Source organism: Bifidobacterium amazonense, from assembly GCF_018555435.2.
Lineage (GTDB): Bacteria > Actinomycetota > Actinomycetes > Actinomycetales > Bifidobacteriaceae > Bifidobacterium > Bifidobacterium amazonense.
Window position 1 is genome coordinate 1 of sequence record NZ_JAFEJT020000022.1, and the last position, 44476, is coordinate 44476.

Genomic DNA, 44476 nt, shown 5'->3' on the forward strand with positions numbered 1-44476 from the left:
ACGACCTACGACTTCACCACGATCATGGACCGCCACGGCAAGGACGCCATCGCGGTCGACGGTCTCGGCCAGGATCCGGGCTTCGCGCCCGAGCCGCCCAAGCCGGGCTTCGACGTGATCCCGATGTGGGTCGCCGACATGAACTTCCCCACCGTGCCGACCATCACCGAGGCGATCATCGAACGCGCCAAGCATCCCGCGTTCGGCTATTTCACACCGACCGACGAATACTACGACGCGATCATCGGCTGGCAGCGCGACCGCAACGGCATCGCCGGCCTGACCAAGGAGCACATCGGCTACGAGAACGGCGTGCTCGGCGGCGTCATCTCCACGCTAACATCGTTCGCGGCCCCCGGCGACGCGGTCCTGCTGCACAGCCCGACCTACATCGGCTTCACGCACTGCATCGAGAACAACGGCTACCGCATCGTCCACAGCCCGCTCAAGCGCGACGCGGACGGCATCTGGCGCATGGACTTCGACGACATGGATCGCCGCATCAAGGAGAACAACATCCACGTCGCCGTGTTCTGCAGTCCGCACAACCCGACCGGCCGCGTATGGGAACGTTGGGAGATCGAACGCGCGATGGAGGTGTACAAGGCGAACGATTGCGTCGTGATCTCCGACGAGATCTGGTCCGACATCATCCTCTCCGGCCACCAGCACATCCCCACCCAGTCGGTCAGCGACGACGCGCGCGACCGCACGGCCGCGTTCTACGCGCCGAGCAAGACGTTCAACCTCGCCGGCCTCGTCGGCAGCTACCACATCATCTACAGCAAGTATCTGCGCGACCGCATCGTCGCCAAGGGCTCCAAGCCGCACTACAACGACATGAACGTGCTCTCGATGCACGCGCTCATCGGCGCGTACAAGCCGGAGGGCCGCGTCTGGTGCGACGATCTGCGCGAGACGATCACTGCGAACGTCGACTATGCATACGATTACATCACGTCGCACTTCGACGGCGTCACACTCGCCAAGCCGCAGGGCACGTACATGCTGTTCCTCGACTGCGCCAGCTGGTGCGAACGCCACGGCATGACGATCGGCGAGCTGGAGAAGCGCGGCTGGGACGTGGGCGTCGCCTGGCAGGACGGCACGATGTTCCAGTGGCCGGACACGATCCGCATGAACCTCGCGCTGCCGCTCAGCCGCGTGCAGGAGGCCATGCGCCGCCTGAGCGAATACGTGTTCGTCGACTGACCGGCCGGTCGACGCACAGACTGACGCACAGGCCAACGTACTGACGAACATGCCGACTAACGTGACTGATATGTCCGATACATCGCAACGCACCACCGATGCCACTCCCGGCAGCACCAAGCCGACCCCGTCGTTCGAGCGCACCCCGCGCGACCTGCTCATCGGCGCCGCGCTCGTGCTCGTCGGCGGCATCATGTGGGGCACGAACGCGACCGTGTCCAAGATGCTCATGGGCACGTACCACGCCGATCCGCTGTGGATCGCGTGCGTGCGCGAGCTGCTGGCCGGCGCGATGTTCATCGCCGCCGCGGCCGCCTCGCCCGTCCAGCGTCCGCTGCTCGTCGGCGCGCTGCGCGAACGCCGCTCGTATCCGCGGCTCGTCGCCAGTGCGCTGGTGTGCGTGCTGCTCGTACAGGTCGCCTATCTGTGCTCGATCGACGCGACGAACGCGGGTACGGCGACCGTGCTGCAGTCGCTCAACCTGCTGTTCGTGTTGGCGTACGTGTGCCTGCGCGGCCGGCGACTGCCGAACCTGCGCGAAGGGGCCGGCGTGGCGCTCGCGTTCGCCGGCGTGGTGCTGCTGGCGACCGGCGGCGACCTGTCGACGATCAAACTGCCGCCGATCGGCCTGTTCTGGGGACTGGTGAACGCGTTCGCGACCGCCGCGATGGCGATCATGCCGATCAAACTGATCGCGAGGTGGGGCAACATGACGGTGAACGGCATCATGTTCGTAATCTCCGGCATCGTGCTGCTGCCGATCGTGCGGCCGTGGGCCACCGCTCCGCAGCTTGACTGGTTCGGGATGCTGCTCATGGCGTACACGGTGGTGATCGGCACGTTCGGCGCGTTCGGCCTGTACCTGGCCGGCATGATGCGCGTGGGGTCGATGCGCGCGACGATGCTCGGCACGAGCGAGCCGGTCGCCGCGACCGTCACGTCCGTGGCGTGGACCGGCGAGGTCTTCTCCCCCGCCGATTTCGCCGGGTTCGCGATGATCCTCGCGATGGTCTTCCTCGTGAGGTGAGCGGGGAAAGGAGTTCTCGCCACAAACCAACGCGTAATCCCCTTCTGGTGTTGGTCCTTGGCGGGTAACAAAGGATTCTCGCCGCAGACTAACGTTCCGTGCCCTTTCTGCGTTGGTTTGTGGCGGGTGACAGGGAGTTCTCGCCATCCGCCAACGCTCAATCCCTTTTCTGCGTTAGATTCTGGTGGGTAATAAAGTGTTCTCGCCACAAGCCAACGCTTGGTATTCTCTCAGCGTTGGAACTTGGTGGTCAGCAGAAGGGTTCTCGCCACGGAATAACGCCCGGTATCCCTCCGGCGTTGGCTTATGGAGAGGATGCCCGAGACGTAGTTGGAGCCGATTGCGACGTTGCTGGCATTGAAACGTAATGTACTGTTCATCGTGCGTTCAGATGTCGGCGGTTGCGGCGATGGACCGGTATTCCACAATGGTGGTATGAGTGGAACAATCAAGGGTTCGCGGGACAACGTAGTGAGGTTGCTGCGTCGCGTCGCCGCGGCCGCGACGGTCGCCGCCGCCTCGCTCGGCCTGCTCGCCGCCTGCTCCTCGCCCTTCGGCAACGGCAGTGATCAGACCGCTTCCGGATCCGACAAGGTCCAGACCTTCGAACCAGCGGAGGGCAAGGCGGAGGCGACCCTGAACATCGCGTCCGGCTCGGAGAACAAGGAGGTCGCCGACGCGATCCAGAAGGCCGTCGACGATTCCGGCGTGGCCGTGACGATGAACTACATGGGCTCGCTTGACATCATGGGCGCGCTCAAGAACGGCGGCGACACGTACGACGCCGTCTGGCCGGCCTCGTCGATGTGGATCTCGATGGGCGACACCAAGCACATCGTCAAGGACGCGGCCAGCACGTCCACCACGCCGATCGTGTTCGGCATCGCCAAATCCAAGGCCGAACAGCTCGGCTGGGCCGATTCCTCCGGCAAAACGCAGTCGGTCAAGACCGCCGACATCCTCGCCGCCGTCTCCTCCGGCAAGCTCAAGTTCTCGATGACCTCGGCCACGCAGTCGAACTCCGGCGCGTCCGCATACCTCGCGTTCATGACCGCGCTCACCGGCCGCGACGAGCCGCTCACCGCCGCCGATCTCAACGACACGACGCTTACGAACCAGGTCGCCGCGCTGCTCAAGGGCGTGGACCGTTCGTCCGGCTCGTCCGACTGGTTGAAGGACATGGTCGTCGCCAGCCCCGACCGGTTCGATTCGATGGTCAACTACGAGTCGCTCGTCATCCAGGCCGACAAGCAGCTCACCAAGGCCGGCCATGACCCGCTCGTCGCGATCTACCCGGCCGACGGCATCGCCGTCTCCGACTCGCCGCTCGGATATGTCGACCGCGGCCAGAATCTCGAGGACGCGTTCGCCAAGTTTCAGAAAGCGTTGTCATCCAAGGACTCCAAGCTGCTGTTCGAACGCGCCGGCCGGCGCACCGGGCTCGGCGGCGCGCTCGCCTACGGTTCCGACAGCCAGGTCCAGCAATCGTTCCGCGCCGAATGGGGCATCAACACCAGCGCCGATACGCTGAAAACCATCGCATTGCCCTCCGCAAGCGTCATCGACCAGGCGCTCACCGTCTACCAGACGAAACTGCGCAAGCCCAGCTACACGATCTGGGTCGTCGACTACTCCGGCTCGATGAACGGCGAAGGCAAGGACGGCGTCGTCAGCGGCCTCACGTCGGCGCTCGACCCGACCAAATCCGCGCAATACCATATCGAACCGTCCGGCGAGGACGTCAACGTGCTCATCCCGTTCTCGTCCACCGCGGAAACACCCGTCACCGCGCACGGCACCGACACCGGCGAACTGCTGCGGCAGGCCGAGGAGCGCGCCGCGACCGGCGGCACGAACATCTACGACGGCCTGAACTCGGCGTTCAGCATCCTGCCGAGCAATCTCGACGACTACACGACGGCGGTCGTGCTCATGACCGACGGCCAGTCCTCGACCTCGAGCCGCCAGTCGTTCACCGACCGCTACCATGCCTCCGGCCACGACCTGCCGATCTTCTCGATCATGTTCGGCGACGCCGACCCGGCGCAGCTCAACGAACTCGCCAAGCTCAGCAACGCGAAGGTATTCGACGGCCGCAGCGGCGACCTCGCGGCCGTGTTCCGCCAAGTCAAGGGATTCAACTGATGATCGGCGTGATCGCGGGGTTCGTGATCGGCTTGGGACTCGCCGGGCTTGCGTTCTGGCTGGCCGGCGGCGGCCTGATCGGGCTGGGACTCGGCACGGTGTGCGCCGTGCTCGGCTATGTCGCCGGCTCGACGCTGCTGCAGCCGGAACGTCGGCTCGGCAAGGTCGTCGTGTCCGCGCTGCCGAACGGGCAGAAGGCCGCGGCCGCGATCGACGATGCGAACACGATGCTCAACCGCGTCGGCATGCTCGCACGGCAGGTGCGCGACCCGCAGGTGCGTGCCGAAGCCGACGACTTCATCGCCGCGACCCGCGATCTGACGCGATACGTGAGCACCGACACGAGCGCGTACGCGACGCTGCGGCACTACACGAACGTGTACGGCGACCAGACCGCGAAACTGCTCAAGTCGTACGTCGACGTCGAACAGTCCGGCGCGCACGACCAGCTGCCCGTCGCGCAACGCGAGACCGTCGAGGCGCTGCAGGTGCTCGAACGCGCGGCCGCGGGCGAACTGTCGCGCGCGGTGTCGGCCAAGACGCTTGGCATCGCGGCCGATTCCGAGGCGATCCAGCGGCTCGCGCGCATGGATGGGTATGCGGCGGAGGACGAGGATCGGCCGGCCGTGACACCGGGCGCGTCGGCTGAGGGGGAGAGAAAGCCATGAAACCAACCAAAGCGAAGATCATCGGACTGATCGCGCTGCTCGCGGTCGTCGCCATCATCGGCGGCACGCTGGTGTGGCGGCAGTCCCAGCCGAAACCGGTCGAACTCGAGCAGGTGACCGGCTATCTCGGCGGCGAGAAGATCGGCCTGTTCGACGACGAGCGGTTCGCGTCGCTCGCCAAGGACGCCGGACTCGACGTCAACTACCGCAAGGCCGGGTCGCTGGCGATGATGGACGCCGACCGCAAGGGCATGGACTACCTGTTCCCGTCGTCGCGCGCCGCCGTCGAATACGGCAAGGCGAAGGGCGTGGACACGTCGAACTCCGACATCGTGTTCAACTCGCCGATCGTGATCTACACGCACAAGTCCGTCGCCGACGCGCTCACCGGCAGCGGGCTCGTCAGCAAGGACGACGCCGGCGCGTACCACATGGACATGGCCAAGGCCGTCGACGCGATGACGGGCAACAAGACATGGGCCGCCGTCGGCTACGCGAACGGCTACGGACAGTTCCGCATCGACTCGACCGATCCGGTCAAGTCGAACTCCGGCAACGAATACGCGGCGCTCGTTGCGACCGTGCTTAACGACGGACAGCCGGCGACGGTCGATTCGGTCAACCGCGACTCGGACAAGATCCGCGCGATCTTCGCGAAATCCGGCTGGATGGAAACCAGTTCGGAGGACAGCTTCAACCAGTTCCTCACGCTCGGCGTCGGCTCCAAGCCGATGATGGTCGGCTACGAATCGCAGCTGCTCGACATGGCCGTCAACCAGCCGGACGCGTTCAAACAGGTCAAGGACGATGTGGTGATGATGTACCCCACGCCGACCGTGTGGAGCACGCACACGTTCATCGCGCTCGACGACAAGGGGGAGAAGCTGCTCAAACTGCTCAAGACCGCCGACGTGCAGAAGCTCGCGTGGGAACGCCACGGCTTCCGTGCGGCCAACTTCGCCGGCACCGACTCGATCAAACGGTTCAACGTCCCCGGCACGCTCGAACAGGTGACCGCCGTGACCGAACTGCCCAACAACATGGCCATGCAGGCCATCATCACACTGCTCGACTCGACCCGGGGATGACGCCCGGGAACGACCAACGGGCCTCACGACATGCAATGCCCGAAGAAAGGAAGAACATCATGACCAAGCAACTCACGCTCGCCGACCTGGCGGGCGGCAGCAACGCCGTCACCAGCCCGGCGGCCGCCGCGGCCTCCACGCTCGCCGATCCGAGCGCCGGCCCGCTCGTCCCGACCGCCGACCAGGCCAAGGCCGAGGCCGCGCTCACGCCGGACCAGCAGATCGCCAAGCTGCCCGTCGCCGACCAGCAGCAGATCGCCCAGCTCGCCGGCAACATCGACTTCACGCGCGACGGCATCGAATCGTCGTACGGCAAGGACGTGCAGCGCGCCACCTCCACGTTCGCCGACGAGATCCTCTCCGAAACGCGCTCCAAGGACACCGGCGAGGCCGGCGACCTGCTCGCGACCATGCTCACCACCATCGACGAAGCCGAACTCGGCGGCTTCCGCAAGATCCCGATCATCGGCCAGGTCGCCGTCTCCATCGATAAGCTGCGCCGCCGCTACCAGAAGGTCGACGCGCAGATCGACGAGATCATCACCAAACTCGAGAAGGCGCAGGCCAAGCTCGTCGCCGACATCGCCATGTACAACACCATGTACGAGCAGAACGCGCAGCAGTACCGTTCGCTCAAGCTCACCGTGCTCGCCGGCAAGAAGGCGCTCGCCGACTTCAACGCGAACCAGCTGCCGGCGCTCGAGGCCGAGGCCGCCAAGAGCGGCGACGCGATGCAGGCGCAGGTGTTGAAGGACTTCAAGTCGAAGCTCGACCGGTTCGCCAAGCGGCTCGACGACCTCGACCGCGTCAGCGTCGTCACGTTGCAGACCGCGCCGCAGATCAAGATCATCCAGAACGCCGACCAGACCATCGTCGACAAGATCGACACGACCATCTCCACCACGATCCCCGTGTGGAAGTCGCAGATGGTAATCGCGCTCGGCCTGTCCAACCAGCGGGCGGCGCTCGACCTGCAGAACAAGGCCGACGACGTGACCAACAAGCTGCTCTCGCGCAACGCCGAGGCGCTGCACAAGGGCGCGGTGGACGCGGAGAAGGCGAACCAGCGGTCCGTGATCGAGATCGACACGCTCGAGAAGATCAACTCCGAGCTCATCGCGACGCTGCGCGAAACCGTGCAGATCCAGAAGGAAGGCAAGGCGAACCGCGAGGCCGCGCAGGTCAAGATGCGCCAGATCGAGTCCGACCTCAAGGCCGCGCTCATCGACAACGCGCAGCGGCTGTAGGGCGGCGGGTGCGGCCCCGGACCGGACGGACGGTCCGTGCGGCAACTCGCGCCAAACCGCGCCGAACATAGGGGGACTGACGTAGACTGGGGGCGTTGGAGCATGGACGCCCCCTTCGCGTGGGGCGAATGCGAAAAGAGTGAAGCAAGGGAACCATGAAGACTAACGCAACCGACGCCCCCGACGGCCAAGGCGGCGCGCGCGGCGGGCGTGCCGCACGCGGCGGCCGCGCATGGACGCGTGACGCGCGGTGCATGACCGGCCTCGTCGCCATGATCTGTTCGCTGGCGCTCGCGTTCGGCAGCTGCCTGCTGACGATGATGCCGCTCACCGCGCTCGCCGACGAGTCCGAGACCGGGTCGATCACGGCCGTCTACAAGAACGGCGATACGCCGGTCGCCGGCGTGACCGCGAATCTGTATCACGTCGCCGACTGGGGCGCGAACGCGTTCACGCCGACCGACGATTTCAAGGACTCCGGCGTGAGCTGGGACATCTTCAACGCGACGGCCGACGAATACCGCAAGCTCGCGGAGACGCTGTCCGCGTACATCGCCGCGAACGGCATCAAGCCGCAGGAGAGCGGCACGACGGGCGCCGACGGAACGGTGTCGTTCACCGGACTGGCGAAGGGCCTGTATCTGGTCGTGTTCGCGGGCTACGACGACGACACGCTCACCTGCACCGCGGCCGCATCGCTGATCGCGCTGCCGGCGACCGTCAACACCGACGACGGCGGCACGACGCAGACCATGGATGTCACGATATACGCGAAGACCGAATGCTCGACCCGGCCGGTCACCCCGCCGAGCGAGACGGTCAAGCGCAAGGTCGTCAAGGTCTGGAAGAACGATTCCGACAAGGTGCGGCCGAAGAAGATCGTCGTGCAGCTGCTGCAGGACGGCAAGGTCTACGCCGAGGTCGAACTCAACGAGTCGAACGGCTGGAAGCACGAGTGGACCGACCTGCCGGCCGGCCACGACTGGCAGGTCGTCGAGAAGACCGTGCCGGACGACTACACGGTGCTGGTCGACCGCGAGAACGACGTGCTGACGATCACGAACACGTATACGCCGCCGTCGACGCCGCCGAACACGCCTCCGACGACCCCGCCGTCGGACAATACGCCTCCTTCGGATAACACCCCGCCATCGGATAACACCCCGCCGTCCGACAACACTCCTCCGTCGAACAACACGCCTCCGACGAGCACGACGACCACCAAGAAGCCGCCGATCGGCAACACCGGCTCGAGCGTCATCCTGCCGGCCGCCGTCGCCGCGGTGCTCGTGTCGGTCGCGCTGATCATCCTGATGCGCCGGCGCAGCCGCCGCGCGTAATGTCGCGCAACGCGCCCTAGTGCTGGCGGAGCCTCGGCCCCCTCACTGAGGGGGCTGTCGAGCGCAGCTCGACTGGGGGAGCTCCGCGGCCGAAGGCCGCCACCCATCCATCATCGACAGCCGCGAAGCCCGCGAAACCCGGGCTTCGCGGCTGTCGTCGTCTTCGTGGGAATCGGCCCTGACGGTCGCGGATCACCAGTCCTTTTGACACTCTCGAACCGGTTCGATACAATGGACTGGCCGTTTGGGGGAGACCAAGGAACGGCACTGAGACCAGTCAATAGAAGGAGGTCCCATGAAGAACAAGGTCCAACTCATCACCTACGCCGATCGCCTTGGCGACGGCACCATCAAGTCGCTCACCGACATCCTGCGCACCCGCTTCCAGGGAGTGTACGAAGGCGTGCACATCCTGCCGTTCTTCACCCCGTTCGACGGTGCCGACGCCGGCTTCGACCCGATCGACCACACGCAGGTCGACCCGCGCCTCGGCGACTGGAACGACGTCGCCGAACTCGCCAAGACCCACGACATCATGGTCGACACGATCGTCAACCACATGAGCTGGGAATCCAAGCAGTTCCAGGACGTCATGAAGAACGGCGAGAACAGCCCGTACTACAGCATGTTCCTCACCATGAGCTCCGTCTTCCCCGACGGCGCCACCGAGGAACAGCTCGCCGGCATCTACCGCCCGCGCCCGGGCCTGCCGTTCACGCACTACACATGGGGCGGCAAGACCCGCCTCGTGTGGACCACGTTCACCCCGCAGCAGGTCGACATCGACACCGACTCCGAGGAAGGCTGGGACTACCTGCTGTCCATCCTCAACCACCTGTCCGAGTCGCACGTCAAGTCCATCCGTCTCGACGCGGTCGGCTACGGCGCCAAGGACAACCATTCCAGCTGCTTCATGACCCCGAAGTCCTTCCAGCTCATCGAACGCATCAAGCAGGAGGCGGAATCGCGCGGGCTGGAGACGCTCATCGAAGTCCACTCGTACTACAAGAAGCAGGTCGAGATCGCGCACAAGGTCGACCGCGTGTACGACTTCGCCCTGCCGCCGCTGCTCCTGCATTCGATCTTCACCGGCCGCACCGACGCGCTCGCCCACTGGGTCGATGTGCGACCGAACAACGCCGTCACCGTGCTCGACACGCACGACGGCATCGGCGTGATCGACATCGGCTCCGACCAGCTCGACCGTTCGCTCAAGGGACTCGTGCCCGACGAGGACGTCGACAATCTCGTCAACACGATCCACGCGAACACGCACGGCGAATCGCAGGCCGCGACCGGCGCGGCCGCATCCAACCTCGACCTGTACCAGGTCAACAGCACGTACTACTCCGCGCTCGGCTGCAACGACCAGCACTACATCGCCACGCGCGCCGTCCAGTTCTTCCTGCCCGGCGTGCCGCAGGTCTACTACGTCGGCGCGCTCGCCGGCGCGAACGACATGGATCTGCTGCACCGCACCAAGGTGGGCCGCGACATCAACCGCCACTACTATGCGACCGCCGAGGTCGACGAGCAGCTCGAGCGTCCGGTCGTGCAGGCGCTCAACGCGCTGTGCCGCTTCCGCAACGAACTGCCCGCGTTCGACGGCGAGTTCTCGTACGCGGCCGACGGCGACCGTTCGCTGACGATGACGTGGACGCTGGCCGGCGCCGACGGCACGGTCGAGTCGAGCGCCGAGCTGGTGTTCGAGCCGAACCGCGGCGGACTGGGCGCCGACGTCGATGCGTCGATCGTCACGCTGCGCTGGACGGACTCCGCCGGCGACCACGAAACCGACGACCTGATCGCGACCCCGCCTGTCGCGGCCTGATCGCGGCGGCCCACGGTCCACGGTCCGCCGTCGCGAACCGGTGCGGTCGTGGCCTGAGCGGTCTGAACGGACTCCGGCCGCGACCGTCGATGATGACCTGGCCGCACGGCGGTCGTTGCGCCCGTATTGTCCCGAACGGGCGCGGGGCCGCCGCACGGCCGTTTCCTCGACCATGGCCGGAATGACCTGACGAGAGCGCTTCGGCGCTGGTCATCCCGGCCGTTTCCTTATCCGCGTACGCGTGCGATGACAGCTAGGATTGACGTATGTCTGATGAATCTCCCCGCAAAACCGGCCAGTCGGGCGGCCAGTCGACCATGGCCAAGGTGTTCGACCAGGACAACGTGTTCTTCCGCTTCATGGGTGTGGTGTTCGACCTGATCCAGCTCAACCTGCTCACGTTGCTGTGCTGCCTGCCCGTCGTGACCGCGGGTGCGTCGCTCACCGCCATGCACACCGTGCTGTGGCGCATGATCCGCCATGAGGAGACGTACATCTCCCGCCAGTTCTTCGCCTCGTTCAAGCGGAATTTCAAGCAGGCGACCGCCGTGTGGGCGGTGTATCTGCTTGCGATCGTCGTGCTGACGGTCGACGTGCTCGTCACGCTGCAGATGCCGGCCGGCCAGCGTCGGCTGATGTTCGCGTTCCTGGCGCTCGTCGGCGTGATCCTCGTCGCGCTCGCGCAATGGTACTTCCCGATGCTGTCCCGTTACGACAATACGGTCGGCGGGCATGTGAAGAACGCCGCGTCGCTGGCGATCGGCTGTTTCCCGCGCACGCTGTGCGAGATCGTGATCCTCGTCGCGTTCGTGCTCGCCTACATGCAGTGGTTCGTGTATGTGATCCCGTTCCTCATCATCCTCGGCATCTCACTGCCCGAATACTGCTGCGCCTGGCTCTACAACCCCGTCTTCCAGCGTCTCGACGGCGAGGTCGACGCCAAATACCGCCCGATCCGCCGCGACTAATCGCGACTAATACTGTGTCGGCTTGTGGTGAACTGCAAGATACGATTCACCACAAGCCGATTTCGTCAGACGATGAAGACGGTGGCGGAGCCGGCTGGGACGGTGAGCAGGCCGTCGGCCCAAGTGGCGGGGGAGCGGCCCACCGTGTGCAGAACCGCGCCGGGAGCGGCCTCCAGCGGGGAGGTCGCATCCGTGCCGGAGGGGTTGATGGCGACGATGATGCGCTCGCCGGCCGCATTGGCGTCGGCTGTCGCCGTGCGCTCGTAGACGAGCGGATAGGCATGGTCCTCGGCATACAGGAAACGGATGCCGCCGTCGGCCTGCAGCGCGGGATGCGCGTGACGCAGCGCGATCAGCGATCGCACGGTTTCCAGCAGCGACGACGGGTCTCCGGTCTGCGCGGCCACGTTCGGGCGGGTGCCGTCGGAGGTCCCGGCCGCGGCGATGCGCTCGCCGGTGTCCGCGAGAGCGGCATGGCCGGTGCCGTCGTCGAGCGGCAGGTACAGGTCGGTGCGGCGGGCGGCGGAGAAGCCGGCGTTGGTCGAATCGTCCCACTGCATCGGCGTGCGGGCCCCGGTGCGCTCGTATCCGCCCTCCTTCGACTTGAGGCCGTGCACGTATGCCATGCCGATCTCGTCGCCGTAGTAGACGAACGGGCATCCCGGCATGGTCATCAGGAACGCGAACGCGAGCTTCATCTCGTCCGGCGTGAGCGTATCGCGCATGCGAACCATGTCATGATTGCCGGACGGGATGCAGATGTATCCCTCCCCGGCCGTGTCGTCCACCATTGAGCGGTATGTGTCGACGAACGCGCGCACATCCGCGGTGCCGGCGGCCGCTGCAACCGCGGAAAACCAAGGGTTGTCGCGGAACAGGTCGAGATAGTGCGAGGGGCCGAAGTGCAGCAGGAAGTCCATGTCGAATCCGGCGTGCAGCGCCTCCTTCGGGTTGCCCCACTCGGAGACGAGTACCGCGTCGGGGTGCGTCTGGTCGAGATGCTCACGTATGCGCCGCCACAGCAGCGACGTCCACTGGTGGTCGGGAGTGTCCTCCTTGACCAGGGAGGCGGCCATGTCCACGCGGAAGCCGTCGCAGCCGAGGCCGAGCCAGAAGTCCATGATGTCCTCGAGCAGCAGGCGGCCGCCCTCGGCTTCGGGCGAGTCGGCGGCGAACTGCCAGTCTTCGGTCACGGTGCCGAAACCGTAGTTGAGGCACACCTGCGTGGAGAAGCAGTTGACGGCGGCCGCGTCGGGGCGTTCCGCGATGCCGCCGATGAAGCCCCGCACCGATTCGTACGGCGAATTGAGGCTGGGCGTCTGGCCGATCGGGCGCCAGATGTACCGGTCGGTCCACGCGTTGCGTTCGTCCTTGCAGGATTCGGCGAACCACGGGTTGTCGATGGCCGTGTGGCCGGGCACGAGGTCGAGCAGCACGCGGATGCCGCGGCGGTGCGCCTCGTCGAACAGATGGCGCAGGTCCTCGTTGCCGCCGTAGCGCGCGGCCGTCTTGTAGTAGTCGCGCACGTCGTAGCCGGCGTCGTAGAACGACGAGTCGAAGCACGGGTTGATCCAGATCGCGTTGCAGCCGAGCCCGGCGATGTGGTCGAGCCGGCTGACGATGCCGGCGAAGTCGCCGATGCCGTCCGCGTTCGAGTCCTGGAACGACTGCGGGTAGACCTCGTAGAACACGGCGTCGTTGAGCCATTCGTGACGCATGGGTGATCTCCTTTAATCAGTTTTGGTCAGTTGATGTCCGATCGGTAACTATGGTCGCTATGGGCAATGGTATCGGGGTCGGGTAGACGTGCGGTGGCGCGACGGAATGCGTGTTCCGTCGCGCCACCGCGTCTTGTCGGTTCGCCGTCTACCGCAGTCCGACGGCGAGCGAGACGTTGGACAGCGTCGCCGATCCGTCGGTGACGTAGAAGCCGATCGCGTCGCCGTGATGCTCGCAGACGCGCGTGTTGAGTGCGACGTCGTTGACGTACAGCGTGGCGACGGTGTCGTCGACGATGAGCCGCAGATGGTACGTGTCGCCGGCGTTGAGCGCGATCGGACGCTCCAGTCCGATGTTCATGAACGAGAACCAGATGTAGTTCGGATTCTTTTCGGAGATGAAGCGGTTCTCGGCCACCGGGAAGTGGAACTGGTAGGACTCCTTGGTGACGGCGTTTTCGTAGAAGCGGATGCCGAAGTTGCGCGTGCCGGCCGCGAACGTCACGTCCGCTTCGAGCGAGAACAGGCGTCCGTCGTCGCTGGGCGAGGCATTGGACGGGTTGGCGGACGGGTCGCTGGACGGGTCATTGGACGGTTTGACGGTGGCGATGATCCGCTCCTCGCGGCCGTCCACGGTCAGCGTGCAGTCGTCGATCGGCTGCCGTTCGGCGAAGGCGTCCCACAGCGTGTCCGGCGTCTTGACGCCGAGCGATCCGTCCTCGTGCTGGATGATCTCGTGCGGCACGAACGTGCCGGCCCATTCGAAGTTCTTGCGGTCGTCGTTGTCTTCACGCGTGCCGACCCAGCCGAACAGGATGCGGTGGCCGTTCAGCTCGAACGTGCGTCCTGCGTAGTAGTCGCTGCCGTCGAACGCGTCGTCGGCGGGCGCGGTCCACGGGCCTTCGAGGCTGCGGGACATGCGGTAGACCATCTTCTTCTTGTCGCTGTATTCGGTGACGATGTGGTACCACCAGCCGCCCATACGGAACAGATCGGGCATTTCGTGCATGGTGTAGATGTTCGGGGCCCAGAAGTCGCCTTGGAATTCCCAATGTTCGAGGTCGGCGGAGGTGAACCAGACGGTGCAGCCGGTCTGTTCCTCCTTGGGACCGGTCTTGCGCGTGCCGAGCACGAGCACGTACCGGTCGTGCTCGGCGTCGCGGATGATCCACGGATCGCGCCACTCGTCCGGATCGTACCCGGGCTGCGGCGGCAGTTCGACCTTGTCACCGGTTTTCTCCCAGTGGTACAGGTCGTCGCTGACCGCGTGCAGGAGCACCTGCGCGGCCTTGCCCTGTGCGGAGTAGTCGCGGTTGTAGCCGGTGTAGAAGATGTGGTAGCGGCCTTCGCCTTCGAACACGGAGCCGGCGAAGATGAACTGGTCCTGCGCGTCGTAATCACCGCGGGGGATGGCCACGCCGTGGTCCTCGTAGGTCACGAAGTCCTTGGTGGTGGCCAGGTCCCAGCCGAACGGTTCGCCGAACGGCCCGGGATTGCGGTTGTCGCGCTGGTGGAACAGGAAGTAGGTGTCGTCCTTGCCGAACGGCATGCAGTCGCCGAACCAGGTGCCGGGGAACTGATAGTACAGCTTGTTCATGGGGTCAATCTCTCCTTTGCGATTGTGCTGTGCCGGCTTGGCTGGAGCGTTCCGGACTGTGCCGATGCGTTGGGCCGACTGTCGCGCGGCTCGTCAATCGTTTGACGTCCGCCTGTGCTCATTTTAGTTGCCGGATGGTACGTAAGCGATGGCGGGTGCGTCGCGATGACGTGGCGTAGGTGCGATGCCGATGCCTCCGGTGAATGCGGCGAGTTCGACGGGGTGTGTTGCGCTTTCGGCGTGTCACGACGGCGGTGGTCGACCGCGGAGGGGGATGACGACGGATGCACGCGGTGGTGCGACGGTGGATTTTTCGTTGCAAGGACGTGATTGTGAGCGTTCACTGGGTTTTCGTTGGAATGATGCGGTTTTGGTGGTAGCACATGTTTGTCGAACACGTATCGAACGGCGTGTCGAACCGGTTCGACACGCGGGGGCGTCAATGGTTTGACGAACCGGTTCGATGGCGTTATATTAGACGCAGTTCTTCTCGAACCGGTTCGATTCGGGAGGACGGGAAAAGGGTTCAACGGAAACACGGCAGGTCTCCGGGGGATCGTTTGCCCGAAAAACACCTTCGCGAGCAAGGCTGCCGCGAATAGTGGAAGGAAAGGAAAGATAATGGCACGTTTCTCCTGGATGAAGCTCGGCGCTGCGGCGACCGCCACCGTCATGTCCCTGGGCATGCTGAGCGCCTGCGGCGGCAGCTCCAGCTCCGGCACCAAGATCACGCTGTTCAATTCCAAGGTCGAAATTGAGACGCAGCTTGAGGAAATGGCCCAGAAGTATTCCGACGAAAAGGGCGTTGACCTCGAGGTCATCTACAGCGGCGACGTCGTCGCCTCCCACCTGGCCTCCAAGTACGCCTCCAAGGACCCCTACACCATCTCCATGGTCGACGCCAAGGACGTCTACTCGCTGGCCGAGGAGCACGCCGTCGATCTGAGCGACGAGAGCTGGGTCGGCGACACCGACTACGCGGTGAGCGTCAACGGCAAGGTCTACGGCTTCCCGCTGTGCGTCGAGGCCCGCGGCCTGATCTACAACGCCGATGCGATCAAGAAGATCACGGGCAAGGACTTCAATCCCGAGGACTACAAGACCCTCGACGACTTCAAGGCCCTCATCAAGGAGCTGAAGGCCGGCGGCATGGAATCCCCGGTCGGCATCATGAAGGAGGACTGGTCCCTCGCGGCCCACTTCCTGAGCGAGGTCGTCGAGCAGCAGCCCGATCCGGACGCCTTCGTGGCCTCCATGCAGGACGGCTCCGCCGATGTCGCCAACAACGACAAGTTCAACCAGCTCATGGACACCTTCGATGTGCTCAAGGAGAACAACTACGCGAAGGATTCCGCCATCTCCGCCGAGCGCGAGGTGACCGAGCAGAAGCTGGCCGAGGGCGAGATCGCCTTCATGTTCGGCGGCAACTGGGACTGGTCCGTCATCAACGCCTATGACTACTCCGAGAACATGGGCATCATGGCGGTCCCGGAGGACACCACCGACGGCACCAACGAGAAGATCGTCGGCGGCGGCGCGAAGATGCTGTTCATCGACAACTCCGAGCAGACCTCCGACGAGCAGCGTCAGGCCGCCAAGGACTTCCTGAACTGGCTCGCCGAGGATGACGAGGGCAAGTCCTTCATCACCAACGACGCCGCTCTGGTCTCCCCGTTCAAGAACAACACCCTCGAGGTCAAGGACCCGCTCGGCAAGTCCGTCAAGAAGTACGCCGACGCCGGTGCGATGCTCCCGAACTACGATCACAACCCGGACGACTACATCACCGTGATGGGCGCCGCGATGCAGAAGTACCTCGCCGGCGAGCAGGATCGCGCCTCCTTCGCCAAGACCTACCAGGATTACTGGAAGTCCGCCAAGCTGTCGGGCATCTGATCGCCTGACCTATAACCACCGTCAACGAGGTGCGGGAGGCGCCGAAGCCTCCCGCACCTCACGGACACGAATGGAATGCTATGAAACAGAGCAAGCTTTCATACAAGGCGGGGCAGTTCCTCATGTTCGCCGGTCCGGCGGCCATCCTGTTCTGCGCCGTCGTGATCCTTCCCTTCATCTACGGCCTGTACCTGACCTTCACCAGCTGGGACGGCGTCTCCAAGAGCAAGCCGTTCGTCGGCCTTGACAACTACAAGACCGCGCTCACCGACGGCGCCTACTGGGCGTCGCTGGGCCGCACCTTCGTCTACTCGGTCATCGCCGTCGTGCTCGTCAACGTCGTCGCCTTCCTGCTCGCCTACGCGGTGACCAGCGGCATCAAGGGCCAGAACCTCTTCCGCGCCGGCTTCTTCATCCCGAACCTGATCGGCGGCATCGTCCTCGGCTACGTGTGGAAGTTCGTCTTCAACCGCGCGTTCGTCGCCATCGGCGAGGCCATGTCCGGCAAGGAACCCCCGTCGCTGCTGTCCACCCCGGGAGGCGCGCTGTTCTGCCTCATCCTCGTGTCGGTCTGGCAGTACGCGGGCTACATGATGCTCATCTACGTGGCGGGCTTCATGAGCGTCGACCAGAGCCTCAAGGAAGCCGCGATGATCGACGGCTGCAACTCCACCAAGGCCATGTGGCACGTCATCATCCCGCTCATGCGTTCCTCCTTCGTGCAGTGCATCTTCCTGAGCACCACCCGCTGCTTCATGGTGTACGATCTGAACCTCTCGCTCACCAACGGCGAGCCGTACAGCCAGTCGGTGCTCGCCGCAATGCACGTCTACAACCAGGCATTCGTCTACAAGAACTACGGCGCCGGCCAGGCCGAAGCGCTCGTGCTGTTCATCATCTGCGCCATCATCGGCATGCTGCAGGTGTACGTCGGTAAGAAGGGTGAGGTGGCAGCATAATGGGAGCTGGACAGAAAAGCACTCAGAGCAAGGTCGTCCATGCCATCGTCATGGTCGTGATGATCCTCGCGCTGCTGGTCTTCATCGCACCGTTCATCCTGGTCATCATCAACGTCTTCAAGACCAAGGGCGACATCAACTCCGATCCGCTCGCCCTGATCGGCAAGCACGGGTTCACCATCGAGAACTTCCCGCGCGCGATGGACAAGATGAACTTCTGGACGGTGTTCGGCAACTCCGCGATCATCACCATCTCCGCCACGGTCCTTACCGTGCTGGTCTCCGCGATGGCGGCGTACGTCATCGTCCGCAACCCGCACTGGAAGGTCGGCGCGCTGTTCTTCGCGGCCATGGTCGCCTCCATGGTCATCCCGTTCCAGGTCCTCATGGTCCCGCTGGTCTCCCTGTACGGCGGCATCCTGGATGTCCTCAACAGCCGCATCACGCTGATCCTGATGCACGTCGGCTTCTCCGTCTCGCTGGCATCGTTCATGTTCCACGGCGCGATCAAGACCAACGTGCCGGTCGAACTTGAGGAAGCCGCAGGCATCGACGGCTGCACCACATGGCGCACCTTCTGGACCATCGTGTTCCCGCTGCTCAAGCCGACGATCGCCACCATCACGATCATCGACGCGATGGCCTTCTGGAACGACTACCTCCTGCCGTCGCTCGTGCTCGGCCGTCGCCAGCTGTACACCATCCCGATCGCCACCCGCGTGTTCTACGGCACGTACTCCACGGATATCGGCCTGGTCATGGCGGCCCTGCTGCTCGCGATGCTCCCGATCCTCATCCTGTACCTGTTCCTTCAGCGCTACATCGTCGCCGGCGTCACCTCCGGCGCGGTCAAGGGCTGATTCCAGGCGCAGGCCATGCACACGCAATGCCCGTCGGCGCCCGTCCCCCGGTGTCGGCGGGCATTGCCATACCTTCTGCCGGATTCCACCGTCTTCCGGCGGCGGTCACGGTCCGTCAGGGAAGCCAAAACCGATAGACGAAAGGATGACAGATGAGCTGGGACGCAACCGCACTCGAATCGCTCGCGCACACGCAGCGCTACGAAAGCCGCGCGATCACCGCGGAGAACCGCACCGGAGCCAAGGGCAACGGCGGCAGGGCGGCCAGTCCGCTCGGCGTCTCGCGCAAGGGCTCGCCATGCCTGCAGAACGTGGCCAGCGGAGAGACCGTCACGCTCGCCGACATCGAAGGCCACGGTGCGATCACGCACATCTGGTTCACCGTCGACGAGAAGACCAGCGAATCCGACTGCTTCGTGCTGCGCGACCTCGTGCTGCGCATGTACTGGGACGACGAGGAGACGCCCAGCGTGGAAGTGCCGCTCGGCGACTTCTTCTGCTGCGGATTCGCCCGCGCCTGCCTCGTCAACTCGGCTCCGGTGGCCGTGGTGCCGAACCGCGGATTCAACTGTTACTGGAAGATGCCGTTCCGTTCGCGGGCGCGCATCACCCTCGAAAACCAGCATGCGAACCCGATCCCGGCGCTCTTCTACCAGATCGACTACCGGCTCGACGACGATCCGCCGGCGGATGATCTCGCCCATTTCCACGCGCAGTGGCGCCGCCAGCCCATCACCGACCTCGGCCACGACTACGTGGTGCTCGACGGGGTGAAGGGCCGTGGCCACTACGTCGGCACCTATCTGGCGCTCTCCACGCTGGAACGGTACTGGTGGGGCGAAGGCGAGATGAAGTTCTACATCGACGGCGACGAGGAGTTCCCGACGATCTGCGGTACCGGCACGGAGGACTACTTCGGCGGCTCGTGGAGCTTCGCCAAGCAGATCGACGGCCGCACGGTCGAGCAGACGTACTGCACGCCGTACCTCGGATACCCGTACTATTCGCGGCACGACGAGCTGATCCACAACGACTACCACAACGACGACGTGCCGCCGCAGCGCGGCTTCTACCGCTGGCATATCCCCGATCCGATCACGTTCCGGCACGATCTCAAGGTCACGCTGCAGCAGATCGGCGTCGGATACCGCGGACTGTTCGAACGCCGCGACGACGTGACGACCGTCGCCTACTGGTACCAGGTCGAGCCGCATGCCCCGTTCCCGGCGTTGCCCGCAGCCCCGGATCGATGGCCGCGGTAACACCTGAGGATGTCGTCGGTGAGGCTGACCGAGGGGGAGCGAGGTCGTTCCTCTGACTACCCCTCAGTCTCGCTTCGCGAGCCAGCTCCCCTAGCAAGGGGAGCCAAAAAAGAGGAATCTCAGCCGACGAGCGGCAGCATGACGCGCTCGTGCAGCTCGTGGCGGACGACGGTCTCCCAGCCGTCGCCCTCCGGGCACTGGATCGCGACGACCAGACCCTGCTCCGGCAGCACGGTCGTGATCTGGCCGTACGCGCCGTCGGCACGGTACGCTCGCGGATACGGCGACATCCACCACTGATAGCCGTAGCCGCACGACCAGCCGTCGTCGTCCGTGCGGGCAGGGGTGTCGATCTGCCTGACCGTCGCCTGCGCGATCCACTCGGGATCGACGATCCGCCGGCCGGTCGGCGCCCACACGCCGTCGTTGAGGAAGACCTGGCCGAGCTTCATCATCTCGGTCAGCCGCATCTCGATGCTGCTGCCGCCGAGCGGATGGCCCTGCGGGTCGTTCTCCCACACCGGCCAGCCCTGGCCGAGCGGCTCGAACACATGCCGCCACAGGTATTCGCCCATGCGCATGCCCACGGCCTGCTCGAGCATGCGGCCCGCCAGATACGAGTCGGCGGACGAATAACAGAATCCCGAACCGGGGTCGACCTGCACCGGCTTGCGCAGCATGTACTGCAGATAGTCGGGGCAGCCCTCGCCCTCGCGGCGGCCGTGGATCATCAGGAACGCGCCGTTGAACCCGCTCGACATCGTCAGCAGGTCCCGCAGCGTGATCTCGCCCAGCCGCGGATCCGCGTCGGCGGGCAGTTCGCCGGCGAACGAATCCGCCAGACGATCGTCCAGAGAAAGGAGGCCCTCGCCGATCGCAATGCCGACGGCGGTGGACATGTAGCTCTTCGTGTGCGAATAGATGCAGCGCGGGCGATCCGCGACGAAATGATGCTCCGCGATGACGCGGGACTCGTCGCCGACCGCGATCGCCTCGATCGGCAGTGCGCGATCCTGCGCGTATCGCACGAAATCATCGACAAGGACGGTAATGGACTGATCAGTCATGACAATCTCCTTACGGCCGTTCGCCGTCGACCGGCGAACGTGACGAGCGCGACGGATGATCCGCAGCAGGCGCGCCATTGCGTGACCCAGCACGGAACCGTCACATAAAACGATTGACGTCAACCGTACTCTATCACGGCGGCCGGCGCGGCGCGCAGCGGACGCCACGGACGCCGCCGCACACGGCCGGACACGCGGCGCGCGCCCCGCGATCATCCGGCCAAACCGGGCTAAACTTAACACCGTTAATGCGGGAAGCGGTACGCCCGACGACGAATCCGACGCGGTTCCGGCTGTTTCACGAGCGGCGATTGGAGCATGATTCGATCCGACACAAAAGGAGTGAACGATGGTAGGAATGCGCGACGTGGCCAAACAGGCCGGCGTTTCGCTGAGCACGGTATCGCTGGTGGTCAACAAGAACGGATATGTCTCCGACGACATGCGCATCCGCGTCGAAGACGCCATGAAAACGCTCAACTACATTCCCAACGAACTCGCACGCAACCTGTACCGCGGCCGCACCAACCTCGTCGGCGTGATCGTGCCGACCGTGCGTCACCCGTTCTTCTCCTCCATGATCGCGGCCATCCAGGGCGCGCTCGCCAAACGCGGCCTGCGCACCATGCTGTGCTCCACCGTCGACGCCGACCAGAGCGAAACCGACTGCGTCGACATGCTGCGCCGGCACATGATGGACGGCCTCATCATGGCCGCGCACACCGCGCACGAGCCGATCTACTGGACCTCCATCGGCCGGCCGATCGTCGCGTTCGACCGCTACCTCGGCGCCGGCATCCCGTCCGTCGGCTCCGACCACGACAGCGGCGGCCAGCTCGTGGCCGAACACCTCATCGCCACCGGCGCGAAGCACGTCGTGTCCATCGGCGGCCCGCGATCGCAGTTCATCGACTACGGCGGCGGCATGGGCACCACGTTCCCGACCGTGCGCCTGCACGCCGCGCTCGAGGGCCTGCTCAACGAGGCCGGCGTCCGCTACGACTACGTCGAGGCCGGCGAGGTCGCGAACCTTGAGCACCAACGCGATGTCGCGCTGCACGTCATCGACGAATATCCCGACGCGGACGCGTTCGTCGGCTCCGACTACATCACCGCATACGTTGTCCAGTCGGCGCTGCGGCAGGGCCGTCGCATCCCCGACGATCTGCAGATCGTCGCGTACGATGGCACCGGCATGGCCGACTCCGCCGGCGTGCGGCTCACCTGCGTGCGGCAGGACTTCGACGCGCTCGCCGAGCAGATCGTCACGCGGCTCATCCAGGCGTGCGAGACGGCCGACGGCAAGCTCGACGCCGATCACGTCGGCAGAATCGACGAGGACACCGCGTCGCCGCACGATGTGGCCGAGGCGATGGATCTGGTGCCGGTCTCCTTCCACCAGGGGGAGAGCACGCGAGGGCAGGTCTCTCGGGCCGGATCATTCCGGACGTCCGGAGAGCCCGGGGCGTCCGGCATGGCGTGACGCCTTTCCCAATTCCGGACTTCGCAGTATTCTGGAACGGTGAAACGAACCGCCCGGAACGCGCTGATGCCAGTGCGTCCCGGGCGGTTTCTGTTGCCAAGGAAAGAAAGAACCGAAAGAAGAGCCAGCCATGACAGACGACAACCAGCAGGAGAACCTGCCCAAGCCGCCGCCGCTGCCCGGGCAGATCTACATCCGCCCCGGCATCGACGACCGCCCCGACCTCGACAAGGCCCTCACCCCCGAAGACAAGAAGGCCATCGCGCGCCTCGCCGTGCACATCGAACGCGAACAGCCCGCCGATTCGGCCGAACGCGCCGAAACGCAGGCCGTGCGCCTGAGCGCCGCCGGCTCGCCGGCCGTGGCCACCGCCGTGCCGCCCACGCCCATCGCCGACGCCTCCAGCGCGTTCCTCGACATGCGCGACCCGATGGTCGCCGCCGACGGCACCCGCCCCGACAAGTCGCAGGTCGGCCGTCTCACCGCCAGCTTCGCGCTCGCCGCACTGCTGCGCACCGCGCCGTGGGCCATGCTCAACATGGTCGCCCTGCCCGCGATCCTCGACCGCATCTTCGGCAACGCGCTCCACGCCGGCCGCGCCCTGCCGCTGAGCGTCGAGGCGGCCCGCGTCTCGGGCGCGGCCCCCGCGCCGTGGCTGGCGCTGGTCGTCATCATCGGTGCGATCGTTGGACTGGTTGCCAACGTGATCGTCGGCGTGCTGTCGGACCACACGCGCACGCCGCACGGCCGCCGCACGCCGTGGATCATCGCCGGCGGACTGCTCAGCGCGCTGTTCACGCTGCCGCTCGGCGCGCTCGGCAACGTCGGCTCGATCCTGTTCTTCTGGCTCCTGCTGCAGATCGCCTACGCGATGCTCTCTGCCCCGCTCGCCGCCGCGTTCGGCGAACGGTTCCCCGACAAGTTCCGCGAACACGCGATGCGCTGGCGCGGCATCGGACTGATGCTCGGCCAGCTGCTCGGCGTGGCGATGGGCGTCGGCGGCATCGCGCTCGGCGGCGCCCTGCCGTTCGGCCTGACCGCCGCGGTGTTCGTGCTCGCCGCCGCCGTGCCGGTGCTCGTGTGGCCGAAGGAGCCGTCCAGCGAGCAGATCGCCAACGTCAAGTACAGCCTGGAGCCCGCGTTCGACCAGATGCAGCTGCCGTCCGGCGACGACGGCGCCACGTTCCGCCGCGCGTACGTCGCGCGCATCTTCATGATGGCCGGCGTGGGCGTGATGACCGTGTTCCAGTGGTTCATCGTGCGGCACTACGTGCTCGCCGAATGGTATATGGACGCGCGTTCCGCCGCGGGCTCGTCGCCGCGGATCTGGGCGACCTGCATCGCGATGCTGATGATCGCGGTCGGCACGGCCGTCGGCGCGGCGGCCGCGGCCGGCTATGCTGGCCGGTTCGGCGAATGGTGCGAGGCGAAGAACGTGTCCAGCCGCGTCGTCGTGATCACGTCGTGCGTCGTGTACGCGGCGGCGATCGTGATTCCGATCGTGCTCGCGCTGTTCCTGTCGACGCCGGTGATCAACGCCGGACTGTGCGTGTACGGCATCGTGTCCGGCTTCGCGTTCGGTCTATACGACGTCTTCAACCAGGACGTCGTCGCCGCGACGATCCCGGACCCGCGCGACAACGCGCGCTACCTGAACGCGTTCAACGTGGCGAGCGTCATCGGCACGGTCGTCGCCGCCTGCCTCGGCGTCGTCGCGGTGCTCTCGCTCGGCTACATCGCGCTGCTCGTCGCCGCGATCGTCGTCGTGCTGATCGGCGCGTTCCTCACGCCGAAGGACTGACGGCCGCATACCACAGCGAACGCCCGCCGGGATCAGACCCGGCGGGCGTTTTTTCGTCACGTGCGACGCACCTCGATGGTCATATAGTGAACACCCGCTGGATGCGGTGAGACGCAGGCTCCTATGGTGTGACATCAGTCGAGCACCAAGCTCGGCGGAAACGTTCGATACCGAAAGGAGGTTCGCCACGATGACTGGATACACTGCAACTGTTGAGTTCAACGCTCTGCTGTCCGCTCGAATTATTATTCCGTCTTCGTTGGCGGACTGATTCGGCATTGCAGCTTGAACCCCGCCAACGAAGGCAGGGTCGAGCGAGAGTCGCGATCTTCGCAAGCCCTGCCTGAACGGCGGGGCTTTTTTTTGTTGCGCCCCACAAGGTCACCGGAACAACCGCAAGCAACGAACGCCACCGCAGAAAACGCATCAATCGCACGCACCGCACGCGCAACACGTACGGCACGCGTACAGACACAACAGCTGGTTCGTGCAGATCGCACCGATCGCACGGCCGGCGAAACAGGAGAGAGCAATGTCAGCAGTCGAAAGCGCAGCCGGCAAGGCACAGGCGCTGGTACGCGACTCGGTCAAAACCGTGATCGCGGCATCCATGGTCGGCACGGCCATCGAATTCTACGACTTCTACGCCTACGGCACCGCCGCGGCGAACTACTTCCCGCACATCTTCTTCGACAAGACCGACCCGACCGTCGCGCTGCTCGCCAGCCTGCTGACGTTCGCCATCGCGTTCATCGCCCGCCCGCTCGGCTCGCTCGTCTTCGGCCACTTCGGCGACCGCATGGGCCGCAAGACCACGCTGGTCGTCTCGCTGATGACCATGGGCGTCGGCACGTTCCTGATCGGCTGCCTGCCGACCTACGACCAGTGGGGCGTCGCGGCGGTCGCGCTGCTGTGCCTGCTGCGATTCGTGCAGGGCATCGGCCTCGGCGGCGAATGGTCCGGCGCCGCGCTGGTCGCCACCGAAAACGCGCCCGAGGACAAGCGCGCGCTGTATGGCTCCTTCCCGGAGCTGGGCGCGCCGATCGGCTTCTTCCTGTCCAACGGCACCTACTTCCTGCTCGAAACGTTCAACGACTCCGACGCGATGCTCGCATGGGGCTGGCGCGTGCCGTTCCTGCTGTCCGCGGTGCTCGTGATCATCGGCCTTGTCGTGCGAGTCCACATGGAGGAGACCCCGATCTTCCGCATGGCACAGGAGAAAAAGCAGGTCGTCAAGGCCCCGGTCGTCGAGGTGTTCCGCAAGAGCTGGGTGCAGGTGCTGCAGGCCACGTTCCTCGTCGCCGTCACGTACACGCTGTTCTACACGCTCGCCACCTGGTCGCTCGCATGGGGCACCAAGGCGCAGGGCGAGGGCGGCGGCGGCCTCGGCTTCACCAACCAGGAATACCTGCTCATGCTCATGATCGCGATCTGCGTGTTCGCCGCGTTCATCATCATCTCCTGCGTGAACGCCGACAAGTTCGGCCGCAAGCGCGTGATCATCACCTCGTCCGTGCTGCTCGTCGTGTTCTCCGCGCTCTTCCCGTTCCTGCTCAACCCGCAGGTCGTCGGCCAGCGCAACTTCCTCGCCAACATGGTGTTCCTGTGCGTCGGCTTCGCGCTCATGGGCACCGCGTTCGGCCCGATCGGCGCGTTCCTGCCCGAGCTGTTCGACGCGAACGTGCGCTACTCCGGCTCCGGCATCGGCTACAACCTCGCCGCGATCGTCGGCGCCGCGTTCGTGCCGACCATCGCCACGTGGCTGTCGTCCCACTGGGGCGTGCACTCCGTGGGCATCTACCTCGGCGTGATGGCCGTGTGCTGCCTCGTCGCGGTGCTGTCCTGCCATGAAACCAAGAACGTCGACTTCACGAAGTGAAGTCTCCGTTCTCGGTTTCCCTACGCGATCGCCTGTCTTGCGATCGCTCGCTTCGCCTACGGAAGCCCGCTGCTGAGCCGTTAAAGTGACAGTCCTGCGGACTGTCACTAGGCGAAGTGAGCCGCTTGCGGCGAAGGACGAACGAAGTTCGTCATCCGCTTGACGGCTCAGCCAGAGACGTCGACTTCACGAAGTGAAGCCGTCTGATTCACGCGAAAATTACCATTCAAACCAAGCATTCAGTATTTGGACGTGAGCAATCACGCCAACCCCTGCGGGACTAGAAATGTGACGCAGGAGACAACGGCTTGCCGCGCGGACACAATCCTCAACGCAACAAGTTCCACCATCTCACCGATTGTCGGGCGTCTTACCAGCGCCCAACGAAACAACATAAAGGAGTGCCTATCATGGCAGCAACTATCTGGTACGAAAAGGACGCCGATCTCTCCGTGTTCGATGGCAAGAAGGTCGCCATCCTCGGCTACGGCTCTCAGGGCCATGCCCATGCGCTGAACCTGCGTGATTCGGGTGTCGACGTGGTCGTCGGCCTGCGTCCGACCTCCAAGTCGGTCGAGTTCGCCAAGGAGCAGGGCCTCGAAGTCAAGTCCGTTCCGGAAGCGGTCGCCGAGGCCGACGTCGTGATGATCCTGCTGCCTGATCAGTACCAGGCCAAGGTCTACAAGGAGGACGTCGAGCCGAACCTGAAGCCGGGCGCCGCTCTGGCCTTCGCTCACGGTTTCAACATCCACTATGGCTATATCAAGCCGTCCGAGGATCATCCGGTGTTCATGGTCGCGCCGAAGGGCCCGGGCCACATCGTGCGTCGTGAGTACGCCGCTGGCCGTGGCGTCCCGGTCGTCGTGGCCGTCGAGCAGGATCCGGATGGCAAGACCTGGCCGCTGTGCCTCGCCTACGCCAAGGCTCTGGGCGCGCTGCGCGCCGGCGCCATCAAGACGACCTTCACCGAGGAGACCGAGACCGATCTGTTCGGCGAGCAGGACGTGCTGATGGGCGGCATCAACCACCTGTGCGACATGGGCTTCGACGTGCTGACCGAGGCCGGCTACCAGCCGGAGATCGCCTACTTCGAGGTGTTCCACGAGCTGAAGATGCTGGTCGACCTCGCCAACGAGGGTGGTCTGAACAAGGCCCGTTGGTCCTGCTCCGACACCGCCCAGTACGGCGACTACACCTCCACGGTCATCACCGAGGAGACCAAGAAGCGCATGGAGTACCAGCTCAAGCGCATCCAGGACGGCTCCTTCGCCAAGGAGTTCATGGATGATCAGGCCGCCGGCGCCCCGAAGTTCAAGAAGCTGCAGGAGGAGTACTCGCACCCGCACCTCGAGACCGTCGGCCCGAAGCTGCGCGCCATGTTCTCCTGGAACAACGGCCCGGCCAAGGATCAGGACGAGGCCGAGTCCTTCAACGGCAAGATCGCTCGTACCCAGGTTCAGTGATTGCGCCACGCCACGCCGTTACGCGGGAAGTCCGGTGGACTTCCTGCAGGCGTGGCCTGAGTGAGACGATAGTCGAACGAAGGCGGCATTGAGCCTCGCCGCAGGTGAGTCCATCATTGCAAAACGCTGATTCGTAACAGCCGCCGCTCCCGCCCATCCGGGAGCGGCGGCTGTTTGCGTATGACGTCACTATGTACGCGTGATTACGATGTGGACGCGTACATAGTGATGATTCGGTACGTCGAAACGTCACTATGTACGCGTGGACTTGCCGATCACGCGTACATAGTGACGTTTCGACGGCCGACGATCGACCGGACTGATGGTTCGGCGATCGGATGACCGGATGTCCACGATTGAGGAGTGACGTGGCTCACGTTGTGGACGATGACCGGATGGCGACGGGGTTATCGGTAGGATGGGGAACAGTTTCGAGGACAAAATCCTCACGCTTGAGACCACTCGGGAAACCAATCCCGAACCCCAAACGCGCAGAATGTTGCACACAAAGACATCATGCGCAACCACACAACACCGTGTGCCGGCAAACGCTGACGGCACGCAAGTACAAGGAGTGCTTACATGGCTGCACAGATCTGGTATGAAAACGACGGCGATCTCTCCGTGTTCGATGGCAAGAAGGTCGCGATCATCGGTTACGGCTCGCAGGGTCACGCGCACGCGCTGAACCTGCGTGATTCGGGTGTCGACGTGGTCGTCGGCCTGCGTCCGACCTCCAAGTCGGTCGAGTTCGCCAAGGAGCAGGGCCTCGAAGTCAAGTCCGTTCCGGAAGCCGCCGCCGAGGCCGACGTCATCATGATTCTCGCGCCGGATCAGTACCAGCGCACCATCTGGGCCAACGACATCGAGCCCAACATCAAGCCGGGCGCGGCCGTCGCGTTCGCTCACGGTTTCAACATCCACTATGGCTACATCAAGCCGTCCGAGGATCATCCGGTATTCATGGTCGCTCCGAAGGGCCCGGGCCACATCGTGCGTCGTGAGTACGCCGCCGGCCGTGGCGTCCCGGTCGTCGTGGCCGTCGAGCAGGATCCGCGCGGCGACGGCTGGGCGCTGACCCTGGCCTACGCGAAGGCCCTCGGCGCCCTGCGCGCCGGCGCCATCAAGACCACCTTCAAGGAGGAGACCGAGACCGATCTCTTCGGCGAGCAGAACGTCCTCATGGGCGGCGTGAACAAGCTCGTCGAGATGGGCTTCGAGGTCCTCACCGACGCCGGCTACCAGCCGGAGATCGCCTACTTCGAGGTCTGCCACGAGCTGAAGATGCTCGTCGACCTGATGAACGAGGGCGGCCTGAACAAGGCCCGTTGGTCCTGCTCCGACACCGCCCAGTACGGCGACTACACCAACACCGTCATCAACGAGGACTGCCGCAAGCGCATGGAATACCACCTGCAGCGCATCCAGGACGGCTCCTTCGCCAAGGAGTTCATCGACGACCAGGATGCCGGCGCCCCGCACTTCAAGGAGCTGCAGGAGAAGTACTCCAACGAGCGCATCGAGACCGTCGGCCCGAAGCTGCGCGCCATGTTCTCCTGGAACAAGGACGGCGTCAAGGACGCCGACGAGGCCAACTCCTTCACCGGCAAGATCGCCCGCGCCCAGGTGCAGTGAGTGACCAGCCGCGAGCCCTCCGCGAGCCTTCGGTGAGTCTTCGGCGAGCCTGACGTATATTGAACGGAAGGCGGTCGGCCACGGCGGAATCAAGCCGCGCGTGACCAGCCGATAGATGTGCGGACGGCGTTCGCGCCGTACCGCTTGCCATGCACGACATGGCCAAGTCGCCGGCCCTTCGGGGTCGGCGACTTTTTCGTTATGGCGATCCCTTGCATTGGTCGTGCATGGCATCACCGGACTGCCCGTTGCCTCGCACGCGGCACGATGCCGGAGCCCGGGCAGACACCCGCTGTAGCCTGCGCGGCCGGCCGGTCAGCGCAGTGCGAGGCGGAACGGGGGAGCGGGGAGGTCGCGGCTGTTGAACAAGGGAGCGGGACCCCAGCTGCGCCACGCGTATCGCACGGCGACGGGATCGTTGACTGCGCCCGATCGTAGCATGACGGTGCCGCCGTGGACCATTGCGTCGACGTCATGCCAGACGCCGTCGACGCCGGCCAGTTCGAAGCCGGATTCCGTCGCGTTGCGATATACGGGATCGTTGCCGGCTGATCCGCGGGTTCCCGGCGTGGTGCCATCGAATCGCAGCCCGTTCGCATGATCGAACCGCAGGGTGACGACTGCCACCGTGCCGTCTGCCGTCGCGCCATTGACGGTTGTATTGCCGACGGTCGTGTCGTCGGCCGGCATGCTGTCGGTCGTTGCACTGCCGGCCTTCGCGCCGCCGACCGTGCGCCCGGCATTCGGGAATACGCGGTTCGTGAACTCGACATCTGCAAGCTCCGGCCCGTCCGTCGCGATATCGTCGAGGCCGTACACGTTGCGCAACGCGCAGTCGGCGAGACGTTCGCCGGGCGTGCGTTTGTCGGTCGGGTGGATGTTGTCGAACTCGCCGCAGTCGATCGTCGTGATCGTAAAAACATTCGCGATCGTGCGCATCGCATCCCACTGCGCCTCGCGGATCACCGGCCAATGCAGGGGGTCGGCGTGCGCCGCGGCCGTGTTCTTGTCGATCCACTGCGGCAGCTGCACGATCAGAAACGGCAGCGGGGCGATTTCGCGCGAACGTATGTCGCCCGGCTGCGTTCCGGTCGTCCGTATTCCCGTAGGACCGGTGTTGCAATGACTGGTGTCGTGACGGCCAGCGTTGCAGTGGCCGGCGTTCCACAGGCCTCGCCATTCGTCGATCATCAGGCCGAGCAGCTCGCGATACGAATCGCAGTGCACCTCGTCTTCCTCGCCTTGATACCAGAGGAAGCCGGCAAGTCCGTACGGCGCGACGCGCTCGATCATCGTGCCGTACGGTCCGGTCGGCCGGTACTGCGAGGTCGGCGTGACCGGCGGCGGCCACGGACATTCGCCGTAGCGTGCGTTGAGCGTGTCCCAGGTGATGTCTGGTTCGGCCGTGCGCGCCGCGCCGATCTGCGCGTTCCACGTGTCGAATCGCGTTTGCCAGGCGTGCGTTTCGGCTGCGAACTGTTCATCCGTTTTGCCGGCGATCGCCGACTGAAAACGTTCGAGATAGCCGCGTCCGGCCGCGCACGTTTCCAGTGTGCGGCGGCTCATCCATGCGGTGATCGACGTGCCGCCGATATAGCAGTCGATGATGCCGACCGGCACGCCGGGGCCCAGTTCGGCGCGCAGCCGCCGGGCGAAGTAGTACGCGACCGCCGACATGGTTCCGCTGGTCGCGGGAGTGCATGCGCACCAGCCGGATTGCGCTTCGAGGGCCGGATCGATGACGCCGGTTTTCGGGGTGTTGTAGAAGCGCAGCAGCGGGTCGCCGCTGGCCGCGACGGCCTCGTCGGCATGGTTGCTATTGCGCAGTTCGAGTTCCATGTTACTTTGACCGCCCGCCAGCCAGACTTCGCCGATATGCACGTCCGCGAACGTGATGGTTCTGGGTGCTGTTCCATGGAGTGTTTCACGTGAAACCATGGTCAGGGAGACTTGCAGCGTGTACGGTCCGCCGGCAGACATCGCCGGCAGTTCGACCAGCCAACGATCCTCCGACGATATCGCTGCGGCATCGTCCGTGCCGCAATCCGCGCAACCGACGGTCACGTCCTCGCCGCGTACGATATCGCCGTTTGCGGCCAACAGTTCCACGCGTACGGTCGCGCCGGTCGGCGCGGTGCCGAACACCGGGATCTGCCGGTCGCGCTGCAGGACCATATGATCACTGAATACCGCGGCGACGTGCAGCTCGCCGTATGTCGTCCGGTCGGCGGTCGTCGCGTGGCTCGCGGATGTGCGGATATCCGAACCCGGTGCCGGTCCGGTGGTAATGGTCGTGTTTGCGGTTGAGCCGGGTGCCGGCCCGGTGATGATGCGTTCGTTCATGATGGATGTCCTTGGTCGTTGACGTGGGTTGCTCAGCCCTCCCAGATGCCTTCGCCAAGCGACTCGATGAAGGCGGTGAGTTCGCGGGCCATCTCCTCGTGCTCGGCGACGCGCGGATGACCCGGAGTGGCGGAACCGTTGCGGGAGTAAAGGAAATGGTAGGCCACGGGGGCGTTGCCGTTCGGATGGTCGGTTGCCGAATCCGTTGCGTCGGACGAGTCCACGCCCAGCTGGCACAGCGCCGCCAGATCCTGCGCCTCGGCGGCCAGATCGGCATTGAACGTGTACACGGCCTCGTCGATCGCCCGGTCCCACGCCGGATCGTGCCGCAGCACGGTAGTCGTGCAGATGATCGTCGCATGCGGGTACCGCTCGTGCAGCGCCTTCAGGAACCCTACGTACCGTGCGCGCCAGTGCATCGCCTGCTCGCCGCGGTAGTCCTCCGCCATGAAGTCGACCGGATGCGCGTCGTTCTGTCCGACCGCGACGATCACGACCTGCGGCGTGTACCGCGAGAAATCCCACGGCTTCGTCGCGCCGAGCGCCGGATTGTATTCGATGCGGTCCCAGATGCTCTCCTGCCCGACGTAATCCGGTCCGTAGAACCAGCCGATGCCGTCGATCAGCGACGCGCCGCCCTGCGACACGTCGTGCAGCGCCGCGCCGAGATTGCGCGCGGTGATCGCCGCATACGACTGCCACGCATTGCTGTACGAGCTCAGGTCGACCTCCGGATCGGGCCGGCCGACGTACAGTGCGGCCTCGTTGCGCTCGCCGCACGAGACGGAGTCGCCGAATACTTCGATGCGGCGGTTTGGTTCAGAGTCGAGCGGCGGCAGGACGCGCGCGCCGGGATCGAGACGGAAGTCGTGCAGTTCGACGTAATGCTCGCCGTCCTGACGTTTGAACACCACCGCCTCGTGCTCGATGTCGGGCAGGTTCTCGGCCAGCGTGACCGTGACCGGACCGTATGCGTCGCCGTCGGCGTAGTCGGCGTTGGCGTCCGGGTCGCTGCAGCCGGACGGGATGCGCACCTTGGCCTGCACTCCGTCGATGATGACGCCGAGGTGCGTATCGCCGTAATTCCAACGGTTGACGAGCGTCGCGGCGAGCGACGTGCCGGTGAAGCGGAACGCGACCTGCGTGTACGGGTAGACCCAGATCGGTCGGGTTGGGTCGGCGTCGTCGATGCGGCCCATCGTGCGCAGGGCCGGATCGGCGGGGGAGATGATGACTCGTGCGTCGTTGCTGTCTGTCATGGCTGTCCTTTGTGTCATGTCGGTGTCGCGTCGGTTCAGCGACTGGTTCGGGCCGGTGTGATCGATGTGCGCGACGCGCCGCCGCACAACACCTTAACCGGTTCATAAAAAACATGATACACTCATCGTGGACGTAATCAACTACCAGTCGGTCGCTAATGGAATCGGCCGACGGACCGTCATCAGAAAGGAATCACCGATGACCCTTCCCACCGTTCCCGACGACTTCATGTTCGGCACCGCCACCGCCTCCTACCAGATCGAAGGCGCGGCCGACGAGGACGGCCGCTGCCTGTCCATCTGGGACACGTTCTCCCACGCCGGCCACACCGTCAACGGCGACACCGGCGACGTGGCCACCGACTCGTACCACCGCTACAAGGAGGACATCGCCCTGCTCAAGGACCTCGGCGTCGACTCCTACCGCTTCTCCGTCGCCATGCCGCGCATCGTCCCCACCGAAGGCGGCCCGACCAACGAAAAGGGTCTCGACTTCTACGAGCGCGTCGTCGACGAGCTGCTCGCCAACGGCATCAAGCCGTGCGCGACCCTGTACCACTGGGATCTGCCGCAGTATCTCGGCGACCAGGGCGGCTGGTTGAACCGCGACACCGCCTATCGCGTGGCCGACTATTCCCGCCGCGTGGCTGAGCGTCTCGGCGACCGCGTCGACACGTGGATCACGCTCAACGAGCCATGGTGTTCCTCCTACCTGAGCTACGGTGGCACCGAGCATGCGCCGGGTCTCGGCGGCGGTCCGGCCGCGTTTGAAGCGGTTCACCACCTCAACCTCGCCCACGGCCTCATGGTGCAGACGCTGCGCGACACCGTGACGAACGCCGCGGCCAAGGTCGCGGTCACGCTCAACCTGCAGGTCAACCGCGGCGACGCCGACGCCGTTCACCGCACCGACCTGATCGGCAACCGCGTCTTCCTCGACCCGATGCTGCGCGGCTACTATCCGGCCGAACTGTTCGCCGTCACGCGCGGCATCTGCGACTGGTCGTTCGTCAAGGACGGCGATCTTGAGCTGATCCACCAGCCGATCGACCTGCTCGGTCTGAACTACTACTCGACCGGACGCGTCGCGATGAGCGGCCGGCCGCAGTTCCCGCAGTCCACCGCGGCGAGCACGTTCCCCGGCTGCAGCGACATCGACTGGCTGCCGACCGACGGCCCGCACACCGAAATGGGCTGGAACATCGACCCGGACGGCCTGTACGACATGCTCGTGCGCGTGCACAACGACTATCCGGAATACCCGCTGTTTATCACCGAAAACGGCATGGCCTGTCCGGACGTGCTGGTCGAGGAAACCGTTCCGACTGCTGGTGAAGCGGTTAAGGCTGTGCATGACCACGATCGTATCGACTACCTCACCAAGCACTTCGACGCCGCCCGCCGTGCGATGGAGGCCGGCGTGCCACTCGCCGGCTATTTCGTGTGGTCGCTGCTCGACAACTTCGAGTGGGCGTTCGGCTACACCAAGCGCTTCGGCATCACCTACGTCGACTACGAGACGCAGGAGCGCACCCCGAAGGACAGCTTCAAGTGGTACCGGCGTCTCATCGCCTCGCGCGAGCTGCCGGTGCTGTGAATCTGGCATCGGGGGTAAGCGCGTGGCGGTTTTCTCTCACTGCGATCGTCTCAGTGAGAGAAAACCGCCACTCGTCGTATCCACGACGGCGATGAAAACCGGATTTACCTCCGCCGCAGATATTCGCGCAGGAACGGCGCTGCGAAATCGACCTCGCCGCGTTCCGTACCGCCTCGATGCGCGAAAGCAGTCCGACACGCCGAGTAGCGCAACTTAACCGGTTGAGTTATAGTAAGGAGCAACTCAACCGGTTAAGTCAGCGGTTGGACGGGATAATGGCCCGACCGACGTGGGATGATCGGATGGGGCAGGATGCCCCGGCGTGGAAGCCGGGTATGGAAGAAAAGACAAGCAACCGAAAGGATTGACGATGACGTCGAAAGTGAGGAAGACCCTGCGTCGAATGATCGCCGCGGCGGCCGCAGTCGCCTCCCTGATGTCCGTCGCGGCATGCGGCGGGGCCTCGTCAAGCACGGCCGCCGACGGGACGGTGGTGAGCATCTTCAACGGCACCACCGGCACGTTCAACGAGAACTTCAACCCGTTCTCGCCCACCGCGCTCGGTCCCACGCTGGGCGTGATCTACGAGACGCTCTTCTGGTACAACCTCGCCTCCGACGAGGATCCCAAGCCGATGCTCGCCACCGGATACCGGTGGAACGAGGACGGCTCTGAACTGACCATTACTACCCGCGAAGGCGTCAAGTGGCAGGACGGCGAACCGTTCTCCGCTGCCGACGTGGCGTTCACGTTCAACCTCATCCACGACACCCCGGCCCTCAACACCAACGGCACCGCCGCCACCGCCGAGGTCCTCGATTCCAATCATGTCAAGATCATCTTCAGCAAGGGCAAGAACCCCGCGAAGTTCAAGGGCGCATACATGCAGGAGGGCGGCATCCTCGGCGGCCAGGGCATCGTGCCGGAGCACATCTGGAAGAACATCAAGGACCCGATGAACTATACGAACGCGAACCCGATCGGCACCGGTGCGTTCAAGCTGAACCGCTTCACCCCGCAGTCCTACAGCTTCGAGGCCTTCAAGGACTACTGGGGCGGTGCCCCGAAGATCGACGGCGTCCGGTACATCGCCCTCAACGACGCGTCCGCCGCCACCAGCACGCTGATGGCCGGTCAGGTCGACTGGATGAGCGCCTACATCCCCAGCTACCAGATGCTGCTCAAGAACTATCCGCGCATCGCCGCCGTGAACACGCCGCGACTGACCACCGTCGTCATGACATGCTCCAACGCGGACGCCGGTTGCAAAGGACCGCAGACCGACACCGCCGTGCGTCAGGCCATCTACTACGGCATGAACCGCACCCAGCTCAACAAGCTCGCCGGTGCGGGTTCCGGCGCGATCGGCTCACCGACCATGCTTATGCCCGACCGCGACGCAAAGTGGATCGCCGATGACGATCTCAAGTACACGCCGGAAACCGAGGATCAGGACAAGGCCAAGCAGATCCTCGACGAGGCTGGATGGAAGATGGGCAAGGACGGCTATCGCTATAAGAACGGCGAAAAACTGAGCATGACGATCCAGACCGTCGCCGGCTGGTCCGACTACATCCTCATCAACGACACGCTGAAGCAGCAGCTCAAGCCGCTCGGCATCGAGATCGTCTCCACGCAGATGGCGTGGAACCAGTGGAACGACAACGAGCAGAAAGGCAACTACCAGCTCTCGCTCGACTCGCTCGGCCTCGGCGTCACCTCCGACCCGTACTACACGTACAACCCGCGCTACCATTCGGATCAGATGACCAAGGTCGGCGAGACGTCCGGCGGTCAGAACTACGCGCGTTACGCGAACCGGACGGTCGATGACGCGATCGAGGCCGCCGCCTCCACCGAGGACGAGAACGAGCGCAAGGCGCAGTATGCGATCGTCCAGAAGGAGATCGCCAACGACGTGCCGTACATCCCGGTCTACATCAATTCGATGCTCACCGAATTCAACACCGACAAGGTGACCGGCTGGCCCACCGAAGACGACATGTACGCGCTGCCCGCCGCATGGAAGGCGTGGGACATGGGCATCATCCTGCAGCATCTCGAGCCGAAGCAGTGACGCCGAACGGCGACATAGACAAGGAACAGTCATGAAATACGTCCTGAGAAAACTGGGCTTCTACGCCATCGCCCTGTGGGCCGCGCTCACGCTCAACTTCTTCCTGCCGCGCATCATGCCCGGCAACCCCGTCGACCAGCTCATCTCCAAGCTCGCGCAGAAGGGCCAAGTCACGCCGGCCACCCGCCACGCGATCGAACTGATGCTCGGCTCCGACTCGTCCGTGCCGCTGTGGAGGCAGTACCTCAACTACTTCGGCAACATCCTCCGCGGCGACCTCGGCGTATCCGTCACGTACTTCCCGAACTCGGTGACGTCCGTGATCGGCAGCACCCTGCCGTGGACCGTCGGGCTCGTCGGCATCTCCACGATCATCGCGTTCCTCATCGGCACGCTGCTCGGCACGATCGCCGGCTGGAAGCGAGGCTCGTGGATCGACAACCTGATCCCCGTGACCACGCTGCTGCAGTCGATTCCGTACTTCTGGCTCGCGCTGATCCTGCTGTACTTCTTCGGACTGAAGAACCCGATCTTCCCGCTGTTCGGCGGCTACGACGTGTGGAGCGTCACGCCCGGCTGGAACCTCGCGTTCATCGGCTCGCTCATCAAGTACGGCACGCTGCCGGCGATCACGATCGTGCTCTCGTCGGTCGGTGGATGGATGCTCGGCATGCGCAACATGATGGTCGCCACGCTGTCCGAGGACTACATCCTGACCGCCGAGGCGAAAGGCCTGTCGCGAGGGCGGATCATGACCTCGTACGCCGCCCGCAACGCGATCCTGCCGTCCATCTCCGGCTTCGCGATCTCGCTCGGCTTCGTCGTGGCCGGTTCGATCGTCGCCGAATCCGTGTTCTCCTACCCCGGCATCGGCTTCGCGCTGCTGACCGCCGTGCAGAACAATGACTACGCGCTCATGCAGGGCATCTTCATGATCATCACGGTCTCCGTGCTCGGCGCGAACCTGTTCATGGACCTGATCTACGGCTTCATCGACCCGCGCACCCGCGCGCAGGGCTGAGGCTCGGGAAAGGACTGAAAGACAATGGCTGCAACAACCGCAACGACTGCCACGACCGCAACGGTCAAGCCGGTCAAGCCGACCAAACCGCACAAGTCGCGCGCCGACTCCATGCTCCCGCCGATGACACCGAAACTGGCGGTCGGCCTGACGATCGTCATCGTCATCGCCGCGTTCGCGATTTTCGTGCCGTTCTTCGTCGATGATCCGAACAAGGTCAGTGACGTCGGACTGACCGGCCCGAGCGCCGAGCACTGGCTCGGCACCACGCAGACCGGCCAGGACGTGTTCGCCCAGCTCGCCTACGCCTGCCGTGGCTCGCTGTTCATAGGCCTGACCGTCGGCGTGCTCGCCGTCGCGCTCTCCAGCTTCTTCGGCATCCTCGGCGCCTACGTGGGCGGCGCGACCGACGAGGCGTTCTCGCTGCTCTCCAACGTGATGCTCGTCATCCCCGGTCTGCCGCTCATGATCGTCATCGCCAGCTACATGCCGAACAAATCGAGCGTGCTTGTCGCCGGCGTGCTCGCCCTGACCTCGTGGGCCGGCCCGTCGCGAGTCCTGCGCGGATTCACAATGTCGGTGCGCTCGCGAGACTACGTGCTTGCCGCCCGCGTGGCCGGCGAAAAGCCGTGGCGCATCCTGTTCGTCGAGATCTTCCCGAACCTGATCCCGCTGCTCGCCTCACAGGCCATGAGCGCGATCATCGCCGCGATCCTCGGCGAAGCCGGTCTGAGCTACCTCGGCCTCGGCGCGACCGACTCGTACACCTGGGGCACGATGCTCTACTACGCGCAGAACGGCATGGCGCTCATCCTCGGCGCATGGTGGTGGTTCATCCCGCCGGGACTGTGCATCGCCCTGTTCGGCGCGGCTCTGGCGCTCATCAACTTCTCGGTCGACGAGATCGTCAACCCGAAGCTCAAGGCCGCCACCCGCAGCCAGATCAAGCAATGGAAGCTCGAGGAGAAGGCCGGCAAGGCCCGGTCCGACGCGGCCCACGCGGCAACGCCGGCGCTTGCCAAGGTCACCAAGGTCACAGCAAAGGAGGCCGTCGCATGACCGCCGCAATGAATAGCAGCGCTGCCGCAGCCGGCATCGCTGCCGACATCCCGACCAACGTGCTGCCGCCCGTCTACGAAGCGGACCCGGTGCTCGAAATCGAGGACTTCTGCGTCGAATACCGCGCCGAAAAGACCGTGCAGGCCGTCAAACACGTCAACCTCAAGCTCGGCCGCGGCGAGGTCCTCGGACTCGCTGGCGAATCCGGCTGCGGCAAATCCACGCTCGCGTATGGCGTCAACCGACTGCTCAAGCCGCCGGCCGTCGTCACCTCCGGCCGCGTGACGTTCAACTCGCGCGAAGGCTATCCGATCGACGTACGCGCCCTCGAAGGCGACGATCTGCGCATGTTCCGCTGGGAGAAGATCTCGATGGTCTTCCAGGGTGCGATGAACTCGCTCAACCCGGTCAAGAAGATCAAGGACCAGCTCGGCGACGTGTTCACCACGCACCGGCCGGACATGGGCCGCAAGGAGCGTCTCGACAAGTGCGGCGAACTGCTCGAACGCGTCGGCGTGGACCGCAACAGGTCAACGCCTACCCGCACGAACTGTCCGGAGGCATGCGCCAGCGCGTGATGATCGCGATGGCGATGGCGCTCGACCCGCAGGTGATGATCATGGACGAGCCGACCACCGCGCTCGACGTGGTCGTGCAGCGCGAGATCCTGCGCGAGATCACCAGGCTCAAGGACGAATTCGGTTTCGCCGTCATCTTCATCACGCACGATCTGCCGCTGCTGCTCGAAATCTCCGACCGCATCGCCGTGATGCGCAAGGGCGAGATCATCGAGCTCAACGACGCGATGGACCTGTACACCAATCCGCAGCAGGAGTACACGCGCAAGCTGCTCTCCAGCTTCCCGTCGCTGACCGGCGAACGCGGCGACTTCATCCGCACCGGTTCCGAAGACCTGGCCGAAGGCACCTCGCCGTTCGCCACCAAGGAGTGAGTATCATGACCACGCTTGAATTGAGGGACGTCACCAAGCAGTTCGACCTGCGTTCGGGATTGAAGACGACCAAGTTCACGGCCGTCAGCCACGCGAGCTTCACGCTCGAATCCGGCAAGACTGTCGCGCTGGTCGGCCAGTCCGGCTCCGGCAAGTCGACGATCGCGAAGATGATCCTCGGTCTGGAGGTGCCGACCGAAGGCCAGATCCTGATCGACGGCAAGCCGGTCGACCACCACGGCGGCAAGGCCGACCACATCTTCCGCAAGACCGTGCAGATGGTGTTCCAGGACCCGTACGCCTCGCTCAACCCGTTCCACACGGTCGAACACCACATCGCCCGTCCGATGAAGCTGCACCACCCGGGCATGAGCAATGCGGAAGTGCACCGGCGCGTGATCGAGCTGCTCGACCGCGTGCGTCTGACCCCGGGCGAGGACTTCGCCAAGCGCCTGCCCGGCGAACTGTCCGGCGGCCAGCGCCAGCGCGTCGCCATCGCGCGTGCGCTCGCCCCCGAGCCGAGCATCCTTATCGCCGACGAACCGGTGTCGGCGTTGGACGTGTCGATCCGACTCGGCGTGCTCAACCTCTTGGCCCGTCTGCAGCGCGAGGAGAACCTCGGTGTGCTGTACATCACGCACGACATGGCCACCGCCCGCCATTTCTCCGACGAGATCATGGTGATGCGCAAGGGCGAGATCGTCGAACGCGGTCCGGCCGACGACGTGATCCTCCACCCGCAGGCCGAATACACGAAGACGCTGATCGGCGCGGCCCCCGATCCGGAGCGCAGGCTCCGGGAGCTCATGGCCCAGCGGACGGCCGCATAGCCGTCGCGTGCCGCCGCAACGGCAACCAACGGCGATCAGTCGCCGCACACCGCACATTCACGAAGAAGGCATGATCATGACCAGCACCATTCCGTCCCACAAGCCGGGCACCTTCAGCCCGATCGCGCACGGCTGGACCGTCCGCGCGCTCAACCCGCAGGCCGCGCCGGAGAACTTGCGCGACGCGATCGCCGCCGGCGTCCCCGCGACCGTCCCCGGCGAAGTCACGCTCGACCTCGTCGCCGCCGGGCTCATCGACGAGCCGTTCGACGGCGACAACGAGACGCGACAGCAGTGGATCGGCGACGTCGACTGGCAGTACGAGACCACGTTCGACTGGCGCGACGACGGCAACACGCGGCACGATCTGGTCGCGTACGGACTCGACACGGTCGCCGCCGTCACGCTCAACGGACAGCTCGTCGGCTGCGCGCAGAACTACCATCGCACGTACCGCTGGGACGCGCGCGGCCAGCTGCGCGACGGCGCGAACACGCTCGCCGTCACGTTCGCATCGTCCGTGCGCGAATCCGACCGCCGCGAACAGGAGCTCGGCTACTGGCCGCACACCGAACACCACGCGTTCAACCAGCTGCGCAAGCCCAGCTACCAGTTCGGCTGGGACTGGGGCATCGACGTGGCGAACGCCGGCATCTGGCGCGAGATCGGCATCGACTCGTGGTCCGGCGTGCGGTTCAAGGCCGTGCGTCCGATCGTCGACGTGCTGCCTGCGACCGGTACGACTGGTCCGACCGGCGTGCTCAGGACCACCGTCGAGATCGAACGCGAAGGCAACGGCCGCGTGATGGGCGCGGGCGACGCGCACCGGGGACAGCAGCCGGTGCCGGTACGCGTGCGCGTCACCGGCGCGGACGCGCACGGCCGGTCCGTCGACGTGACGGTCGACGGCGAGGTCGCGTACGGCCGCGACACGGCCACGATCACCGCCGTCGTGCCGGACGTGCGGCTGTGGTGGCCGCGCGGCTACGGCGAGCAGCCGCTGTACGACGTGACCGTCACGGCCGGTACCGCAGTCGCGCCGTCCGGCACGGACGAATCGTCCGACGCGATCGGATCGTCCCGCACGTCCGTCCCGGATGCCGCATGGGCCGGCCGCGTCGGCTTCCGCACCACGCGAGTCGACACGCGCGCCGACATGACCGGCCGCCCGTTCCAGATCTACGTCAACGACGTGCCCGTGCACGCGCGCGGCTACAACTGGGTGCCGATCGACGCGTTCCTGTCACGCGCCGACCGCGCGTTCTACGCGGCCCGCTTCGCCGATCTGGTCGAGTCGAATTCGAACATGATCCGCGCGTGGGGCGGCAGCATCTACGAGTCCGACGACTTCTACGATCTGGCCGACGAGCTGGGCATCATGGTCTGGCAGGACTTCATGCTCGCGTGCGCCGCCTACCCGGAGGACGCCGGCACCAAGGCTGAGATCGAAGCCGAGGCACGCGAGCACATCACGCGGCTCGCCCAGCATCCGAGCCTGATCGTATGGAACGGCTCCAACGAGAACTACGTCGCCTACAGCGAATGGTGGGGCGTCAAGCAGGCGCTCGCCGACGACGACAGGCCGGCCAACGCATACGGCTACGGCGAGAAGGGCTGGGGCGACTGGTACTACAGCGAACTGTTCCCGCAGCTGCTCGCCGAACTCGACCCAAGCCGCGTGTATCTGCCGAGTTCGCCGATGTCGTTCACGCCGTTCGTCGACGCGAACAAGGAGAAGGACGGCACGATGCACATCTGGGACGTGTGGAACCGCGTCGACTACACGAAGTACGCGGACTACACGCCGCGGTTCGCCGACGAGTTCGGCTACCAGGCGCCGCCCGCGTTCAGTACGCTCACACGCGTCGTGCACGATGAGCCGCTTGACCCGTTCGGCAGGCAGATGCTCGTGCACCAGAAGGCGTCGGGCGGCAACGTCAAGCTGGCGCGCGGCATGCGAGGGCATCTGACGCCGGGCAATATCGACGACGTGAGCTACGGCGGCGTGGTCAACGGCACGCCGGCCGACGGCGAGCACAGCTGGTTGATCCCGACCGACACGTGGGGCGACATCGAGGACTGGCATTGGGCGTGCCAGCTGCAGCAGGCGCAGGCGCTGCGGTTCGGCGTCGCGCACATGCGCTCGCTCGAGCCGGTCAACGCGGGCGCGCTGATCTGGCAGCTCAACGACGACTGGCCGGTCGTCTCGTGGGCCGCGGTCGACTATTACGGGCAGCGCAAGCCGCTGTGGTATGCATCGCGCGACTTCTTCGCGCCGCGTTTCGCGACGATCCAGCCGCGTACGAGCGAACGGTTCCGTGCCGAGCACAGCTGGGAGGGCCAGCCGGTCGCGGCCGATCATCTCGAGCTGGTGCTGGCCAACGACACGCTCGTGCCGTGGACGGGCTCGTGGACGGTCCGTCGCGTGACGCTCGCCGGCGAGACGCTCGCGTCGCAGACGTTCGACGACGTGACCGTCGGCGCGTCCGGCGTTCCCGGCCACGTTGCGCTGGTGCTGGACGCCGCGGTCGCGACGTTTGGCGATCCGGCAAACGAACTGCTGGTCGCCGTTCCGGCGGTCCAGGATGCCGGCGGAGACGGTTTCGCGTGCGTGATCCACAACCCGGCCGAAGTCATCGACCAGCGGCTCGACCGCACGCCGTTCACGGCGTCCGTCGCGCCGGCCGCGAACGGCGACGGCTACGATCTGACCGTCACCGCGACGTCGTACGTGCGCGACCTGTTCTGCATGGCCGACAAGGTCGACCCGTCCGCGCGCGTGGACGGTGGCATGATCAGCCTGCTGCCGGGCGAGACCGCCATGCTGCACATCGCGTGCGACCCGGCGGCCGTCGCGGACCCGGCCACATTCGCCGCACCCAACGTGCTGCGCTGCGCCAACGATCTCAAACGCTAGGCCGAGTCCGGGATCGGCGTGAGAGGACCACCGGTATCGGGTCGGCCCCGATACCGGCATGACGATATGCTGAAACAGAACTGAACGGGTTCAGTGACGGAGGTAACCGCGATGACCATGCCGAAAACGACCATCACCATCACGGATGTGGCCAAGGCCGCCGGAGTGTCGAAAAGCGCCGTCTCCTACGCACTGAACGGCAAGCCCGGCGTATCGGACGCCACGCGCGCCAAGGTGCTCGACGTGGCGCGTTCGATGGGATGGAAGCCCAACAACGCCGCCAAATCCTTGTCCGACGCGAGCACCCGCACGATCGGCGTGGTGCAGCTCGTGGACGACGCCGAAAACTTCGGCGCGGGCATGTTCGCGATGGACTGTCTCGCCGGCCTATGCCAGGTGTTGGACCCACGCGACTATTCGATCACGCTGCGTATGACCGCCGGCGGCGCGCACGCCGCATGCCGCATCCACGAAGAGTGGATCGCGTCCGGCGCGGTCGACGCGCACCTGATCATGGGCGTCGAGCTCGGAGACCCGCGACTGGCGCTGTTCCGCGCCCATCCCGAAGCCAAGGCGGTGTTCCTGTCGCAGCGCGCCGTCACCAAGGGGCTGCCCACGCTGTACAGCTCCGACGATGAGGGCGCCCGCATGGTCGTGCGCTACCTGCATGGACTCGGGCACCGCAACATCGCGCGCATCGCCGGCCCGGAGGAATACGTGCACACCATCACGCGAGATCAGGCCACGGCCGACGAATGCTCCAAGCTTGGCATGCGCTGCACCACCTTGCACGGCAAGTACCTAGCCGCGGTCGGCGAGCAGCTGTGCTTGGCATTGCTGGAATTCGGCGATTCCCCGACGGCCATCGTGTGCGATACGGACGTCACCGCGGTCGCGGCCGCGCGTGCGGCGATCGCCCGGGGGGTGTCCGTGCCCGGCGATCTGTCGATCGTGGCATGGGACGATTCTCCGTCCTGCACGTCGGCCACGCCGAAGCTGACCGCGCTGCACCGCGACGTGCGTTCGATCGGCGTCAAGGCTGGCAGTATGCTGCTGCGCATGATCGACGGCGAGTCGGTCGACTCCGAGCCGGAGGACCCGTACCAGCTCATCGAACGGGACAGCACGGCCCCCGTCTCGGAGGCGTGAGCGCGGCCTTGCGGCCGACGGCACGCGATGCTGCGGTCGTGGCTGCGGTCGCGGCAGACCGCCGCAATGACGGATGCAACGGCATGCCCGCGCACGCCGAACGGGCGAAACCCGGCTATAGGCTGC

The 44476-nt window shown here is 65.2% G+C and carries 31 protein-coding genes; 26 read left to right on the forward strand and 5 right to left on the reverse strand.

Annotated elements, in window-relative coordinates; all coding sequences use genetic code 11:
- Positions 1–24: 24 nt before the first annotated feature.
- From JS533_RS06610 to JS533_RS06650, 9 genes are all read left to right on the forward strand, one after another.
- Positions 25–1212: a MalY/PatB family protein gene (locus JS533_RS06610; protein WP_241513677.1), complete on the forward strand. Its 1188-nt coding sequence runs from the start codon at positions 25–27 to the stop codon at positions 1210–1212.
- A 70-nt stretch (positions 1213–1282) separates the two neighbouring features.
- Positions 1283–2239 carry a DMT family transporter gene (locus JS533_RS06615; RefSeq protein ID WP_241513648.1) on the forward strand — a complete coding sequence of 319 codons (957 nt, stop codon included), beginning with the start codon at positions 1283–1285 and terminating at the stop codon, positions 2237–2239.
- 435 nt (positions 2240–2674) lie between these two features.
- A complete protein-coding gene (locus JS533_RS06620) occupies positions 2675–4384 on the forward strand; it encodes a vWA domain-containing protein (RefSeq protein ID WP_241513649.1) in 1710 nt (569 codons plus the stop codon).
- Complete coding sequence (locus JS533_RS06625; RefSeq protein ID WP_241513650.1) at positions 4384–5052, forward strand: hypothetical protein; 669 nt, start codon at positions 4384–4386, stop codon at positions 5050–5052. The genes JS533_RS06620 and JS533_RS06625 overlap by 1 nt, the downstream gene beginning before the upstream one ends.
- Positions 5049–6140 carry a substrate-binding domain-containing protein gene (locus JS533_RS06630; RefSeq protein WP_241513651.1) on the forward strand — a complete coding sequence of 364 codons (1092 nt, stop codon included), beginning with the start codon at positions 5049–5051 and terminating at the stop codon, positions 6138–6140. The genes JS533_RS06625 and JS533_RS06630 overlap by 4 nt, the downstream gene beginning before the upstream one ends.
- 59 nt (positions 6141–6199) lie before the next feature.
- Positions 6200–7387 (forward strand): toxic anion resistance protein, encoded by a 1188-nt coding sequence (locus JS533_RS06635; protein ID WP_241513652.1) that lies wholly within the window; start codon positions 6200–6202, stop codon positions 7385–7387.
- Between the two features lie 155 nt (positions 7388–7542).
- Entirely contained in the window at positions 7543–8727 is a 1185-nt protein-coding gene (locus tag JS533_RS06640; protein ID WP_241513653.1) for a Cna B-type domain-containing protein, read from the forward strand.
- Between the two features lie 295 nt (positions 8728–9022).
- Entirely contained in the window at positions 9023–10558 is a 1536-nt protein-coding gene (gtfA, locus tag JS533_RS06645) for a sucrose phosphorylase (protein WP_241513654.1), read from the forward strand.
- A 266-nt stretch (positions 10559–10824) separates the two neighbouring features.
- Positions 10825–11526 (forward strand): YesL family protein, encoded by a 702-nt coding sequence (locus JS533_RS06650; protein ID WP_241513655.1) that lies wholly within the window; start codon positions 10825–10827, stop codon positions 11524–11526.
- A gap of 65 nt (positions 11527–11591) precedes the next feature.
- On the opposite strand, the gene JS533_RS06655 is transcribed toward JS533_RS06650, so the two are convergent.
- Entirely contained in the window at positions 11592–13244 is a 1653-nt protein-coding gene (locus JS533_RS06655; RefSeq protein ID WP_241513656.1) for an alpha-amylase family glycosyl hydrolase, read from the reverse strand.
- 148 nt (positions 13245–13392) lie between these two features.
- Complete coding sequence (locus JS533_RS06660) at positions 13393–14841, reverse strand: glycoside hydrolase family 32 protein (RefSeq protein ID WP_241513657.1); 1449 nt, start codon at positions 14839–14841, stop codon at positions 13393–13395.
- A gap of 621 nt (positions 14842–15462) precedes the next feature.
- Between JS533_RS06660 and JS533_RS06665 the strand changes: the two genes are divergently transcribed.
- The 4 genes from JS533_RS06665 to JS533_RS06680 all read left to right on the forward strand — a co-directional run bounded on the left by JS533_RS06665 (position 15463) and on the right by JS533_RS06680 (position 19818).
- The gene (locus tag JS533_RS06665) at positions 15463–16737 is read left to right on the forward strand and encodes an ABC transporter substrate-binding protein (RefSeq protein ID WP_241513658.1); all 1275 of its coding nucleotides are present in this window, start codon (positions 15463–15465) and stop codon (positions 16735–16737) included.
- Positions 16738–16817: 80 nt separating this feature from the next.
- Positions 16818–17696: a carbohydrate ABC transporter permease gene (locus JS533_RS06670; RefSeq protein ID WP_241513659.1), complete on the forward strand. Its 879-nt coding sequence runs from the start codon at positions 16818–16820 to the stop codon at positions 17694–17696.
- Positions 17696–18556: a carbohydrate ABC transporter permease gene (locus JS533_RS06675; RefSeq protein WP_241513660.1), complete on the forward strand. Its 861-nt coding sequence runs from the start codon at positions 17696–17698 to the stop codon at positions 18554–18556. Before JS533_RS06670 ends, JS533_RS06675 begins: the two co-directional genes overlap by 1 nt.
- A gap of 152 nt (positions 18557–18708) precedes the next feature.
- Positions 18709–19818, forward strand: coding sequence for a glycoside hydrolase family 172 protein (locus JS533_RS06680; protein ID WP_241513661.1), 1110 nt, complete (start codon positions 18709–18711; stop codon positions 19816–19818).
- A gap of 119 nt (positions 19819–19937) precedes the next feature.
- Here JS533_RS06680 and JS533_RS06685 read toward each other — a convergent pair whose 3' ends face one another.
- Entirely contained in the window at positions 19938–20885 is a 948-nt protein-coding gene (locus JS533_RS06685; protein ID WP_241513662.1) for a serine hydrolase domain-containing protein, read from the reverse strand.
- Between the two features lie 349 nt (positions 20886–21234).
- Here JS533_RS06685 and JS533_RS06690 point away from each other — a divergent pair, with 349 nt between their 5' ends.
- The 5 genes from JS533_RS06690 (at position 21235) to ilvC (JS533_RS06710) (ending at position 29146) form a co-directional block, all read left to right on the forward strand.
- On the forward strand, positions 21235–22368 hold the full coding sequence (locus JS533_RS06690) for a LacI family DNA-binding transcriptional regulator (protein WP_241513663.1): 1134 nt from the start codon (positions 21235–21237) through the stop codon (positions 22366–22368).
- A gap of 130 nt (positions 22369–22498) precedes the next feature.
- Complete coding sequence (locus JS533_RS06695) at positions 22499–24169, forward strand: MFS transporter (protein WP_241513664.1); 1671 nt, start codon at positions 22499–22501, stop codon at positions 24167–24169.
- Between the two features lie 532 nt (positions 24170–24701).
- Positions 24702–26048 carry an MFS transporter gene (locus JS533_RS06700; protein ID WP_241513665.1) on the forward strand — a complete coding sequence of 449 codons (1347 nt, stop codon included), beginning with the start codon at positions 24702–24704 and terminating at the stop codon, positions 26046–26048.
- A 410-nt stretch (positions 26049–26458) separates the two neighbouring features.
- A complete protein-coding gene (ilvC, locus tag JS533_RS06705; protein WP_241513666.1) occupies positions 26459–27511 on the forward strand; it encodes a ketol-acid reductoisomerase in 1053 nt (350 codons plus the stop codon).
- 582 nt (positions 27512–28093) lie between these two features.
- Positions 28094–29146, forward strand: a complete 1053-nt coding sequence (gene ilvC / locus JS533_RS06710; protein WP_241513667.1) for a ketol-acid reductoisomerase — start codon at positions 28094–28096, stop codon at positions 29144–29146.
- Positions 29147–29461: 315 nt separating this feature from the next.
- Here the strand turns inward: ilvC (JS533_RS06710) and JS533_RS06715 are convergent, their stop codons facing one another.
- Both JS533_RS06715 and JS533_RS06720 read right to left on the reverse strand, forming a co-directional pair.
- Positions 29462–31489 carry a sialate O-acetylesterase gene (locus JS533_RS06715; RefSeq protein ID WP_241513668.1) on the reverse strand — a complete coding sequence of 676 codons (2028 nt, stop codon included), beginning with the start codon at positions 31487–31489 and terminating at the stop codon, positions 29462–29464.
- Positions 31490–31521: 32 nt separating this feature from the next.
- Entirely contained in the window at positions 31522–32748 is a 1227-nt protein-coding gene (locus tag JS533_RS06720) for a GDSL-type esterase/lipase family protein (protein ID WP_241513669.1), read from the reverse strand.
- Between the two features lie 199 nt (positions 32749–32947).
- Between JS533_RS06720 and JS533_RS06725 the strand changes: the two genes are divergently transcribed.
- The 8 genes from JS533_RS06725 to JS533_RS06760 all read left to right on the forward strand — a co-directional run bounded on the left by JS533_RS06725 (position 32948) and on the right by JS533_RS06760 (position 44350).
- Complete coding sequence (locus tag JS533_RS06725; protein WP_241513670.1) at positions 32948–34345, forward strand: GH1 family beta-glucosidase; 1398 nt, start codon at positions 32948–32950, stop codon at positions 34343–34345.
- A gap of 370 nt (positions 34346–34715) precedes the next feature.
- Complete coding sequence (locus JS533_RS06730) at positions 34716–36422, forward strand: ABC transporter substrate-binding protein (RefSeq protein WP_241513671.1); 1707 nt, start codon at positions 34716–34718, stop codon at positions 36420–36422.
- A 31-nt stretch (positions 36423–36453) separates the two neighbouring features.
- Positions 36454–37443, forward strand: a complete 990-nt coding sequence (locus JS533_RS06735) for an ABC transporter permease (RefSeq protein WP_241513672.1) — start codon at positions 36454–36456, stop codon at positions 37441–37443.
- Between the two features lie 24 nt (positions 37444–37467).
- Positions 37468–38502: an ABC transporter permease gene (locus JS533_RS06740; RefSeq protein ID WP_241513673.1), complete on the forward strand. Its 1035-nt coding sequence runs from the start codon at positions 37468–37470 to the stop codon at positions 38500–38502.
- 355 nt (positions 38503–38857) lie between these two features.
- Positions 38858–39454 (forward strand): ATP-binding cassette domain-containing protein, encoded by a 597-nt coding sequence (locus JS533_RS13890; RefSeq protein ID WP_476727087.1) that lies wholly within the window; start codon positions 38858–38860, stop codon positions 39452–39454.
- A 5-nt stretch (positions 39455–39459) separates the two neighbouring features.
- Complete coding sequence (locus JS533_RS06750) at positions 39460–40284, forward strand: ABC transporter ATP-binding protein (RefSeq protein WP_241513674.1); 825 nt, start codon at positions 39460–39462, stop codon at positions 40282–40284.
- A 76-nt stretch (positions 40285–40360) separates the two neighbouring features.
- Entirely contained in the window at positions 40361–43201 is a 2841-nt protein-coding gene (locus tag JS533_RS06755; protein WP_241513675.1) for a glycoside hydrolase family 2 protein, read from the forward strand.
- A gap of 111 nt (positions 43202–43312) precedes the next feature.
- Positions 43313–44350: a LacI family DNA-binding transcriptional regulator gene (locus JS533_RS06760; protein WP_241513676.1), complete on the forward strand. Its 1038-nt coding sequence runs from the start codon at positions 43313–43315 to the stop codon at positions 44348–44350.
- The last annotated feature ends 126 nt before the right edge of the window (positions 44351–44476 follow it).

What these genes read in the sequence shown, in the direction of transcription:
- JS533_RS06610 (WP_241513677.1), top strand. Translation starts at nt 25, where the DNA reads ATGGACCGCCACGGCAAGGACGCCATCGCGGTCGACGGTCTCGGCCAG.
- JS533_RS06615 (WP_241513648.1), top strand. Translation starts at nt 1,283, where the DNA reads ATGTCCGATACATCGCAACGCACCACCGATGCCACTCCCGGCAGCACC.
- JS533_RS06620 (WP_241513649.1), top strand. Translation starts at nt 2,675, where the DNA reads ATGAGTGGAACAATCAAGGGTTCGCGGGACAACGTAGTGAGGTTGCTG.
- JS533_RS06625 (WP_241513650.1), top strand. Translation starts at nt 4,384, where the DNA reads ATGATCGGCGTGATCGCGGGGTTCGTGATCGGCTTGGGACTCGCCGGG.
- JS533_RS06630 (WP_241513651.1), top strand. Translation starts at nt 5,049, where the DNA reads ATGAAACCAACCAAAGCGAAGATCATCGGACTGATCGCGCTGCTCGCG.
- JS533_RS06635 (WP_241513652.1), top strand. Translation starts at nt 6,200, where the DNA reads ATGACCAAGCAACTCACGCTCGCCGACCTGGCGGGCGGCAGCAACGCC.
- JS533_RS06640 (WP_241513653.1), top strand. Translation starts at nt 7,543, where the DNA reads ATGAAGACTAACGCAACCGACGCCCCCGACGGCCAAGGCGGCGCGCGC.
- gtfA (WP_241513654.1), top strand. Translation starts at nt 9,023, where the DNA reads ATGAAGAACAAGGTCCAACTCATCACCTACGCCGATCGCCTTGGCGAC.
- JS533_RS06650 (WP_241513655.1), top strand. Translation starts at nt 10,825, where the DNA reads ATGTCTGATGAATCTCCCCGCAAAACCGGCCAGTCGGGCGGCCAGTCG.
- JS533_RS06655 (WP_241513656.1), bottom strand. Translation starts at nt 13,244, where the DNA reads ATGCGTCACGAATGGCTCAACGACGCCGTGTTCTACGAGGTCTACCCG.
- JS533_RS06660 (WP_241513657.1), bottom strand. Translation starts at nt 14,841, where the DNA reads ATGAACAAGCTGTACTATCAGTTCCCCGGCACCTGGTTCGGCGACTGC.
- JS533_RS06665 (WP_241513658.1), top strand. Translation starts at nt 15,463, where the DNA reads ATGGCACGTTTCTCCTGGATGAAGCTCGGCGCTGCGGCGACCGCCACC.
- JS533_RS06670 (WP_241513659.1), top strand. Translation starts at nt 16,818, where the DNA reads ATGAAACAGAGCAAGCTTTCATACAAGGCGGGGCAGTTCCTCATGTTC.
- JS533_RS06675 (WP_241513660.1), top strand. Translation starts at nt 17,696, where the DNA reads ATGGGAGCTGGACAGAAAAGCACTCAGAGCAAGGTCGTCCATGCCATC.
- JS533_RS06680 (WP_241513661.1), top strand. Translation starts at nt 18,709, where the DNA reads ATGAGCTGGGACGCAACCGCACTCGAATCGCTCGCGCACACGCAGCGC.
- JS533_RS06685 (WP_241513662.1), bottom strand. Translation starts at nt 20,885, where the DNA reads ATGACTGATCAGTCCATTACCGTCCTTGTCGATGATTTCGTGCGATAC.
- JS533_RS06690 (WP_241513663.1), top strand. Translation starts at nt 21,235, where the DNA reads ATGGTAGGAATGCGCGACGTGGCCAAACAGGCCGGCGTTTCGCTGAGC.
- JS533_RS06695 (WP_241513664.1), top strand. Translation starts at nt 22,499, where the DNA reads ATGACAGACGACAACCAGCAGGAGAACCTGCCCAAGCCGCCGCCGCTG.
- JS533_RS06700 (WP_241513665.1), top strand. Translation starts at nt 24,702, where the DNA reads ATGTCAGCAGTCGAAAGCGCAGCCGGCAAGGCACAGGCGCTGGTACGC.
- ilvC (WP_241513666.1), top strand. Translation starts at nt 26,459, where the DNA reads ATGGCAGCAACTATCTGGTACGAAAAGGACGCCGATCTCTCCGTGTTC.
- ilvC (WP_241513667.1), top strand. Translation starts at nt 28,094, where the DNA reads ATGGCTGCACAGATCTGGTATGAAAACGACGGCGATCTCTCCGTGTTC.
- JS533_RS06715 (WP_241513668.1), bottom strand. Translation starts at nt 31,489, where the DNA reads ATGAACGAACGCATCATCACCGGGCCGGCACCCGGCTCAACCGCAAAC.
- JS533_RS06720 (WP_241513669.1), bottom strand. Translation starts at nt 32,748, where the DNA reads ATGACAGACAGCAACGACGCACGAGTCATCATCTCCCCCGCCGATCCG.
- JS533_RS06725 (WP_241513670.1), top strand. Translation starts at nt 32,948, where the DNA reads ATGACCCTTCCCACCGTTCCCGACGACTTCATGTTCGGCACCGCCACC.
- JS533_RS06730 (WP_241513671.1), top strand. Translation starts at nt 34,716, where the DNA reads ATGACGTCGAAAGTGAGGAAGACCCTGCGTCGAATGATCGCCGCGGCG.
- JS533_RS06735 (WP_241513672.1), top strand. Translation starts at nt 36,454, where the DNA reads ATGAAATACGTCCTGAGAAAACTGGGCTTCTACGCCATCGCCCTGTGG.
- JS533_RS06740 (WP_241513673.1), top strand. Translation starts at nt 37,468, where the DNA reads ATGGCTGCAACAACCGCAACGACTGCCACGACCGCAACGGTCAAGCCG.
- JS533_RS06750 (WP_241513674.1), top strand. Translation starts at nt 39,460, where the DNA reads ATGACCACGCTTGAATTGAGGGACGTCACCAAGCAGTTCGACCTGCGT.
- JS533_RS06755 (WP_241513675.1), top strand. Translation starts at nt 40,361, where the DNA reads ATGACCAGCACCATTCCGTCCCACAAGCCGGGCACCTTCAGCCCGATC.
- JS533_RS06760 (WP_241513676.1), top strand. Translation starts at nt 43,313, where the DNA reads ATGACCATGCCGAAAACGACCATCACCATCACGGATGTGGCCAAGGCC.